The following is a 57,671-nucleotide window of genomic DNA, read 5'->3' on the forward strand; positions in this document are numbered from 1 at the left end:
GGCCGAGGACGTCTGCGCGACGACCCGGCCGGTACTCGAACCCGTTGCCGGCGGCGACCATCGGGCCGCCTGCTACTTCCCCGAAGCCCCCCTTGAACTCTCGAACCCCCCACTGTCGGAGAGGACACAATGAAACGCACTACCCAAGCGGTCGCAGTCGCGGCCGCACTGGCGTTAGCTGTCACCGCATGCAACGCCAACGACAAGTCCACTCCGAGCGGTAGCGGAACAGCGGCCGCCGAGCAGGGCGGCACCCTCAACCTCCTCACCACCAGCAAGGAGATCAGCCTCGACCCGGCCAAGAGCCAGAACCTCGGGACGAGCACGATCCACCTGGTGCTGCGCGGCCTCACGTCGTGGAAGACCTCCACGGACAAGGCCGCCGAGGTAGTCCCTGACCTGGCCACCGACACCGGCCAGGTCAGCGACGGCGGCAAGACCTGGACGTACAAGCTGAAGCCGAACCTCAAGTACGCCGACGGCTCGCCGATCGTTGCCGCCGACATCAAGTACGGCATCGAGCGCTCCTTCGCTCCCGAGCTGAGCGGCGGTCTCGGCTACCACAAGTCGCTGCTGGCCGGCGCCGAGAAGTACACCGGCCCGTACAAGGGCGGGCAGCTCGCCTCGATCGAGACGCCGGACGACACCACCATCGTCTTCAAGCTGAACAAGGCGTTCGGTAACTGGCCCTGGATCGTCAGCATGCCGGCCTTCTCGCCGGTGCCGAAGAAGGCCGACACCGACCCGGCCCACTACGGCGAGAAGCCTGTTGCCAGCGGCCCCTATCAGGTCAAGTCGTACGCGCCGGGCTCGAAGCTCGAGCTGGAGCGCAACCCGGCCTGGGACAAGGGATCCGACCCGGCCCGGACCGGTCTGCCGGACTCGATCGTCTACGCGATGGGTCTGCAGCCTGACGTAATCAACCAGCGGCTGATCGCGGACTCCGGCGACGACAAGTTCGCCGCCACCACCGGTACGTCGGTACCGGCCGCGCTGATCCCGACAGTCACGGGCAACCCGGCGGTGAAGGCGCGCGTCGCCACCTCGCCGTCCGGCGCGCTGCAGTACCTCGCGATGAACAACAAGCGCCCGGCGCTGGCGAACGTGGAGGTCCGCAAGGCGATCCAGTACGCCGTCGACAAGCAGGCTGTCCAGATCGCCGAGGGCGGTCCGGAGTTCGGTGGCGAGATCGCCAGCACGCTGATCACCCCCGGCATGGACGGCTACGCCAAGTACAACCTGTACGAAGCCCCGCCGGCCGGTGACCCCGACAAGGCGAAGTCGATGCTCGCGGCGGCGGGCGTCAGCAACCTCAACCTGGTCCTCGCTGTCGACTCCGACCAGCCCACCGGCCTCCCGGTCGCACAGGCGATCCAGCAGGGCCTGAAGCGGGCCGGTATCACCGTCACCCTCAAGCCGATGGCCAACGAGCCGTTGACCGAACTGGTCACCGGCCCGAAGGGCGACTACGACCTCACCGTGTCGAGCTGGCTGCCGGACTTCCCGAGCGCGATCGGCAACATCCAGCCGCTGTTCGCGACGTCGGAGATCGGCAACGGCGGGTACAACATGTCCCGGTACTCCAACCCGGTCGTGGACACCGCCATCAACGCCGCGACGGGCGAGGCGGACCACGCCAAGGCCGCCGGCATGTGGGGCGCCCTGGACAAGCAGATCATGGCCGACGCGCCGCTGGTCCCGCTGATCTACGCCCGCAACGCGTTCCTGCACGGCTCGAAGGTGCAGAACTTCTACCTGCCGCCGTACCCGCCGTACCCGAACGTCCTGATCGTCGGCCTCAGCAAGTAACAGCTCAGGTACGCCCTTCTTTTTCCTGAGCTTCGAAGAGGGCCGGCTGGGTCTCGGGATCGAGTCCCCAGTCGGCCCTCATCACCGGGTAGCCGGCCTTCTCGGCGGCGGCGCATACCCGCACGTCGTCATCGACCAGTACTGCGACCCGCCGCTCCTGCGCGAGCGTCCTGAGCCGGGCGAGCTTCATCGTCGCCGACGGGCGCCGGTCGTTGTTGCCACGCATCAGCAGCTTGCCCTCAGGAAAGCCGTTGTCCTCGAACCACTTCACCGTGTCTCGCCGCAGCCGCTCGGGCCGCCCGGTCAGGTAGACGATCTCGTGGTCCGCCGCGAGCGTCGTCGCCACCGCGAGCCCTTCGTCCAGCACGGCATCGTCCTTGGCATGCGCGAAGAACGAGTCCCAGTCCTTGGGCTTGCGCTCCAGGAACTTGATCCGCTGGCTCGTGTCGGAGAGGGTCGCGTCGATGTCCAGTACGGCGTACGGGCGGCGTTGATCGTCAGGCACGGGCCCCAGCTTCCCAGGTCTCCCGGTCGATCGCGTACTCGACCTCGCCGTACTCCGTCCCCGGCAGCGGGTCGTCGAAATGCACGTGGAAGACCCGGACGAACCGCAGGCCCGCCTTCACCATCACCCGGCGGGACTTGGTGTTGACCGCCATCGTGTCGGCCACGACCTTCGCCATCCCCAGCTCCCGGAACGCCAGGTCGATCAGCGCCCGGGTGCCTTCGGTCGCATACCCCTGACCCCAGGCCGACCGATCCAGCCGGTAGCCGACGTCGACCGTCCCGGCCTCTCCGGTCGGCTGCAACCCGAACCAGCCCACGAACCGCCCACTCGACTTCTCGTGCGCGGCGAAGGTCCCCAGCCCCGGATGCGTCCCGTACTGCGCGAGGATCTCGGGCAGCACCTTCTGCTCGATCTCGGCCCGCGGCGTCGGCTCACCGGTCAGGTACCGCATCACGTCGGCATCCGAGTCCAGCTCGACCAGCAACTCGGCATCCCCGGCCGTGAACCGCCGCAGCACGAGCCGCCCGGTCTCGAGATAGGTGTCCACCCGCCTGATCGTCCCATCCCACCTGGTGTTCATTCGCCCCCTTTTCACCCTCCTCACCGATTGTCAGGCAGCTGTGGGCTCGCTGGAGGGTGAAAAAGGGGCGAATGAACACAGGGGTGGGGGTGTTCGGATGGCGGGCATCACGGGGGTTGTGGGTGTGTTGGTTGGGAGATGTCGGCGGGGCGGGTTAGCGTTCTCAACGCGATGAACGACTCGATCACCTTTCTGCACAGCTCGGACTGGCAGCTGGGCATGATGCGCCGGTTCCTGGGGCCGGACGGTCAGGCTCGGTGGGCTCAGGCGCGGCTGGACGCCGTCATGCGGATCGGGGACGTCGCCAAGGACACCGGCGCGGCCTTCGTGGTCGTCACCGGGGACGTGTTCGAGCACAACCAGGTCGAGCGGCAGACGATCTTGCGCGCTTGTGAGGCGCTGAAGCGGATCGAGGTGCCGGTGGTGCTGCTGCCCGGCAACCACGACGCGCTCGAGCCCGGTTCGCTCTGGTCCTCGGCACAGTGGTCCGGTCACGCACCCGATCACGTGATCGTCGTGACGGACAGCAGGCCGCTCGAAATCCTGCCGGGTGTCGAGATCGTCGGCGCCCCCTGGCGTTCACGCCGGCCGGTCTCCGACCCGGCCGCTCCCGGGTACGCCGAGCTGAAACCCGCGCCCGCCGGTACGACGAGGATCCTGCTCGCGCACGGGCAGCTGACGAGCCTCAGTGGCGGCATGTCCGACGTACCGACGATCGATCAGGCGGCGCTCGAAGCAGCGGTCGCCGATGGCCGGTTGCACTATGTCGGCCTCGGCGACAGGCACTCGACGACCGAGGTGACCGAGCGGATCTGGTTCTCCGGGACGCAGGAGGTCACGGCGCCCGAGGAGACCCATCCGGGCAACGTGCTGAAGGTGACGCTCGGCGCCGACACGATCGAGGTCGAGCCGATCCGGGTCGGTGCCTGGCACATGGTCGAGCACCACGCGGAGCTGTACGACGAGGAGTCGCTGACCGCGCTGGAGGACTTCTTCGCCGAGTTGCCGGAGAAGGAGCGGACCTACGTCCGGCTCGCCGCCGACGGGTCGCTGCCGTTGCCGCTGTTCAGCCGGCTCGATGCGACGATCGATTCGCTGGGTGAGGTGTTCGCCAGCGTGGAGCGGTGGGCGAAGTTCTGGACGGTCCGGCCGGCACCCGACGCCGCGGACCTCGACGCGCTGCAGCTGAGCGGTCCCGCGCGCGCCGCGATGGAGGAGTTGCGGCAGGCGCTGGCCGGCGGTGACGAGGGCGCCGGCGCGGCCCTCACACTGATGCACAGACTGGCCCGGGACGCGGGATGAGGCTGCATCGACTGACGCTGCGGAACTTCCGCGGCGTCAAGGACCGTACCGTCGACCTGCCTGGCATCGGTACCACGGTGATCGTCGGCGACAACGAGGTCGGCAAGTCCAGTCTGGTCGAGGCGTTCGCGCTGGTCTTCGACTTCCCCGACGACTCGAAGTCGACCCGGATCCGCGACATCCAGCCGGTCGGCCAGGACGTCGCGCCCGAGGTGACCGTCGAGCTGACGCTGGGCGGACGCGAGCTGACCTACACCAAACGCTGGCTGAAGAACCGCTCCACCGAGCTGTCCGTCGTCGAACCGGACGGCCGGCGGCAGAGCTGGACCGGCCGCGAGGCGCACAACGAGGCCGAGCGGAGGTTCGCCGAGAACGTCGACCCCGTGCTCTGGCAGACGTTGATGGTCGGCCAGGGCCAGTCGCTCGTCCTGCCGACCCCGGCCGACGCCGAGCCGCTGATCACCGCGGTGACGGCAGAATCCGGTACTCCGGTCGACGGCGCCTCGATGCCGTTGGTGACCGCCGTGGAGCACGAGTACCTGCGCTACTGGACTCGCGGCGGCCGCCCGACCGGCGACTTCGCCAAGTCGGCGCAGCACGTCGCGGCCGCCGAGCTCGCGGCCGAGCAGGCATTGAAGGCGATGGACGAGGTGCTCGCCGACATCCGCCGTGCCGAGCGGCTCGCTCTCGACCTGGCCGACCTGTCCGGTCGGCTGGACGAGCACTTGCTGACTGTCGAAGAGTTGCGCGAACGGAAGAAGGCCACCGACGAGATCCTGCTCCGCCGGGACTCGATCAGGAGTCGTGCCGAGACTGCTCGCGCCCGGCTGGAGAACCACACCCGCACGCGGCTCGAACGCGAGCGCCTGCTGGTCGATGTCGAGCGTTTCACCAAGGCCGATGGCGAGCTGGCCGAGCGTTGGACGGACGCCGACCAGGTCGCTCGGAAGGCAGCCGAGACCGTGCACGCTGCCGAGGCGGCGCTCGCGGAGGTCGTCGAGCTCAAGGACGAGCGGCGCGCCGAGGTCCAGGATGTGGAGCGGCTCGTCTCGTCCCTGATGGACCGGGCCGAGCTCGATCGGCTGCTGGGTCAGCAGGCCGAGCTGGTCGACGTACGGGCTCGAATCGCCGCCGCCGGGACTGTGCTCGACGCGATCCTGGTGGATGACGCGATGGTCAACGCGCTGGAGGATGCGCGCGCGAAGATCGTCGAGGCGCGCGCGGCGCTGGCGGCCGGAGTACCGGAAGTGTCGGTACGGCGGCTTGGTGGCGAGGCTGTCGAGTTGTCGGGGACCGGGCTGGATGCCGGGTCGAAGCGCAACGTGCCTTCGTCGCTGGATGAGGACGGCTCGGTGGAGTTGCTGGTGTCCGGCGAGTTGGTGGTCGGCGTACCGGGGCAGGTGGAGGTCAGGGTTCGCGCGGGTGGTGAGGCGGCGACTCTGCGAGCGGCTGTGGACGAGGCGGTCCGGCGCGAGAAGGATCTGCTGAAGAAGGCCCGGGTCAAGGATCTTCCGGCCGCGCGAGAGCTGTTGCGCAAGGGGGATCTGGCATCGGCGGAGTTGCAGGAGGCCCGGCGTACCGAGCGATCGCTGACCTCGGGCGGCGACCCGGCGGAGCGGATCGCCGTACTGACCTCGCGACTCGGGTTCGCCGAGGGCGAAGAGGTTTTCGAGGAGCCGCCGAGCAAGCAGCCTGCGGTCGAGAGCGTGCCGGGGCAGATGTCGCTGTTCGAGCAGTTCGAACCGGACGAGAACGCCTTCGACTTCGAGGATCTCGAGATCCCCGAGCCTCTCGACATCGGTGAGCTGGCGACGGCGCAACGGCGGTTGGAGAACGCGCGGACCGGGCTGGCCGAGGCCGAGCGGTTGCTCGGGGACGCGGAGTTCGCGGCGGCGCAGGCGCGGAAGGCGGCCGACGAGGACCGGTCGGAGGCTCAGCAGGCGCGGGCGCGGGCCGAGTTGGCAGGGGAGCGATTGGCCGCGGCGGTCGAGGCGCTTGAGGCCGCGCGTGCACTGCTGGCTGATGAGGATGTCGAGACAGCTGAGGTCGAGGCGACCGGCGAGGTCGAGGCGGTGCTCGACGAGCTGACCGCAGTACAGGAGCAGGTCGACGCCGCCGGGGCCGATCAGGTCGCGGGGGAGTTGGCGGATGCGCTGGCGGTCGCGACGCGGCTGCAGGGCGAACGCGACGTACTGCGGGATTCGCTGCGCACCACCGAGGGCCGGTTGGAGCAGTCGGGGCGGGACGGACTGGCGACCCGGCGCGACACGGCCGAGCTGGATCTGGCCGCGATTCGCTCGGAGTACGAGAGCCTGAAGCGTCGCGCGGACGCGGCTCGCCGGGTCTACGAAACCCTCGGTCGGCACCGCGCGGAGGCGCAGACGAAGTACTCGGAGCCCTTGCAGACTCGCATCGAGGCACTCGGCCGGAGCGTCTACGGACCGTCGTTCCGGGTGTGGCTGGACGACGACCTGGCCGTCGCCGAGCGCGAACTCGACGGCGCCCGCCTCCGCGTCGAATCGCTGTCGACAGGCGCCCAGGAACAACTCGCGATCATCACCCGCCTCGCGATCAGCCACCTGGTCAGCACCGGCGAAGGCAGCGTCCCCGTCATCTTCGACGACGCCCTCGGCTGGTCCGACAAGGCCCGCCTCCGCGACATGGGCGCCCTCCTCGGCCGAGCCGGCGACCACGGCCAGATCATCATCCTGACCTGCATGCCAGACCGCTACGAATACGTCCCCCGAGCCACCTACCTCAAACTCGAATCCTGAAAGGACTTGACCTGGAGTGGGCTCCAGGTTGGAGGGTAGGGGTATGACCTCGATTCAGGTGCCGGATGGTGGCGTGACGATCGGTGAGGCGGCTCGGTTGTCCGGGTTGTCCATCGACACCTTGCGGTACTACGACCGTGAGGGGCTGCTCGGTGAGTTGCCGCGGGACGGTGGTGGGCGGCGGCGGTTCGACGAGCTCAGCATCGGGTTGCTGGATGTGCTGATCCGGCTGCGGCGGACCGGGATGCCGATCGAGCAGGTGCGGCGGTTCACCCGGCACGTCCGGGAGGGCGACCGGGATCGCGCCGGACGGCTGGCGTTGCTGCGGGATCACCGCACCAGGGTGATCGGGGACCTGCGGCAACTGGAAGCCGACCTCGAGGTCATCGACTGGAAGATCGCGGCCTACCAGGCTGCTGAGGACGGCAAAGAACCGCCGCCTCGCGACTGAACCCACCTGATCATTCGCCCCCTTTTGACCCTCGCCGCTCACCCGGCAACTCCGGGCTGTCTCCACCGAGGGGCAAAAGGGGGCGAATGATCAGGTGAGTTCGCTGGCTCAAATTGACGATCAGGCACACGGTCTTGCCGTGCTGCCGTGACTCCGCATGCCCTGCGGAGGTGAGGAGAAGGCAATGACAGCGACAACAGGACGACGGCTCGGGCGCGACGGACGCAGTACTGGAGCGTTGGGGGTCGGGTGCTGGGCGATCGGGGGACCGTGGGAGTTCGACGGCCGGCCCGCGGGCTGGGGTGAGGTGGACGACGAGGTCAGCATCCGGATGATCCACACCGCGGTCGACGCCGGCATCCGGTTGCTGGACACGGCGGACGTGTACGGCGCCGGCCACAGCGAACGGGTCGTTGGCAGGGCGTTGAGCCAGTTGCCGGCCGGCGTGCGGGGCGAGGTGCTCGTGGCGACAAAGTTTGGAAACCTGTTTGATGAGGCGACCCGCAAGGGTGGCGGAAAAGACGTGTCGCCGGCGGGCGTCCGGGCCGCGTGCGAAGGGAGTCTGCGGCGGCTCGGCGTGGAGTCGATCGATCTCTACCAGTTGCACGGCGGCGCCGATACGCCGGCCGAGGCTGAGGACGTGGTGGCGACGCTCGAGCAACTCGTTGCCGAGGGCAAGGTAAAGGACTTCGGTACGAGTGTCGACGACCCGGCGATCATTGCCACCTTCGGCAAGTCGACGGCGGTCAGCGTGCAGTCGCAGCTCAACGTCTTCGGCCACAACCCCGAGGTGTTGAAGGCCGCCCACGAGCAGGATTTCGCCGTACTCGCCCGCACGCCACTGGCGATGGGCCTGCTGACCGGCAAGTACAACCTGTCGAACCGCCCGACCGAGGACGACGTACGCAGGGACACCCCGTGGTGGACCTACTTCGACGACGACGCCATGTCCGACTGGCTCGGCCGCCTGGAAGCCGTCCGCGAACTCCTGACCACCAACGGCAGAACCCTCACCCAAGGCGCCCTCGCCTACCTCTGGGCCCTGGACCCGGCGATCATCCCGCTCCCCGGCGCCCGCACCCCTTCCCAAGTAGCCGAACACGCCGCCGCCATCCCCTTCGGGCCTCTAACCGACGCAGCCCGCCAGCAAATCGACACACTCCTGGCCGATTCCCCCGAGCGTCAGTGACGTCCCCGGACCGCCACCACACACCAACCTCGCCAGCCGAACCTGCCTGACGCTCAACCCCGCCTGGCGGACCGCCACCCCCCGTACTTGGCATGTGGTGGCGGTCCGGGCGGTCAGGCCATCGGGATGACGGTGGCGGTGGTGAGGGTGGGTTCGGAGGCGCCGGGCTTGTTTTCTACGGTGACTCCGAGGGCGATCTTGCCGATGATGCCGCCCTGGATGAGTTTGGACTCGTCGGTGGTGGCCAGGCCGACCGAGTGTAGGTCGCGGGACTTGTCCATCAGCCAGAGTTGGTAGGTCTTGTCGGCGGGGAGCTTGGGGAGGTTGTGGAGTAGGACGATGGCGCGGTCCTTGGCTGGGGACATCACGATCGTTGCCTGGCCGCCGGTTTTGAGGTTTCCGCGGGCCGTTTGGGCGTCCGGCTCGGCGAGCAATGCGGCGAGTTGCTCGTTTTCCTGGCGGGTGCTGGAGTTTTCGCGGTACTGGTCGATCGCGATCCCACCGGCTCCCGCGACGGCGAGGCCGGCTGCGGCCAGGCTGAAGAAGGAGCGGCGGTTGAACCTGCGGCGGACCGGCGCCGGCGCCAGGCCTGGTTCGGTGGTCGGTGCGTCGGGTTTCACCAGCGGGGGTAGTTGGCGGGTGGTCGCGATCTCGGCTAAGACGCGGGCCTTCAACGGCGGTGGTGGGTCGGTAGCGACCGCGGTACCGAGTTTGTTGGCGGCTTCGCGTAGCTCTGCGACCTCCGCGCTGCAGGACTGGCAGTCGGCGAGGTGTGCCTCGAATCCGGTCCGCTCGTCCTCGGGCAAAGCGTTCAGTACGTAAGGACCGGTCAGTGCGTGCACTTCCGGTGTCGTCATGGCCCTCACCTCCCCGTCACACCCAGGCAGTCGCGCAGCCGGATCAGGCCGTCGCGCATGCGTGCTTTGATCGTCGCGAGCTTGGCGTCGAGCAGCTCCGCCACTTCCCGGTACGAGTATCCGCCGTAGTACGCCAGCGTCACCGACTCCCGCTGCAGCTCGGTCAGCGAGGACAGGCAGTGCCGAACCTGTTCGACCTCGAGATTCGTGGTCACCGCTTCTGCGACCTCGTCGTACTCCGTGATCGAACTCGCCGCCGCGACCGCCTGCTCGCGATCGGTGGACGACTGCTCGGAGCGGACCCGGTCGATCGCTCGGCGGTGCGCCATCGTCAGGATCCACGAGGTGAGCGAGCCGCGGTCGGCGTCGTACCGGGTGGCGGTGCGCCAGACCTCGACCATCACCTCCTGGGTGACTTCCTCGGATTGCGCCGGGTTGCGCAGTACCCGCCGGATCAGGCCGTAGACGCGGGGCGCCATCAGGTCGTACAGCTGAGCGAACGCGTCGGCATCACCGCGCGCCACCCGCGCCATCAGGTCGGCCGGGCTGCCGGCGGACGGGTCGACCACCCGCGGCCACGGCAAGGCCGTTTCCTCGCTCACAGGTCGCAACCTCCCGGTCGATGGAACTGGTCGGAGGTACTTCGGAGCGAGGGCGTCATCGGATGGGTCAGCGCAGGACGCGTTCGGGCGCGCTGTAGATCACACAGCGCTCACCGCGGGTGAAGCCGACGAGGGTGACGTCGAACCGCCTGGCCAGGTCGACGGCGAGACTCGACGGCGCGCCGACCGCGACGATCATGCCGAGGCCGGCAGCGACCGCCTTCTGGATGATCTCGTAGCCCATCCGGCCGCTCACGACGAGCGCGAGGCCTTTGCGGCTGCGCTGGTTGAGGACGGTCCAGCCGACCACTTTGTCGACGGCGTTGTGCCGGCCGACGTCTTCCCGCACGATGACCTTCTGGCCTTCGGGGGTGTACAAGCCTGCCGCGTGCAGGCCGCCGGTCCGTCCGAAGGTGGGCTGCGCCTCTCGCAGGAGATCGGGCAGGCGCAGTACTACATCCAGCGGGACCTCTACCGGGTCGACCGGGTCGTAGTCGCGCTCGGCGAGCTCGTCGATGCTCTGCTGACCGCACACGCCGCAGGCGGCCGACGTGACGCCGTACCGCTGGGGTGGTTCGCGGTCGGGCGGTCCGTCGAAGGTGACCGTGACGGTGTTGAACTGCTGCTCGTGTGTCAGCTTCACGTCTGTGCAGTAGGCGACTGTGGAGATCGCTCCCGGCCGTACTGCGAACCCCTCGCCCAGACAGAACCCGGCGGCCAGCTCGAAGTCGTTCCCGGGCGTCCGCATCGTGACGACGAGCGGCTCGGGCGGGCGGCCCGGCCATTCGAGGCGAAGCTCGAGCGGCTCCTCGGTGACCACCACGTCCTCACGCCGGGACGTCTTGGCGCCGTCCTGCACCTCGACCTTGTACCGGGTGGTGGGTCCTCTGCTCATAGCTCCAAGTTAGATCGTCACGCCCAGTCGCGCCGTATGGCGAGCCAGTCGAGGAAGGCCCAGGCGTAGAGGCGCTGGTGGCGACGGAGCTCGATGGTGCAGCCGAGAGGTGGTGGGGCGTCGAGCTTGTTGAGCATGTAGGTGCCGATGATGGCGGCGACGCTGTCGAGGTGCTCAGCCGGTACGCCGGCCGTCAGCGGGCTGGCCTTGATCGCGGCGGCGGTGTCGATGCCGTCGCGGTGGGCCAGGGGGAGCAGGCAGAACCAGTCGAACCAGGACGGGCCGAGTGAGAGCCAGTTCCAGTCGACCGTCCAGCAGGTGTTCGCGCTGTCGAGGAGCAGGTTGTCGGGGCGGAGGTCGGTGTGCATCGCCGACGTGCCGGCGAGTGTGACCGGGTAGAGGTCGACCAGGTCCTGGATCTCGCGGAGGCGGTCGCCCAGCCAGGGTTGGAAGCCGTCGGGGAGCGCTCTCTGGCCGGTGAGGATCTCCGCCGGGAGCTGATCCGGGAAGTCGCTCGCGGCGATCGAGTCGGTGAAGGGTCGCAGGCCGGCGAACGGGCTCGGCGTCAAAGCAGCCGCCATCAACTCGCAGGTTGCTGTCACCGTGGCGAAGTCCTCGGCGGTCCAGGGCAGGCCGGGCATCCGCCCGGCGATTCGCTCAGACACAACAGCAAACCACCGGACCTCACCCTCAGAAGTGCCGCGAGGGGCGCTGGACTCCGGGGCCTGTGGGGCGATGGGCGCGGTTTCGCGTGGGGCGCTGGGTGCGGTGGTGGCGATGGGTGCGCTGGCATGTGCGGTGGCGACGATGCGGGGGACGTGGATGGTGGTGGGGAGCTGGGGGACGACTTCGGCTTCGCGTTGGTATGCCCGGTAGGAGTGCAAGGTGTCGTCGGTGGCTTTGACGAAGACCTCGCGGCCGTCCGCGAGCTTCAGGGGTGCCGCGAAGCCGCCGGTGAAGCCGGAGCCGACCGACGGACCGGCCTCGACGATCTCGGTGCCTAGGGCAACTGCCAGCGCAGTACGGAGGGAGCTCGGGAGAGCGCTCCATGGCGGCCTCGCCGAAGTGGCGGTGTAGTCGACGACCGGTGCTCCACTCATCCCAGAAGAGTAGGTGCCCAGCACCTCCCGGCGCCGCCCCTTTTGCCGGGCCCGATCCCACTCCGCCCCCGGACCGGAGCCCGCCCCGCCCCGAACCCGATCCCCACCCCCGGGCCGGGGCTCCACGCCATCAAACGCCTGAGCGCCAAGGGCGTCGCAGGCGGTGAGCGGGGGGTTGGGGGTGCTCGGGGAGGCGGCTTTGATGGGTTGGGGCTTCGGGACCGCTACGGTGCGGAGGTGAGTGGATGGCCATTGGAAGTGCTCGACCTGGTCGGCATCTTCGTTTTCGGGATCACCGGTGCGCTGGTCGGAGTACGCAAGAAGCTGGATGTGTTCGGCATCCAGGTGCTCGCGTTGGTGACCGGGCTCGGTGGTGGGTTCATCCGGGACGTGCTGATCGGGGCGACGCCGCCGGCCGCGCTGGTCGACTGGCGTTACCTGGTGGTGCCAGTGGCGGCCGGGCTGATCACCTTCTTCCTGCATCCCGGGATCGGCCGGCTCGAACGGCTGGTGAACATCTTCGACGCGGCCGGGCTTGCGCTGTTCTGCGTCACCGGCGCGCGCAAGGCGCTTGAGTACGGATTGCCTCCGCTGTCGGCTGCCTTGGTCGGCACCATCTCCGGGATCGGTGGCGGAGTCATCCGCGATCTGCTGTCCGGCCGTGTCCCGGTCGTACTGCGCAGCGAGATCTACGCGACCCCGGCGTTCCTTGGCGCCGGGATCGTGGTCGTCGTCGACGCGCTGGGCTACGACGCATCCTGGACCACACTCGCAGCCGCCGTCGTCTGCTTCGTGATCCGCCTCTTCGCCATCCGCCGCGGCTGGAACGCCCCGCTACCCCGCACGTCCTAGAGCTAGCGCTAGCTGGCCAATCGCAGTGCCTCGATGGTCCACTCGTACGTCGGGCCGAGTGGCTCCAGCGGGTCCCATTCGTTGACGATGGCAAGCAGTTCCAGGTAGCGGGCCCACCGAGGATCATTGGCCGTCTGCAGCAGCTCGACGAGGCGCCTGCGGAGGGTCTCGTCAGGGCTGGGCCCGACTGTCGCCGAGTACTCCGCCAAGACGGCCGCGACGACTGGACGCGCCCCGACCGAACTGGGCTCGACGCCGGCGACCAGGGCCGGGCGGACCATCTCCCGGATCCTCGCGACGAGGTCCGGACGGAGATCCGCGGACTTGTGGTCGGCGGCCATTTGCCGCACGGTCGCCCGGAAGTCGGGCTGCTGGGAGAGTTCGGCGAGCTCTATCCAGGCCTCGAGTTGTTCGGGCGAGGGGCTGTCCGGGAGTTCGGCGGTGAGCGTCCGGCGGGTGCCCGCGAACAGCGGATCCGCGCCGAAGGTGCTGTCGAGGAAGTCTTCGAGCAGGTGCCGTCGTTCGGTTTCGGAGAGTCGGGTCAGGCGGTGCATGAGATTCAGCTCCTCGAGGGTCGAGCCGCGCTCGGCCACCGCGGTGAGGATCGCACGTCGCAACCGCAGGGTCTGGATCTGGACGGCGAGCGCGTCGGCGTGCGCGGCGGCGACGTCAGAGAGCGCGATCTCGCGATCCAGGATCCGGCGGATGACGCCGAGATCGAGCCCGAGCTCACGCAGCGAGCGGACCAGATCCAGGCGGGCGACGGCAGCGAGGTCGTAGCGGCGGTAGCCGGCGGGGCTGCGGTCGGTCGGCGGTACGAGCCCGCGGTCGGAGTAGAACCGGATGGCTTTGACCGTCAATCCGGTCCGCCGGGCCAGTGCACCGATCGAGTAGAGCTCGTTCATGCCACCACCCTCGCGTCTCCCGTCGGGGGAGACTCAAGCTCAATTGTGGGCGAAGCGGGTGCGGGGCCGGGCGAAGGTGACCGAGACGCTCGCGATCAGCGCACACGCGATGCCGATGGTGACCGGCACCCAGTACGCCGTCGACGCGCCCCAGATGTCGACCGCGTGCCCGGCCGCGGCGTTGCCGGGGGCAACACCGAGCAGCAGCCCGGTGACCGTCCACGTGATCGCCTCCGTGAGGCGCTGTGGCGGTACCCACTCCTCGACGCAGGCGGTGACCGCGACCATCGTCGGCGCGATCGTCAGACCGGCGCCGAACAGCACCGCGCCGAGCGCGAGGATGTTGCCGACCCAGGGGAGTGGAGCCAGCGTGATCGCCAGAGCGATCGTGCCGAGCAGCAGCCGCCGCTCCACAGGCGCCCGCCAGTGCACAGACCCGTACCAGAGCCCTGCCAGCAGCGACCCGAGCGCCCACACGGCCAGTACGACGCCGGACATGCCCGGCTGCCCCTGCTCCTCGGTGAACGCGACTGTGACCACCTCGGCGCTGCCCAGCGTCGCCCCGAGGCCCAGCCCGATGATGCTGAGCAGGAGCAGCGAGAGCCAGGGGAGTGGCGCCTTCTCCGTGCCGTCCGACTTGCCGCGGCCAGGTGGGTCGGACGCGCGGAGTGCTGCCAGCCAGATGCCTCCACCCAGACCGAGTACGCCGGCCGCTGCGAGAGCGGCGTACGGGCTGACCTGGGTGGCGAGGGCGGTGACCAGGACCGGGCCGACGATGAAGACGACCTCGTCGCCGACGGCCTCCAGGGCGAACGCCGTCTGCAGCGCCCGGCCCCGGCCGAGCAGATGCGTCCAGCGAGCCCGGACGAACGAGCCGACCTGCGGACGGGTGCCACCGGCAACGAACGACACGAGGTACAGCACCCATGACGGCGCGTCGGCACGGACGGCGACGAGCAGCCCGGCCAGCGCGATCGTGCACAGTACGGTGCCGGCCAGGATCAGGATCCGCTGCCCGAAGCGGTCGACCATCCGGCCCTGGACCGGTCCGGTCAGCGCGCCGGCCACCACCGCTACGCCGGAGACCGCGCCCGCCAGACCGTACGAGTCGCTCTCCCGCGCGATCAGGATGACGATGCCCAGACCGAGCATCGAGATCGGCATACGACCGACGATCCCGGCGACGAAGAAGGCACGGGCGCCGGGCCGGCGCATGAGGTGTACATAGGGCTTGAGCATCGGAAATCGTGTTCACCCTAGCTCCCATCCAGGGGACCACGCGCACTCATTTGCAGCGCGCCTGGGATCATCGAGGTATGCCCGTCGAGCTGACGCCTGATCCAACCCCGTACGACGCCGTCCTGCTGCTCTCCTTCGGTGGACCCGAGAAGCCCGCGGACGTGCTGCCCTTCCTGCAGAACGTGACCCGCGGCCGCGGCATCCCGGACGAACGCCTCAAAGAGGTCGGTGAGCACTACTACTCGTTCGGCGGCCGCAGCCCGATCAACGACCAGAACCGCGAGCTGCTGAAGGCGCTGCGGACCTCCTTCGACGAGGTGGGCGTCGACCTGCCGATCTACTGGGGCAACCGCAACTGGGAGCCGTACCTGACCGACACGCTCCGCCAGATGACCGCCGACGGCGTACGGCGTGCCGTGGTGATCGTGACGAGCGCCTACCCGTCGTACTCCGGCTGCCGGCAGTACCGGGAGAACCTGGCCGACGCGACGGCCGCGGTCGAGGGTGCGCCGGTGCTCGACAAGCTGCGGCACTACGCGAACCACCCCGGCTTCGTCGGGTCGTTCGTCGAGTCGACAGCCCAGGCGCTGAGCAAACTCCCAGAGGGCTCCGCGATCGCCTACGTGACGCACTCCATCCCGAACTCGATGAACGAGACCAGCGGCCCGGACGGCAACGGGTACGTCGACTGGCACCTGGACGTGGCCGCCGAGATCACCGCGGAGCTGGAGCGGCGTACCGGGGTCGAGCGCAGGACCGACCTCGTCTACTGCTCGCGGTCCGGCCCGCCGCAGGTGCCTTGGCTGGAGCCGGACATCAACGACCACCTGGAGGCGGTGTCGGCCGCCGGTGTTCCCGGGGCCGCCGTAGTACCGCTCGGGTTCGTCAGTGACCACATGGAGGTCATCTATGACCTCGACACCGAGGCACTGGCGACTGCTGAGAAGCTCCGCCTGCCGATGGCGCGTGCCGCGACTCCTGGTACCGACTCGCAGTTCGTGACGATGCTGCGCGACCTCGTACTCGAGCGGGCGGCCGCAGAGCGCCAGGAGCAGCCTCCACGGCCCTGCGTGGGCAAGCTGGGCCCCGGCTGGGACAGCTGCCGGCCCGACTGCTGCCCAGCCCCACGCCGCCCCGCTACAGCCCAGTCAGTAGCAACCGCATCAGCCCCTACCGCCGTACCGGCATCGAAGGAATCTGTATGAGCTCCGAGAACCCCCAGGACCTGCTGAAGCTTGCGGTCGAGGTCGCTGCCGAAGCGGCCGAGCTGATCGTCGAGCGCCGCCGGGGCACGGTCACGGTGGCCGACACGAAGAGCACGGCGACGGACATCGTCACCGCCGTCGACCGGGAGTCGGAGGAGCTGATCCGGGCCCGGGTGCTGGCCGCTCGGCCGGACGACTCGTTCCTCGGCGAAGAGGGCGACGACGTCAACGGTTCCAGCGGCGTTCGCTGGGTGGTCGACCCGATCGACGGCACGGTCAACTACCTCTACGACATCCCGACGTACGCCGTGTCGATCGCGGTCGAGTACGACGGCCAGACGGTGGCCGGCGTGGTCGTGGACGCCCCCAAGGGTGAGGTCTTCACCGCGACGCTGGGTGGCGGGGCGTTCCTCGACGGCAAGCCGATCCGGGTCTCGGAGTGCCCGGACCTGAGCAAGGCGCTGGTCGGCACCGGCTTCGGGTACGACGCGACCCGCCGTCAGGTGCAGGCCGAGGTGGTGCAGTCGCTCATCACCAAGGTCCGTGACATCCGCCGGATCGGTGTCGGCGCGATCGACCTCTGCTACGTCGCCTGCGGCCGACTGGACGCCGTGTACGAGCGCGGGCTGAACCCGTGGGACTACGGAGCAGGTGCGCTGATCGCCGCCGAGGCCGGTGCGACGGTCGGCGGCCTCGATGGAGCCCCGGTCTCGCCGGAGATGTCGATCGCGGCCACCCCGGCCGTGTTCGGTGCGCTGCACGATGCTCTCGCTGCCACCAACCCGCTCAGATCCTAAAACTGCTCATTAGTGCGCAGTAGCACGCACTAATGAGCAATCGACTGTTCGGTACTGTCTCAATCCGCGACACGCTGGTCAGAAGGTGGACCCCGACGCGCGCGAAGGCCCGTCGATAGGGCACAATCCCTGCCTCGGGGGCGGTATTGATGCCGCTGCCAGCCTGTCTGTCAAGGGTTTCGGGGAACGAGGGCTTCCAGTGCGGAATTTCTCGGCCGCTTTACCCGTTCAAGGGCTCAGCAGGCAACACCACGGGTACAAGAGGGCAGGGAAACACCATGGCGACTGACTACGACGCCCCGCGCAAGACGGACGAGGACTCCAGCGAAGAGTCGATCGAGGAACTGAAGACTCGCCGTCACGACAAGAACTCCGGCAAGGTCGACGAGGACGAGGCCGAGGCCGCCGAGAGCTTCGAGCTGCCCGGTGCCGACCTGAGCCACGAAGAGCTGGCTGTGCGGGTCCTCCCGCGCCAGGCCGACGAGTTCACTTGTTCGAGCTGCTTCTTGGTTCACCACCGCAGCCAGCTCGCGAACAGCAAGAACGGTCAGCTGATCTGCCGCGACTGCGCTGCCTGAACCACAGCACTTTCGCCCTGCTCGGCTGAGTCCGTACCGGCTCACGGGACCGTCCCCTCCAAGGGGGCGGTCCCGTTGTCATGTCTTCGAACAGGCCGGGTACCTACTCTGAAGACATGAGTAAGCGCATGGGTGACCTGTGGGCGTCCGGACTGGGGCTGCTGCGCCACGAACCGACCGAGATGCGGCTCCGGGCGATCTCCGGCGGCCGCGAGCTGGTGAACACCACCCGGGCTGTGCTGGTCTGGGAACCACGCCGGGTGGTGGCCTCGTACGCCGTACCGGTGGCTGAGCTGGGTGCTGAGCTGACTGTGTCGTCAGTAGAGCCTGTGCCGGCGCCGGAGGGCATTCTGCACCCGGGCCACCCCTTCCTCGCGCACTCGTGCCCTGGCCAGGTAGTAGACGTCGATGGGCTGGCGGGTGCCGGCTTCCGGCCGGACGATCCGGAGCTGGCCGAGTACGTAGTACTGGACTTCAAGGCGCTAGACGAGTGGTACGAGGAAGATGAGCGGCTCGTGTCGCACCCTCGGGATCCGTACCACCGAGTGGTGGTCCGGGCGAGCTCTCGGTCGGTCCGGGTCGAGCGTGATGGGGTGCTGCTGGCGGAGAGCAGCCGGCCGAGCTTGGTATTCGAGACCACCCTGCCGACGCGCTTCTACCTACCGCGCGAGGACGTGGTCGCCGAGTTGCTGCCGAGCGAGCGGCATACCGCTTGCGCCTACAAAGGCCACGCGACCTACTACTCGGTCGAGGGCGCTCCCAACCTGTTCTGGAGCTATCTGGAGCCGCAGAAGGAGGTCAGGGAGCTCGCTGGGCTCGTGTCGTTCTTCGACGACGACGTGGACGTGTACGTCGACGGGGAGCTCCGCGACCGGCCGAGCGGCCCGCACGCCGAGTCGGTTCGTCAGGAGTTCTCTGTCTCTTAGACCTTCTCCAGGTCCTTGTCCTCGTAGCCGGGCGGGAGGGTCCCGGTCGACTTGACCCAGTACTTCGCCGCGCGGTCCTCGGCGAAGCGCTTGGCGGCGGCTGCGGACGCGCCACTGGCGACGGCCCAGGTGACGATCTCGAGGTAGCCGGCCTGGTTGTCCTTCGGTGGCTTGCCGCCGGACCCGAGCTTCCAGGCGGTCGTCACCGCCTTGTTGGCGACCAGTGACACCACGATCGTGAATGCCATGAGTACGAGCTTCCAGCCGATCTTGGCTCCAACCACGACTACCTCCTAGCTACAGATCCCCCTGCTACTCAGGATCTTGCCACGCTGTCAGCCGTCAGGGCCGCCGCTAGTCGTTCTGGGTGCCTCGTGGCGATCAGCCAGTACGGTGCTGGGTCCTGCGGGTCGGTGAGCTCGACCCGTACTGCGCCGGACAGGTAGCTACGCAGTACGAGGTAGGCAGCGGGATCACAGTCACGGCCGAAGGCGTTGCGGGCGTCTTCGCCGGACAGAGGCTCGGCCTTGCCGAGGTACTCCCGCTCGATGGCGGCCTTGCCGGCCCGCAGCTTCTCGGAGTCGACGGCGACCACAGCACCGCCGTACCGGACGAACAGGGTGACCAGTAGAGCCGCGGCGATCCCAGCGACCGCTATGCCTGCTCCGACGCCTACAGGGACGGCGGTGATGACGTACAGCGTGATCACTGCGGCAGTGGCGATGATCCACCAGCTCACTGGCACGCTCAGCCGTTCCCTGTATTGCTCCACAGCACCAGCCTGGCACGTTGCCTGTCGGGGCCCGTCGATAGGGTCACCTCTCATGACTGAGGTACTGATCCAGCGGCTCGACGGCGACCTGCCCGTACCGGCGTACGCGCATCCCGGTGATGCCGGCGCCGACCTGGTCACGACCAGCGACGTCACCTTGAAGCCGGGAGAGCGCGCCCTGGTCGGCACCGGGATCGCGATCGCGCTGCAGGACGGGTACGCCGCGTTCGTCCATCCGCGGTCCGGGCTGGCGGCGAAACATGGCGTTTCGATCGTCAACGCGCCGGGCACCGTGGACGCGGGCTACCGTGGCGAGATCAAGGTGTGCCTGATCAACCTGGACCCCGCGGCCGAGGTGACGCTGAAGCGTGGCGACCGGATCGCGCAGCTGATCATCCAGCGGGTCGAGAAGGCCCGGTTCGTCGAGGTGCGGACGCTGCCCGGGTCGGACCGCGGCGAGGGCGGACACGGCTCGACCGGCGGCTTCGGTGGTGTGACACGCTGAACAGGTGCACGCCGATGACCTGTGGCATGCGCGAGACTACGGCGGGCCGCCGCGACAGGCGTGCGGCCGCGGATCTGACGAACGAGCCGGTTTTCACAAGGAAGTAGGGGCAAGAGCAGTGATCTTCCGTCGCAAGGGCAAGGACGACGACGCCGAGACGACCGGCGGTTTCTTCGGCGATGAGGAGGACCTTGCCGAAGAAGGCGACGCCGCCGACGCGGAAGACGCCGGTACGCCGGTCGGCCGCAGCGCGGGCCCGTTCGACTCGACCGAGGTCGACGCCGAGACGCTGGAGGCAGAGGACCGGATCGACCTCGGCGCCCTGGTGATCACCGGGCTGCCCGGGATGGAGCTGCGGCTGCAGGTCGACGAGGCCAGCGGCGACGTCCAGGCGATCCTGCTGGTGCTGGAGGACTCCGCGCTCGAGCTGCGCGCGTTCGCCGCGCCGAAGACGAGCGGCATCTGGTCGGAGGTCCGTCGCGAGATCGCCTCCGAGGCGACCCGGATGGGCGGCACCGCGTCCGAGGCCGAGGGCCCGTTCGGGACCGAGCTCGTGCTCGTCGTACCGGTCGAGGACCCCGAAGGGCAGATCTTCAGCCAGACCTCCCGGGTGATCGGCGTCGACGGCCCGCGCTGGCTGCTGCGCGCCACCGTGCTGGGCCGCGCCGCGGTCGAGCCGGACGCCGCGCCGCCGATGGAGCAGGCGCTGCGCAATGTGGTCGTCGTCCGTGGCGCCGAGCCGATGGCGCCGCGCGAATCGCTGGTCCTGCGGCTGCCCGCCGGAGCCCAGCCGGCCGCCGAGGAAGAGGCCTGAGCCAGTGCGCCGTGTCGGGTGTTCCGGATACCGGCTGAGCACGCTCACGAGCGGACTACACTGACCTCATGGGTAGCGAGAAAGCCGGGGGGCTGTGGAAGCGCGCCTTCCGGGGCTTGGCCGGCGACCGGGATCAGCAGGACGCCGCGGTGCTCCAGGACTTCGCGCACGACTGTGGCGCGCGGTCCATCACCGGTTGTCACGACCGGGAGATGGTGACGCTGTACGGCACGCTGCGCACGATCACGTTCAGCCCGCGCGGCGGCGTACCGGCGTTGGAGGGTGAGCTGTACGACGGCACCGGCACGGTCAAGCTGGTCTGGCTGGGCCGGCGCAAGATCGCCGGCATCCACCCCGGATCGGAAATGATCGCATCCGGGCGGATCGGTGTCGTGGACGGTGACCGGGTGATGTTCAACCCGCGCTACGAACTCCGTCCGACGGCCGCGCATGGCTGAGCCGCAGGGCACCCACCGCGACCAGCTCGACGAGGACCTGAACGAGAAGCTCGTCGAGATCCTGAAACCCGAGGTCGAGGCGGCCGGGACGGTACCGCCCGCCGACGACTCGACGGCCGAGTCCACCGAGGCACAGTCCGCTGAGGACGGCCCGGCCAAGCCGGAAGCGACCACGGACAAGGACTTCTTCCACGCCCTCGGCGGCTGGGGCGCACTGCTCGACATCGGGCTGCCCTGGATCGCGTTCATGATCGTCTACGCGGCCTCCGACCACAACCTCAAGCTCGCCTTGATCGTCGCGGTCGCGTGTGGTGCCGCGGTCGCGCTGCTCCGGCTGGTCCGCAAGCAGCCCCTGCGCAACGTGATCGGCGGCTTCATCGGCGTGGCCTTCTCCGCCTGGGTCGCGAACCGCAGCGGCAAGGCCGAGAACGTCTACCTGCCCGGCATGATCCTCAGCGGCGTCTACCTGACGATCTACGGCCTCTCGATCGTCGTCCGCTGGCCGCTGTTCGGTGCCATCTACGGCCTGATCACCCAAACCGGCGCGGCCTGGCGCCGCGACCCGGACATGTACCGAGGCTTCAACCGGGCCACCCTGGTCTTCGCCGGCCTCTTCGCGGTCCGGCTGGTGATCCAGATCCCGCTCTACCTCACCGAGCAACTGAATGCCCTGGGCATCGCCAAGATCGGCCTCGGCCTCCCGCTCTACGCCCTGGCCCTCTGGCTGTCCTACTCCGTACTCCGAGGCTCCCTGCCCGACGACAAGTGGGACGAAACCCGAGACCACGTCACCGGGCTGCTCCGCGCCGGCGGCAAGAAGTAACAGCTCCTCGCAGCGCCGATCGCAGGGAACTGCTGTCCGCTTCGTAGCGTCGAATGGCCCTCGGTAGGGGAACAATCGGGGCCGTCCTGGAGACGCCGCGGAGCGAGGAGATGGTGTGGATTCCACTGGAGTGATCATCCTGGTGCTGGCGGCGGTCGCGATCGGCATCGGTCTGGTCGTGATGGTGCGACGGGAGCGGTACGTCCGGTCGTTGCGGGACCGCGGCTGGGCCTTTGAGACCAGCCCGACGTTCGATGCCGTCGCGCGGCTCAGCAACCCGCCGTTCGGCCTCGGCTTCCGCCGGGATCCGGACGACCAGATCAGCGGCCAGACCTCGGGCAGGTCGTTCCAGGTGATCGAGTACGGCGCCGAGAACTGGAAGGGCTGGGTCGGGATGGTCACCCTGTCTCGCCGGCTCCCGGAACTGTGGATCATGGCAGGGCAGGCACGGCCGCGGTACGGCGTACGCGCGGCCAAGGTGGCAGCTCCGGCGCAGCTGGGAGCGGGCTGGCAGATCGGCGCGCTCGACCCGGCGTACGCCGCGGAGGTTCTGACCCCGCAGGTCTGCGAGCGGCTCAACGCGATGGCCGCGGTACACCCCGATCTGAACCTCGGTATCGACGGTGACCAACTGGTCGTGCTGGATCCGCCGCGCAAGGACGCCGAGCTCCTCGCCCCCTGGCTGGAGCAGCTTGCCACCGTCGCCGCGGCGATCGACGCTACCGAGCTGGACCGTTGGATCCAGTCCGAGCCGCCGGCGCGGCTGAGGTTCTACCATCACCCGGACTGGCACTGGGTCGGCGAAGACGACAGCCTGCTGGACACGACTCCGGCAAAGCGGTCTGGCTATGACCACGCCACCAAGGACGTGATCCGGGGTCGTGACGGCGACGGGCCGCCCTTCGTCGCGTTCGTGCACGAGTGGAAGACGAGCCGGACCGAGCGCTACACCGACAGCGAGGGCCGCAGCCAGACCCGGACCGTGGTCGAGGAACACAACGAGACGATCCTCGGCTTCCAGTTGCCGGCCCGGATGCCGGAACTCAAGGTCGGGCTCCGCGGGATCGGCCGCGGTATCAGCTTCGAGAGCGGCGCCTTCAACGACCAGTTCGCAGTACACGCGGCGGACACCAAGTATGCGTACGACGTGATCCACCCGCGCCAGATGGAGTACCTGATGGCAAACCCACCGGCGACCTTCGAGTTCGTCGACGACTGGGCCTGGTTCGAGGTCGACGTCCACAGCCAGGAAGTGATCGGCGCCAACTCCCACTTCCTCCGCGGCTTCCTGGCCCGCATCCCCCGCTTCACCTGGCGCAACCTCGGCCTCCAGGACTCGCCCTACCCACCCATCGACCTGGAACCAGCCCGCGGGGCGTAGTACCGGACTTCTCTGTCGCCGCAGTGGCGACGGAGAAGCCGCGGCTAGGCGTGAGGGCGACGGCGGAGTCACTTGCGGTGGTGTGGGGAGAGCATGTCTTCGAGTTGTTCTTCGGTTTCGTCGGCGGCGACGAAGAGTAGTTCGTCGTTGAGCTCGAGGGTGCCTTCCGGGTCGGGGCGCAGGACGCGGCCTTCCCGGATGATCGTTACCAGGGCGGTGTCGATCGGCCAGTCGATGTCGCCTACTCGCAGGCCGATCATCGGGGAGTCCTCGGGCAGGGTCAGTTCGACGAGGTTGGCGTCGCCCTGGCGGAAGGTGAACAGCCGGACCAGATCGCCGACCGACACGGCCTCTTCCACCAACGCCGACATGATCCGCGGCGTGGACACCGCTACGTCCACACCCCAGGCCTCGTTGAACATCCACTCGTTGCGTGGATGGTTGACCCGGGCAACGGTCCGCGGTACGCCGAACTCGGTCTTGGCCAGCAGGGAAACGACCAGGTTGGTCTTGTCGTCACCGGTGCTCGCGATCGCCACCTGGCAGCGCTGCAGGGCAGCCTCTTCCAGGGACGACAGTTCGCAGGCGTCAGCGAGTAGCCACTCGGCTCGCGGTACGGACTCGGCCTTGATCGCCCGGGGGTCCTTGTCGATCAGCAGGACCTCGTGGCCGTTCTCCAGCAGCTCCGCAGCGATCGATCGTCCGACGTTGCCCGCGCCGGCGATGGCTACCCGCATCACAGCTCCTCAGGTTTGGCGCCTAGTTGGGACTCGATCGCCGCGGCTTCGCGCTCCAGCATGATGACGTGCACCAGGTCGCCTTCCTGGATCACCGTGTCGGGCTTGGGCATCACGCCCTCGCCGAGCCGGGTAAGGAACGCGACCTTCGCGCCGGTGGCCTTCTCGATGTCCATCGCGAGCCGGCCGACCCAGCCGGAGTTCACGTGTACTTCGGCCAGCCGGACCGTGCCGGACGGGTCGCGCCACTCGGGCTCCGAACCGCTCGGCAGCAACCGCCGGATCATCTGATCGACGGTCCACTTCACCGTGCCGACGGTGGGGATGCCGAGCCGCTGGTAGACCTCGGCGCGGCCCGGGTCGTAGATCCGGGCGACGACGTTCTCGACGCCGAAGTTCTCCCGGGCGACGCGCGCGGCCAAGATGTTGGAGTTGTCGCCGTTCGAGACGGCCGCGAACGCCTCGGCTTCCTCGATCCCGGCCTCGGTCAGCACCTCGCGGTCGAAGCCCATCCCGGTGATGGTGCGGCCGGAGTAGTTGGCGCTCAGCCGGCGGAAGGCGTCGGCGGACTGGTCGATGATCGCGACCGTGTGGCCGCGCTTCTCCAGTGTCCGGGCCAGCGTCGACCCGACGCGGCCGCAGCCCATGATGACGACGTGCACTCCGTGATCACTCCTCGCCCCCGTTGGGGCCACTGGCATCGGTCTCGGCAGGGATAGACGCTACACCTGACCGCGGCTCCCTCTAACATCACCGTTGTGACTCCCGCGCTAGGCGACATCGGCAAACGCATCCTCATCGGACGCAAGCTCCGAAGCACACAGCTGGGGGAGACCCTGCTACCGAAGCGGATCGCCCTGCCGGTCTTCGCCAGCGACGCCCTGTCATCGGTCGCCTACGCCCCGGACGAGATCTTCCTGACCCTGTCGATCGCCGGCCTGACCGCGGTGGCGTTCTCCTGGAAGGTCGCGATCGTGGTCGCGGTCGTCCTGCTGGTGGTGGTGCTGTCCTACCGGCAGAACGTTCACGCCTATCCCTCCGGCGGTGGTGACTACGAGGTCGCCACTGTGAACCTCGGCCCGACCGCCGGTCTGACCGTGGCCAGCGCGCTGCTGGTGGACTACGTGCTGACCGTGGCGGTGTCGATCTCGTCGGCGGCGCAGTACGCCGCCTCGGCCATCCCTGCGCTGGAAGGACGCCAGGCGGAGGTGGCCGTGGTCGCAGTGCTCTTCCTGACCACGATGAATCTGCGTGGGGTCCGCGAGTCGGGTACGGCCTTCGCGATCCCGACGTACGTATTCATGGTGACCATCCTGGGGATGGCCGCCTGGGGCTTCGGCCGGCTGCTGTTCGGTCAGCTGCCCCAGGCGTCGAGCGCCGGCTTCGACATCGCGCCGGAAGAGCAGTTCACGCACGGCATCGGCGGGCTGGCGATGGCCTTCCTGGTACTGCGTGCCTTCTCCTCCGGTTGCGCCGCACTGACCGGGGTCGAGGCGATCAGCAACGGCGTACCGGCGTTCAGGAAGCCCAAGAGCAAGAACGCCGCGACCACGCTGCTGTTGCTCGGCACCATCTCGATCGCGATGGTGATCAGCGTGGTCACGCTGGCGAACGTGATGAAGGTCCGGTTCGCCGAGGATCCCGCGAAGCAGCTGATCCGCGACGGTGTCCCGGTGGGCGAGGGCTATCACCAGGATCCGATCATCGGCCAGTTGGCCAAGGGCATCTTCGACCACTTCTCGCCCGGTTTCTACCTGGTCGCCGCCGCCACCGGCGTGATCCTGGTACTGGCGGCGAACACGGCCTTCAACGGCTTCCCGGTGCTCGGCTCGATCCTTGCCCGCGACGGCTTCCTGCCGCGCCAGCTGCACACCCGTGGCGACCGCCTGGCGTTCAGCAACGGCATCGTCATCCTGGCCGGTTTCGCGATCGTGCTGATCGTCGCCTTCAACGCCGAGGTCACCAAACTGATCCAGCTGTACATCGTCGGGGTGTTCGTGTCGTTCACGATCAGCCAGACCGGAATGATCCGGCACTGGACCCGGCTGCTGCGGTCCGAGCAGGATCCCGCGAAGAGGCGCAGGATGCAGCGTTCGCGGGTCATCAACAGTGTCGGCCTGTCCTTCACGGGTACCGTCCTGATCGTCGTCCTGCTGACCAAGTTCCTGCTCGGTGCCTACATCGCGATCATCGCGATGGCGGTGTTGTTCGTGATGATGAGGGGAATCAAGCGGCACTACGACGCCGTCGGCAAGCAGATGGCAGCAGAGGGTGACGAGCAGCTGATGCTGCCGTCGCGGGTCCACTCGATCGTGCTGGTCTCCAAGCTCCACAAGCCGACCCTGCGGGCGCTGGCCTTCGCGAAAGCGGCCCGGCCGCACACGCTCGAGGCAGTCACCGTCGACGTCGACCGGGACGAGTCGGAGGCGCTGCAGGCCGAGTGGGACCGCCGAGCCATCCCTGTGCCCCTCAAGCGCCTTGCGTCGCCGTACCGGGAGATCACTCGCCCGATCGTGCAGTACGTTCGTGATATCCGGCGGCAGTCGCCGCGTGACGTTGTGATGGTTTACATCCCCGAGTACGTCGTCGGGCACTGGTGGGAGCACATCCTGCACAACCAGAGCGCACTACGGCTCAAGGGCCGGCTCTTGTTCACACCTGGTGTGATGGTTACGTCCGTTCCTTACCAGCTGATCTCGTCCCAGGCAGCTGAGGAGCGGCAGGACCGTGTTGAACGCGTAGCCGGCCAAGTACGGCGCGGCGCGCGCAAGAGTTCAGGAGACCGGTGACGGCTGAGCAGATCGTCGGGACGCTACTGGAGCTTGAGGTGGGGCCGGTAGCTCACGGCGGGCACTGTGTCGCGCGCTACGAGGGCCAAGTGGTATTCGTCCGGCACGCGCTCCCAGGGGAGCTGGTGCACGCCCGCGTGACCGAGCAGAACGCCAAGTACCTCCGTGCGGACGCAGTACAGGTCCTCACGCCCTCACCGCAGCGGATCGAACCGCCTTGCCCGTACGCCGGGCCAGGCCGGTGCGGCGGCTGCGACTTCCAGCACGCCAACATCGTCGAGCAGCGGCGACTGAAGGCCACGGTGGTGTCGGACACGCTGCGGCGGATCGGCGGCATCGAGCGGAACATCGTGATGGAGTCGCCCGGCGACGACGGCCTCGGTTGGCGGACCCGGATGCGGTACGCCGTCGTCGACGGCCGGCCCGGCATGTACGCGCACCGGTCGCACGACCTGATCCAGATCGACAAGTGCCTGATCGCGCACCCGGACGCGCCGGACGTACTGCACGAGCAGTGGCCGGACGCCTCCTCGGTGAAGGCGGTGGTGTCGTCGGAGGGCAAGACGGCCGTGCTGACCGATGACAACGCCGGTGGACGAGTAGTGGAGGTTGTCCGGGGCCGACGGTTCCGGGTGGAGGCCGATGGGTTCTGGCAGGCTCACCCGGCTGCTCCCGAGATGCTTGTGGACGCAGTACTGGCTGGGCTGGAGCCGCGAGACGGCGAGACGGCGCTTGACCTGTACTCCGGGGTGGGGCTGTTCGCTGCCTTCCTGGCCGAGGCGGGGTGCGCAGTACTGGCTGTAGAGGGCAGTAAGGCCGCGGTGAAGAACGCCCGGCGGAACCTGCACGACCTGCCGGCTGTGACTCTTGAGGCGGGTGACGTCGCCAAGGTGCTCAACAACGCGGCCGGGCAGGGGTTGGAGTCCGTCGACCTGGTCGTACTGGACCCGCCTCGGACGGGCGCGGGGCAGGACGTCGTACGGCGTATCGCGGCGCTCTCGCCGCGGCGGATCGCGTACGTCGCGTGCGACCCGGCAGCGCTGGCGCGGGACCTGAAGACCTTCGGGGGACTCGGGTACGGCGTGAGCTCGTTGCGGGCATTCGATTTGTTCGGGATGACGCATCACATAGAGTGCGTGGCTGTGCTCGAACCGCGACCTGCCTAGCGTTCTGCTTGGTGCCCTGGGTTGGTGGTTTGCGCTTCAGCTCCGGCGCCCAGGCACGCACCTCGCGGCACTGGCGAAACGTCCACGATGCTCCGCATCGAGGACGCTCCTCCAGCACCGCGATGCACGCACCTGAACACCGGAGCTGAAGCGCAAACCACCAACTCAGGGCACCAGCTGTCGGCGGTCTCGGGTAGCGTGCTGGCTTGGAATCGCTGGACTGGTACTGAGCAGGAGACCCGATGCCGCTCGTCGACTTGGACGACCCGGAGGAGTTGCGCGCCCGCTGGAGCGCGCTCGCCGCCGTCGCCCATGCCACCGGGTTCGACCGGCGCTGGTACGCCGACGAGAACGGCTGGTACCACCAGGACGAGACCGGTAGCGACCTGCGGATGGTCCGGCTCGAGGGTGGTCGGGCGGTGCTGTTCGGGTTCCACACCCAGCAGACGCAGACGGCTCAGGCCGACCTGCTTGCGGGCGCGCCGGACTGGATCGGGCAGCCGGAGGTCAAGCGCCGGATTGCGGCTGGTGATCTCGGCTTCGTCTACGGCAGCTTCAACGGGACATGGGCGCGGGCGTCGTACCCGGGCGATCCGTGGCAGCCGCTGGACGACGGCTTCCTCCCGATCGGCGAGTGGATCACCTCCGACGAGGAAGCCGCCCGCGAGATGATCGAGTGGGCGGCCGAGTGGGCCGACTACCTGGGCGGGCTGGATGAGTTGCTCCCTGTGGGCGTCCGGCTGATCCGCACGGCGGCGACTACAGGCATCACACCGGAGTCGCTGCTGGAGCTGTTTGATCGGTTGGGGATTGGTCCGCATTCTCCGCAGCAGCCGGACCTCCGCGCGGCTTTGTCTGCCGTCACCCAGTTCGAGCCCGGCAGCACACCTGCGGGCCCGCCAGCCAACCAGCACGGCGAAGCGCCGGCAGTTGGTGGGTACGGCGAAGCGCCGGCAGTTGGTGGGTACGGCGAAGCGCCGGCAGTTGGTGGGTACGGCGAAGTACCTGCAGTTGGTGGGTACGGCGAAGTACCTGCAGGCGGTGGGTATGGCGAAGCGCCTGCGAGCGGTGGGTATGGCGAAGCGCCGGGGGCGACCGGTGCGCAGTCGGTCGGCGGGTACGCCGCGCCGCCGGCGGCACCGGCAGTTGGTGGTTATGGCGGGGCGCCCGCAGGCGGTGGGTACGCCGATGCACCAGCGGCCGGCGGGTTTGCCGCGCGATCGGCGGTACCGGCAGCCGGTGGTTACGGCGAGGCGCCTGTGGGCGGTGGGTACTCCGGAGGGCCTGCGGGGGCTTCGGTGGGGGGTTCTGGCGCTGTTGCGGGTCGGGGTGGGGAGTTCTCGGCGGAGCAGGGCGCGGGCGGTTACGTGGGTGATGACGACTCGGAGGATGAGGAGTCCGTCGTTGTGCCGCCGGGGATCAGTCCGTTCACCGGGCAGCCGATCGGGGACGAGGCCGGCCTGGTCATCGGCGGGAGCGAGCCCTTCACGCCCGAACCGCCCTTCAGCCCCGAACCGCCGTTCCGCCCCGACTCGCCCTTCGCCCCCGACCCGCCGTACACACCGGAGCCGTACACCCCCGAGCCCGACCCAGAACCGCCGTACCAGCCCGAGGACGCGGGCCCGCATCAGGACCAGTACGGAGTAGTCGCGAAGAAGCCGCGCCTCTTCCGCCGACGCAAGCACGACGACCCCGAGCCCGCAGCTCAGCCACCCAGCGCTCACCCCGGAGCACACAGCTCTCACGCGGGAGCTCCGGCACCCGGCCCGCACCCTGGGGCTCAGTCACCCAGCTCTCATCCTGGAGTTCCGGCACCTAGCTCGCACACTGGAGCTCCGCCACCTGGCGCTCACCCCGGAGTTCCGACACCTAGCTCGCACACTGGAGCTCCGCCACCTGGCGCTCACCCTGGAGCTCCGCCGGCGCCTCAACCGCCCGCGGGTACGCCGTACGCCGCGCCCGCCCAGCCCGAAGCGTCTGCTCCGGCGATGGGACGTCCGCTGCCGTCATCCGAGCCGCCGCGAGTTGGCGGGCCGGTGGACGACGGGGAGGACTTCTACGCGAGCCTGTTCGCCGATGCACCGGCGGCGGCGACGTACGTGCCAGACGTCATCCGCAACGTTCCCGCCGAGCCGGACGGCTGGTCACCCGATGACGCGACCAGCGAGTTCACAGCCTTCGCCGACGACACGGCCGCAGTCGAGCCGGTGCCCCCCGTCTCCGCCTCTGACGACACCGGCGTCATCGACCCGATCCCCGCCACCGAGGACACACCCCCCGAGCCGGTCGAGGCAGTCGCACACCCCGAGGCAGCAGCAGAGCCTGCCCCAGCCCGGGGCCCCGACCCAGCCACTGGCTACGACCCAGCCACTGGCTACGACCCAGCCACTGGCTTTGACCCAGCCAGAAGGTTCGAGCCAGCTGCGGAGTCTGAGGCAGCCAGAAGGTTCGAGCCGACCAGAAGGTCCGAGCCGGCCGCAGGGTTTGAGGCGGCTGGAGAGTTCGATCGAGCTGGAGAGTTCGAGCGAGCGGCGGAGCTTGAGGCGGCTGGAGAGTTCGATCGAGCCGCCGAGTTTGAGGCTGCCGGAGGCTTGGAGCCTGGCGCCGAGCTTGAGGCAGCCGAAGGGTTGGAGCCGGCCGGAGACTCCGGGGCAGCTGCGGAGCTCGAGGCGGCCCGAGACCTCGGGGCAGCCACACGGCTTGATGCAGCCCGAGAGCGTGGGGCTGCTGCAGAAGCCAAGGAAGCCAGAGAGGTTGAGGCCGGCGCCGGCGCCGGGGCTCAGGCCGAGGCAGTCGCCGAGCCGGAGCCCGCACCCCAACCCATTGCGCGGGTGGACCGTGAGTGGGTCGGCGGCGCCTGGATCAACGGCGTGTGGGTAGAGGACGTCGCCGCCTACCTCGCAGCCCAGAACGCAGCCGGCCCAGCCAGCCCCGCTCCAGCGGAAACCCAGCCCACCGAAGCCCTGACCCCCACACACCCCGACGAAGAGCCACCCACAGAAGAACGCTTCCTCGACCTCACCGAGTTCGAGCAGTCAGTCGAGGAGCCTCCGACCGAGGAGCGCGTGCTCGACCTCGCCGAGTTCGAGCAGACACCCGAGCAGCCCGCATCCGCGGGTCGCGTGCTCAGCGGGCCCGAGCAGCCCGTCGAGGAGCCTCCCACCGAGGAACCCGTTCGCGGTGTCGCCGAGTACGCGCAGTCTGTCGAGGAGCCTCCGACCGAGGAGCGCGTGCCCGACCTCGCCGAGTTCGAGGAGACACCCGAGCAGCCCGCATCCGAGAGTCGCGTTCTCAGCGGGCCCGAGCAACTCGTCGAGGAGCCTCCCACCGAGGAACCCGTTCGCGGTGTCGCCGAGTACGCGCAGTCTGTCGAGGAGCCTCCGACTGAAGAGCGGGTGCTCGACCTCGCGGAGTTCGAGGGATCGGTCGGGCAGTCTCCGGCTGGGGAGCGCGTTCGCGGTGTCGCCGAGTACGGGCGGCCTGTCGAGGAGCCTCCGACCGAAGAGCGTGTGCTTGGGCTTGGGCTTGGGCTGTTTGACGGGCCAGCGGAGGAGTCGCTCGCAGGGGAGCGGGCGGTTGAGGAGGCTGTTGGCGTAGCGGCGGCGGATAAGCGAGCGGGCGCAGTACCGGTTGAGGAGCCGGTCGCCGAGGAGTGGCGGGTAGCCGAGGAGGTGCCGGGCGCTGAGTGGTCGGGCGCTGAGGTGCCGGGGGTTGAGCAGCAGGTTGAGTCTGCTGCCGTGGAGCCTGAGCCTCAAGTTGAGGATGAGGCTCCGACGGCTGAGATTGCTGCGATCACGGAGCAGGATCCTGAGGACGAGTACTACGCAAGCAGCAGTTCGCCGTTCGCCCCGCAAGCTCGCGATCTGCCGCCGAACGGCTTCAGCAGTCTCGAACCGATGGGCGACGTCGACTACCGATTCGGCGACGAAGCGTTCCACGGGGGGAACTTTCACGACGAAATCATCGGCGGCGCCGACTGGACCGCCGACCAGCTGGGCGAGCCCCGGGTAGTCGACGAGCCGCAGACTCCGCACGTCGCCGAATCGGCCGATCAACTAGCTCAAGCTGATGTCGAGGTCGACACCCCCGAGCGACCCGAAGCACCGGCCGCGAACCTCGAAGCAACCCCGGACAACAACCGCGTCCCATCGGACTCGAGGCTCGAAGCACCGGACAACAACCTCGTCCCACCGGACCCGATGCTCGAGGCGCCGGCCAACAATCTCGTCGTACCAGACGAGAAACTCACAGCTCCCGACGAGAAGCTAGTAGCACCGGACGAGAAGCTCGTCGTGCCCGACGCCGGCGGTGGCGCCGTCGCCATCCCCGGGCTCGGTGTCGTCGGCGGCGACGGACCTCGGGTCGAGCCGCCGCCCGGGTCCATCGAGGAAGCCATGCGGTCCGAGGTCGAGCGCCCCCGCCCTCGCCCCAAGGAGTCCGCAGCCCTCAAGGCCCTCCGCGACTGGTGCCGGGCGCGTACCAAGATCGTGCCGTCCGGGTTCACCATCCAGGTGCAGGTGCTCGATCCGTCGGCGCCGAGCTACCGGTTCGATCTCGAGCCGCCGGAGGTCGACGACCCGCAGTACGGGGCCGAAATGCTCAGCGAGCTGCTCGGTGAGCTGTGGATCGCGGAGTCGCAGGGAGAGCAGGGCGGCTGGTTGTTCGCGCGGATCGACGCGGCCGGCCGGACGTTGCGGATCGACCGCTGGTATGACCGGGTGCCCGACTGGTGGGACAACCCGATCGAGGCGCGACTCGACGTGCACGGGCTGGTCCGCCGGCTGAACGACCGCGGCCCGGACTATCAGCCGACATATCTGGAGAAGCTGTACACCAGCGCGAGATAGCGTTGCCGGCATGTTGCTCAGGATCTTCACCGAACCCCAGCAAGGTGCCTCGTACGACGATTTGCTGGCGGTCGCCCGCAAGACGGAGGAGTGCGGTTTCGACGCCTTCTTCCGTTCGGACCACTACCTCGCGATGGGCGATGGGGACGGCCTCCCGGGCCCTACCGACTCGTGGATCACCCTCGCCGGTCTGGCCCGCGAAACGAGTCGCATCAAGCTCGGCACCCTGGTCAGCTCGGCCACCTTCCGCAGCCCCGGCGTGCTCGCGATCTCGGTGGCGCAGGTCGACCAGATGAGCGGCGGCCGCGTGGAACTCGGTCTCGGCGCGGGCTGGTACGAAGCGGAGCACGCGGCGTACGGGCTCGACTTCCCGGACACGCCCGGTCGATTCGATCTGCTGACCGAGCAGCTCGAGCTGATCACCGGGCTGTGGGACACGCCGGTGGGGGAGAAGTACAGCTTCGACGGCGAGCACTACCAGCTGACGGATTCCCCGGCGCTGCCGAAGCCGGTGCAGCAGCCGCACCCGCCGATCATCGTGGGTGGCGCCGGCCAGAAGCGGACGCCCGCCCTCGCCGCGAAGTACGCAGCCGAGTTCAACGCCGGTTTCAAGTCCATCGAGGACACCGCGGTGCTGTTCGCCAGAGTCCGCGCGGCCTGCGAGGCAGCCGGCCGAGCTCCCGAAACCCTGGCGCTCTCCACCGCGCACTGCGTCGTCGTCGGCAAGGACGATGCCGAGGTAAAACGCCGCGCCGCCACCATCGGCCGCACCCCCGACAACCCCCAGGGCGCGATCATCGGCACCCCGGCCCAAGTCGTCGACCACCTTGGCCACCTCGCAACCGCCGGCTCCCAACGCCAGTACGTCCAGATCATGGATCTGGCCGACCTGGACCACCTCGACCTAATCGCCTCAGACGTCCTTCCCCAGGTCGCCTAGCGAGTTATTCCGAGTTAGATTCCCTAAGTCGGAATAACTCCGACGATATTCCGACTTAGGGCGGTGCGATGGCATCAGGAGAGGCGGATTGGCCGGCGCACGTGCCCGAGACGCGGCCCTGGCGGCAGACCCATCGCGGCGGGACGATCGAGGACCGCACGCTGAGCGAAGTACTCACCATGCGGCCGCCGCTGATCGCGCAGGTGGATCTTCAGGTGACTCCAGCGGTGAGCGTCGCGACGGAGACCTGTATCCGAGAGGTCGCCGCACTCGATCACATGCCCGGCGCCGATCTCAAGGCGCTGGAGACGCTCCTCTTGCGGACCGAGTCGGTCGCCTCCTCGAAGATCGAGCGGATCGAGGCGACGGTGGACGACTTCGCGAGGGCGCTGCATGGGACCCGGTCGAACGCGTCGGCGACGTCCATGGTCGCGGCCGCCGAAGCACTGGTAGCCATGATCAACTCCGTCGAGGGCGGGGCGGATCTCGAGGTCGAGCATCTCCTGATGGCGCATCAGGCCTTGATGGCCGACGATGCGCACGAGCGTGCTGACGCGGGCCGTTTCCGTGACCTGCAGAACTGGATCGGCGGCAGCGACTATTCTCCGCGAATCGCGTGGTTCGTGCCGCCCGCAGCCGAGACGGTCTCCGGCTATCTGGAAGACCTGGTCGCTTTCGCCAACCGCACTGACCTGCCGATTCTCGCGCAGGCCGCCGTGGTCCATGCCCAGTTCGAGTCGATCCACCCGTTCACCGACGGCAACGGCCGGATCGGACGCGCGCTCATCAACGCCGTACTGCGTCGCCGCGGCGCCACGCGGCACGTGGTGGTGCCAGTCGCGTCGGCCCTGGTGGCCCGGCGCGACGAGTACTTCGGACTCCTCACCCAGTACCGCGAGGGCCGGATCGAGCCACTCATCCTGGCGTTCTCGACGGCCGCGACGGTCGCGGCGAGGGAGTCGCAGGTGACTGCTCGCAGGATCGCGGAGATGCCCGAGGTCTGGCAGTTGGCCGTCGGCGCTCGCCGCGGCAGTGCGGCGTCGCGGCTGCTGGACGGGCTCGCCGCCGCGCCGGTGTTTTCTGCCGACGACGCTGTGCAGACGGTCGGAGGTCCGGTGAGCAGCGTCTACTCCGCCATCGAGAAGTTGCTCGACGCCGGCGTGATCCGTCCGCTCACCAGGCGCACCCGCAATCAGGTGTGGGGCGCGTCCGACGTACTCGACGAACTGGAGGCGCTCGGGGCGCGGATCGCGGCCACTGCCGCGACGGAACGAACTGCTTCAGAGTGACGCGATGGACGGCGGCTGCCCGGTTGTCGGCTCGCTGGCCTGCTGTGGAGCCTGTTGCGATTTGGCTCGGCAGCGGCCGATTGTGTTCCGACCGACAGGAAGTAGTCGACCGTTCGGCCGCGCGCCACGCTCACGCAGGCGGCGGCCGGCCGCAGAACCGGCACTACTTCCTGTCGGTCGGGACACAACGCGAACCCACCCAGTACTCCGATGCCGAGCAGTCCGGCGGCGGCGCCGGTCAGCTGGGCACGGGCTGCTCTGGACAACATCGCCGAGATCAGGTCTTGAGCTCGTCGGTGATCCAGGCGCTGCCGAACTGAAGCCGGTTCGGGGGAGCGGAAGTGGCTCGATGTCGTGTATCTTGATGTCGAGAGAGTTTGTGGGGCCGGAGGTTAGGGGAGCCTGACCTGATGGTGGTGTCGCGGACTCGGCAGGATGGTGTCAGCGGAACAGGACCGGATAGAGGAGCAGGTTGATGGCCAGCGTCGACAGCTTCGGTGCCAAGGGTGCACTCGAGGTCAACGGACAGTCGTACGAGATCTTCAGGTTGGCGGGTATCGAGGGCGCTCGGACGCTGCCGTACTCGCTCAAGGTGCTCCTCGAGAACCTGCTGCGCACCGAGGACGGCGCGAACATCACCGCCGAGCACATCACCAAGCTCGGTGGCTGGGACGCGAACGCGGCGCCCGACACCGAGATCCAGTTCACCCCGGCGCGGGTGATCATGCAGGACTTCACCGGTGTGCCGTGTGTCGTCGACCTGGCCACCATGCGCGAGGCCGTCGCCGAGCTCGGTGGCGACCCGGCCAAGATCAACCCGCTGGCCCCGGCCGAGCTGGTCATCGACCACTCGGTGATCACCGACGTCTTCGGCCGGCCGGACGCGTTCGAGCGCAACGTCGAGTTCGAGTACCAGCGCAACGGCGAGCGGTACCAGTTCCTGCGCTGGGGCCAGACCGCGTTCGACGACTTCAAGGTCGTCCCGCCAGGCACCGGCATCGTGCACCAGGTGAACATCGAGCACCTCGCGCGCACCGTGATGGTCCGCGACGGGGTGGCGTACCCCGACACCTGCGTCGGCACCGACAGCCACACCACGATGGTGAACGGTCTCGGCGTGCTCGGCTGGGGCGTCGGCGGTATCGAGGCCGAGGCGGCCATGCTCGGCCAGCCGGTGTCGATGCTGATCCCGAAGGTCGTCGGCTTCAAGCTGACCGGCTCGGTGCCGCCCGGCGCCACCGCGACCGACGTGGTCCTCACCATCACCCAGCAGTTGCGCAAGCACGGTGTCGTCGGCAAATTCGTCGAGTTCTACGGCGAGGGCGTCGCGGCCGTGCCGCTGGCCAACCGCGCCACCATCGGCAACATGAGCCCGGAGTTCGGCTCCACCTGTGCGATCTTCCCGATCGACGATGTCACCCTGGAGTACCTGCGGCTCACCGGCCGCCCGGACGCCGATGTCGCGCTCGTCGAGGCCTACGCGAAAGAGCAGGGCATGTGGCACGACGTGTCCGTCGAGCCGCGCTTCTCGGAGTACCTCGAGCTGGACCTGTCCACCGTCGTCCCGTCGATCGCCGGCCCGAAGCGGCCGCAGGACCGGGTCTCGCTGAGCGAGTCGAAGGAGGCCTTCCGCGGCGCGCTCACCGACTACGCCATCGAAGAGCTGGACGTCGACCCGTCGGAGACCGGCAGCTTCCCGGCCAGCGACGCACCGAACGGCCACGGCAACGTCAACGACGAACCGCACGTGCCGCACGGTGCGAACGGCCGGCCGTCGAAGAAGACCAAGATCACCCTGAACGGCGCGGAGACCGAGCTCGACCACGGCCACGTCGTGATCGCCAGCATCACCTCCTGCACCAACACCTCGAACCCGTCGGTCATGCTCGCCGCCGCGCTGCTCGCGAAGAACGCGGTGGACAAGGGCCTGAGCAGCAAGCCGTGGGTGAAGACGTCGCTCGCGCCGGGCTCGAAGGTCGTCACCGACTACTACGAGAAGGCCGGCGTCACGCCGTACCTGGAGAAGCTCGGCTTCCACCTCGTCGGGTACGGCTGCACCACCTGCATCGGCAACTCGGGCCCGCTGCCCGAGGAAGTTTCGGCCGGTGTCCAGGAAGCCGATCTGGCCGTGGTGTCGGTGCTGTCCGGCAACCGCAACTTCGAGGGCCGGATCAACCCGGACGTGAAGATGAACTACCTCGCGTCGCCGCCGCTGGTGATCGCCTACGCGCTGGCCGGCACGATGGACTTCGACTTCGAGACCGATGCCCTGGGCAAGGACACCGACGGTAACGACGTGTTCCTGAAGGACATCTGGCCGGCGGCCGACGAGGTCGAGAAGGTGATCGCCTCCTCGATCAGCAAGGAGATGTTCACCAAGGACTACGCCGACGTCTTCGCCGGTGACGAGCGCTGGCAGTCGCTGCCGACGCCCGAGGGCAAGACCTTCGACTGGGATCCCGACTCGACGTACGTGCGCAAGCCCCCGTACTTCGACCGCATGGCCAAGGAGCCGTCGCCGGTCACCGACATCGCCGGCGCCCGGGTGCTCGCGAAGCTCGGCGACTCGGTCACCACCGACCACATCTCCCCGGCCGGTTCGATCAAGGCCGACAGCCCCGCCGGTGAGTACCTGGCCGGCCACGGCGTGGACCGCAAGGACTTCAACTCGTACGGCTCGCGCCGGGGCAACCACGAGGTGATGATCCGGGGCACCTTCGCCAACATCCGGCTGCGCAACCAGATCGCACCCGGCACCGAGGGCGGCTTCACCCGCGACTACACCTTGGACGACGCGCCCGTCACGTCGATCTACGCGGCCGCGGAATCGTACGCCGAAGCCGGTACGCCGCTGGTCATCCTGGCCGGCAAGGAGTATGGCTCGGGCTCATCGCGCGACTGGGCCGCGAAGGGTACGGCGCTGCTCGGCGCGAAGGCAGTCATCACCGAGTCCTTCGAGCGCATCCACCGGTCGAACCTGATCGGCATGGGCGTCCTGCCGCTGCAGTACCCGGAAGGTGAGAACGCGGAGTCCCTCGGCCTGACCGGCGAGGAGACCTTCGACATCACCGGCGTCACCGCGCTCAACGACGGCGAGGTGCCGCGCACGGTGCACGTCAAGGTCACCGGCACCGACGGCTCGGTCAAGGAGTTCGACGCCGTCGTCCGGATCGACACCCCCGGCGAGGCCGACTACTACCGCAACGGCGGCATCCTGCAGTACGTACTGCGCTCGCTGATCACCAACTGAAGTATCCAGCACTTGGACTAGACGGGGGAGGCCGGTTCAGCCGCATGGATGTGCACATCCTGCTGCTGGCCGGCCTCTTCATCGTGCTGGCCGCCCTGGTGCAAGGGATGCTCGGGCTCGGCCTCGCGCTGATCGCGGCACCCGTGGTCGCCTCGCTTGATCCCACCCTGATGCCAGGCGGCATGCTGGTGCTCGGCATGGTCTTGCCGATGATGACGCTCCTCCACGAATGGCGGCACGTCTCCTTACGGCAGGCCGGCTTGCTGACCGTGGCGCGGTTGGTGACCACCCCGCTCGGCGTGCTGATCCTCGCGTGGCTGCCGGCTTCGGCGATCGGGATCGTGGTCGGCTCGGTGGTGCTGGTGGCGATCCTGCTGACGTCGTGGCGCTTCGAAGTACGGCCGACGACGCGGAATCTGCTGATCGCCGGGGGAGTGGCCGGCGTGTCGGCGACGGCCGCGTCGATCGGTGGGCCGCCCGCGGTGGTGGTGTTGCAGCATGAGCACGGCTCGCGGCTGCGGGCGACGCTGGCCGCGTTCTTCTTCGTCGGCTCACTGGTTTCGCTCGGGGCGCTAGCCATCGGTGGCGAGCTGACCCAGCGTCAGTTGACGTACGGCGCGCTCTGGATTCCGGCGATCGTGATCGGGTTCGGCTTGGCCGTGCCGCTGCAGAAACGGTTCAAGGGTCCCCGGCTGCGGAGCGCAGTACTGGTGCTGGCCGCGGCCTCTTCCCTGGTTGCCATTCTGCGGGGCGTGTTCTGAGCTGTTCATCGGGGAGGTTGCTCTTCGTCATACAGTCCTGGTTAGCTGATACCGCTCAGGCGATTGGCCGGGCTCATTTCCGGGGGGAAATTGTGCGGTACTCAGTGCTGTTGCTTGCGGGGGTCCTGCTGGTCGCGGGGTGCGCGGCCGAGGAGCCGACCACCTATGGCCCGACTGTCGCCGGGCCGACGAAGAAACCCAAAACCTCCGCGCCCGCGCCTGAATCGACTCTTCCAGAGGTGGAGAAGCCGGTCGAACGGGTCACCGGCGGTCCGTTGTGCTCGCGGTTCAGCACGGCGGAGATCAGTCGTCAGCTCGGCCTGGAGGTCCGCAAGGTAGTCGTCAGCAAGAACGGCCCGTACTCCGTCTGCACCTGGCGGACCGTGAAGGCCGTGGAGGGCGAAGGTGTCGTCACCATCACCCGCGGCGACGGCAGCCTGTACTCCGCCTTCCAGCAGCAGGTCGTCGCGGAGGCGAAGTCGAAGAAGGCTCGTGGGCGCAAGGAGCTCGAGGGCGTAGGAGATGTCGGCTTCGCGATCGGCGCGTCGGTGAGCGGCATCCCGAACTGGTACGCCGGGGTGGAGCAGGGCGGCGTCTTGACCGGGGTGCGGCTGTCCGGCGCCGGCAGCAAGGCGAGTGTCGGCACGATCAAGGCGTTCATGATCGAGGTTCTTGCTCGCGGCTGAAAACTGTCGGTGGGGTGGGCTTTACTGGCTGGCATGGCGGTCCAGGAGCGCGAGCATCCCCGTGAGGTGATCCTTGCCGCCTGCGCGGAGTACGGCGAGGACGTGGTGATCGACTGGTGCGTCGCGTTCCTGACCGGGGAGATCTCGGGGGAGGACGCCTATGGCGCGGACCTGCCGAAGCTGGCGGCGATCACGGGCTCGGCGAATCCTGGCGGATGGGATCAGCCGGTCGATCCGATCAACTACTACTGGACCAGGGTGTGGGCAGCGCGGGCGTTCCTCTACATCTGGCGTGACGATGTCGTCGACGCTCTCCTGGTGGTCGCCGACGATCCAGCCTGGCGGGTTCGCGAGCACGTTGCCCGGATCGCGGCTCAACGCGAGCTTGGGCAGTTGGTCGATGCATTCATGCCGATGCTCGATCACGAGCTGCCCCGCGTGCGTGCCGCCGCAGTACGGGCGGTGGGTGCGGCGGGGGAGTTTGAGCACGTCGAGGCGGTGGAGGGGCTGCGAGACGACCCGGACAACGCCGTACGGGTGGCGGTCGAGCGGGCCCTCGAGCGACTCGCCAAGCGGCTGGACCGGGAGGTTGGCTGACGGCCGGCCGAGCGGTGCATCCGGCAGGGGCCGGGGCGGCACCGGTAGTAGGCGCCGCCCCGGCTGTCAGCTACTGGGTGCTCAGGTGCCGGAGAGCGGGTAGATGCGCGGCAGGATGTTGTAGTCGTCGCCGTTCGGGCGGAGCGAGATGTAGGTGCCCGAGTACAGGCAGCTTGAGGTGGAAGTGTTGTGGTTGAGCGATAGCGCGTGGCCGAGTTCGTGGCAGGCGATGGTGCGGTGCTGGTTGGCCGTCAGCGGGTAGCTGTCGTTCAGCTTGACCGTCACCGGGCCCTGGGTGCCCGGGGACCAGGTTGTCAGGCCATACCAGCCGGTGGCGCCGTAGCCGCCGTTGTAGACATGCACACAGTGCGTGCCGCCCGGGCAGCCCGCGGTGTGCCAGCGGTAGTAGGCGTCGATGCCGACCGCCTGGTACCAGTCGTTGACCGCACTGGTCACCGGCCATGCCGACGAGGTGTGGTCGAGGAAGTAGACCTGCGGGTCACGGAACGCGCCGTAGCTCCAGCGGTGGTCGCACCACTCACGTGCGGTTCCGTAGCTGAGGCACGCGAGCACCTGCTCCTGCTTCTGACCGGGCTGCTTGGTGGGCGGCTGCTGGCCCTTGTTGAGCACTCCGGTGATGCCGCTGCGGCGGAGCTTCTCCCGGAGCTGATCCGGTGTCACTCCCGCGGCAGGGTCGTAGATCGTTACGGTGACGGTGCCGTCCTTGGCCTTGCCTGTCACGTAGACGGTGTCGCTGTGGTCGTCGGCGGCCGCCGCGGCCGGGCGAGCCGCACTCGCACTGGTCGCCTGGACGCTCTGATCGTTCGCTGGCTGGGCATTGCTACTGGTCGTCAGGGCCACGACGGCCATCCCCCCAACAGCGAGTACTGCGGTAACGCGTACTGCTTGCCTCATCTTGTTCCCCTCAGTCGGTCCGTGACTTTGTGTCAGCGGATCGGGACTCTCTGATTGCAGCGGGTTCGAGGGAGTCCTGACAGGCAGTAGACCCGGCAGTTCGGTTGCTGCCGGTGGTGGTAAATCGCCGTCATCCGTTGGTCACCTGGATGTCAATCATTGGCCGCTCGGAGCGGGAAGCGTCGCGGGTATGGAAACCTCCCGTAGATCCGTCCTGAAAGCCGGTCTGGCTTCCACTGCGGCCGTCGCCGGCCTGTCCAGCCCGACCAGCCCGACCACCGCGGCCGCCACCCCGCTCCCGCAGGACCCGTTCACCCTCGGCGTCGCGTGCGGCGACCCGTGGCCCGACGGGTTCGTGCTGTGGACCCGGCTCGCGCTCAACCCGCTCGCCGAGAACGGCCTCGGCGGCATGCCGTCCCGCCCGTACGCCGTCCAGTGGCAGGTGGCCATCGACGAGCGGTTCCACCACGTCGTGCGTTCCGGAGTCGCCGTCGCCCGTCCGGAGCACGCGCACTCGATCCACGTGACCCTCGAAGGGCTGCAGCCGGCTCGCGAGTACTGGTACCGCTTCCGCGTCGACGGCCGGGTGTCGCGCGTCGGGAGAGCGCTCACTGCTCCGGCTCGCGGCACGACTCCGCGCGAGCTGGCGATGTCGTTCGTGTCGTGTTCCCAGTTCGAGCACGGCTGGTTCACGGCGTACCGGCGGCTGGCGGAGGACCGGCCCGATCTGGTGCTGCACCTGGGCGACTACCAGTACGAGTACACCAAGAACACGTACGTCGCGCCGGGTGGGAACGTGCGCGATCACGATGGGCCCGAGACGACGGATCTGGCGTCGTACCGGCAGCGGCATGCGCAGTACAAGACCGATCTCGACCTGCAGGCGGCGCACGCGGTCGCGCCGTGGCTGGTCGTCTGGGACGACCACGAGGTCGACAACAACTGGGCCGACGAGATCCCGGAGAAGCCTGAAGAAGGCTTCCGCGAGCGGCGGGCCGCGGCCTTCCAGGCGTACTACGAGAACATGCCGCTGCGCGCGACCTCTAAGCCGCGGGGCATCGACATGCAGCTCTACCGGCGGGTGAAGTGGGGTGAGCTGGCGACGTTCCACATGCTCGACACCCGGCAGTACCGAGACGACCAGGGCTGCGGCGACGGCTACAAGGACTGCCCGGCCGCCGTCGACCCGAAGCGCTCGATCACCGGCAGCCGGCAGGAGAAGTGGCTGCTCGACGGGTTCCGCCGGTCCGACGCGCGCTGGGACATCCTTGGCCAGCAGGTGTTCTTCGCCCAGCGCGACAACACCGAGGGTCCGGCGAAGCTCACCTCGATGGACGCCTGGGACGGGTACGTCGCCTCAAGCGACCGGATCACCCGCGGCTGGGTGGACGCGCGCGTGCGGAACCCCGTCGTACTGACCGGTGACGTGCACGCGCACTGGGCATCGGACCTGAAGCTCGACTACGACGACCCGACCTCGCGGACGGTCGGGTCGGAGCTGGTCTGCTCGTCCATCACCTCCGGCGGCAACGGCGGTGACTCGGCCTCGGGCTCACATCCGTGGCTGCGCTGGAACCCGCACCTGCGCTTCCAGAACAACCTCCGCGGCTACGTGAACACCACCATCACGCGGGAGTCCCTGGTGGCCGACTTCCGCTGCGTGCGCGCGGTCAAGACGAAGGACGCCGAGGTCTTCACCCGCGCCCAGTTCACGATCGAGGACCGCAAGCCCGGCCTGCACCAGACGGCCGACACCCCACCGACCGCCGCGGCCGCTCTGCGCACCACCCCCAGCATCAACACCATCGCCTGGGAAACCGAGCGACCGTAAGGATCGGAACTCCAGGGCTCACTCGGTGAGTGCGCTCTGGAGTTTCTCGGCGTACTGCGCTGCTTCGGTGTCGTCGGCGTACTTGGTGCGCGGCCAGAAGAACCCCCGCAACCCGTCGCCCTTGGTTCGCGGGACGACGTGGACGTGCAGGTGCGGCACCGACTGGGAGACGACGTTGTTGACGGCAACGAAGGAGCCCTGCGCGTCGAACGCGGTACGGACTGCTGCCGCGACGGAGCGAGCGGCGCCGAACAACGGCATCGCCAACTCGTCGGGCAGCTCCACCAGCGTCGCGACGTGCTCGCGCGGCACCAGCAACGTGTGGCCTTTGAAGACCGGCCTGAGGTCCAGGAAGCCGAGCACCTCAGGGGTGTCGTAGACCAGGTGCGCCGGCGTTGATCCGGCGATGATCGAGCAGAAGAGACAGTCCGCCATCAGCCCAGCTTCTCGTCAACGAAGCACCAGCGCCAACTCTCGCCTGGCTCGAAGCTGCGCATCACCGGATGTGAGGTCTGGTCGAAGTGCTTGCTGGCGTGCCGTCCGTAGGACGAGTCGCAGCAACCAACGTGACCACATCCCAGGCACAGTCGCAGATGCACCCAGGTGGCGCCTTCCTGGAGGCACTCCTCGCAGCCCTCGGGCGTTGTCGGGGTCAGCACGCACGGCGCGCCGGCCAGGTGCTCACACTCTCCGGCCGTCGACTGAGGAGCCCTCAGGTTCTGGGACTGTCCACCGACGTCGTCAGCCTCGGCCCGGTCCAGGATGGACTCCTCGATGTCGAGGGTGATCTGCGCGCGCTGCAGCACTTCGTCGGCGACCAGACCGTCGTCGCGGACCTTGAGGATGTGTGCCCGCTCGGTCTCCAGCATCGCCATCCGCAGCCGGCGGTAGGCCTCGCTCGGCGTCTCGAGATCTGTCTCCGACCGGCCGAGCCGCTCCCACGCGGCGAGTGCTCGCGACTCGCCCCGCTGACGAAGCAGGGCGACGACCTCGGGCGGGTCGTCCGGAGTGACGATCTCGTCGAGCCTCTCCTCCGCGGCTCGATGAGCACCCTGCAGTACAGCGGCCTCCTGCAGCGCGTCTTCCGCCGGATCCGGGCCGGGCAGGCGCAACCGGCGTACGAGCCAAGGCAGGGTCGAACCCTGGAGCAGCAAGGTTCCTGCGGTCACCACCAGCGCCATGAAGACCAGTACTTCGCGATGGGGGGTGTTCTCCGGCAGGACGAAGACAGCCGCGAGGGTGACCACGCCGCGCATCCCGGCCCAGGAGACCACGACGAGGGCCTGCACCGAGACAGGGCCGGGCCGCGAGCGGCCGAGGATTCGCCGGGACAGGTAGGTGACCGGGAAGAGCCAGATCGGGCGCAGCAGAACGGTGGCGAGGAAGACGCCGACCGTGGCGATCGCGATCGTCCATGCCGACAGGGGACTCTCGGAGAGATCGTCGAGAATCCAGCGGGTCTGCAGGCCGATCAGCAGGAACACGGTGTTCTCGAGCAGGAACTGGAACGTGCGCCAGTTGGTCCGCTCGGACATCCGCGAGGCCGCCGACTGGATGATCGGCGCCTTGTGGCCGAGCAGCAGGCCGGTCACGACGACGGCGAGTACGCCGGACGCGTGGACGTAGTGGTTCTCGGCGGCGACGTACGCGATGAACGGCGCGGTCAGGCTCAGGGTGGTGTCCAGCACGGGGTCGGTGAAGCGCTTGCGGACCTTGGCCAGCACGATCGCGACCACCAGACCGACCAGTACGCCGCCACCGGCCGCGCGGAGGAAGTCGAGGCTCACGTGCAGGAAGGTCGGCGCGATCAGGGCGGCCGCGATCGCAGTACGCAGACACACGAGTGCAGTCGCGTCATTGAGCAGGCTCTCGCCTTCGAGGATCGTGACGACGCGACGGGGGAGTCCGACCTTCTTGGCGATCGCAGTAGCGGCGACCGCGTCGGGCGGCGCGACGACGGCGCCGATCGCGAAGGCGGCCCAGAGCGGGAGTGGCTCCTGCCCGTCGGCGACGGCGGGTGCGCCGAGCAACCAGTAGGCGACCAGCCCGACGCCGGCGGCGGTGAAGGCGACCAGGCCGACGGACAGCAGCCCGATGGACCGGCGGTGCTTGGAGAAGTCGACAAGGCTGGTCTTGATCGCTGCGGAGTACAGCAGCGGTGGCAGGAAGCCGACCAGGACGACCTCGTGGGAAAGCTCGACTCGTGGCACGAACGGCAGGTACGACGCGGCTACACCGAGGACGACCAGTAAGAGGGGAGCCGAGATCCCGATCCGCCGGCCGAGCGCGGCACCGGCCGCGACCACGGCGACGAGAGCAACGATCTCGATCGCGATATCCACGCGCACAGTGTGGCAGGCGGCGTGCGTCCCGGGCGGCGTGGTTCGCCGAGAGCGGAGCTACGACCTGTTCTCCCGGCGCCGGATCATTTAGCGTGTGCGCTCCGAGAGATCGCATTCACTGGGGGTCACCCATGCGCCGCCGCTCCGCCGCCCTGATCACCGTTCTTGCCCTCGCCACACCGGCCGTGCTGCCGTCCCCGGTCGCCGCGGCGGAGAGTGTGACGACCACCAACGCCTGTGTCGAGAGCGTGCCAGAGCCGGCCACGACAACTCCGGTACGGATCTGCTACTCGCTGTTCCAGCCCGCCGGCAGTTCGGCGTCCCGCACCGTCCCGCTCATCTTCCACAGCCACGGCTGGGGTGGCAGTCGCACCAAGGACCCCGCTGCCTTCAAGCCGTACCTCGATGCCGGGTACGGCGTACTGAGCTTCGATCAGCGCAGTTTCGGCGAGTCGACCGGCGTCGCCCACGTGATGAATCCGGATCTCGAGGGCCGCGACGTGATCAAGCTGGTCGACCTCGTCGCGAGCCTCGACTGGGTCACCAAGCAGCGCCCGGGCGACCCGTTGATCGGGGCGATCGGCGGCTCGTACGGCGGCGGCTACCAGTTCGCGGGAGCCTTCACGGAGCTGCGCGACAAGGGCCGTACCCGCTTCGATGCGCTGGCACCCGAGGTCACCTGGTGGGACCTCAAGCAGAGTCTCGCGCCGTCGGAGGCCGCCCGGACGATGTGGCTGACACTCCTGTACGCCGGCGGCGGCACGCACCTCCCGCCGGCTGTTCAGGCCGGATTCGTCGCGTTGATCACGACCGGCCATTGGCCGACCGGTCAGGCCGGCCGCGACCTCGACGCGTTCTTCGCCAAGAACGGACCGGCCTGGCACGTCAAGCACGGCCGCAAGCTCGACATCCCGGTGCTGATCGGCCAAGGCCTGCCCGACAACCTCTTCAACCTCAACCAGGGCCTGCAGAATTTCGACAAGGCACTCACCGCGCGCGCCCGGTCCCGCTCACTCCTGGTCGGCTACAACGGCGGCCACGTCCTCCCGAGCGTCGTCCCGCCCGGGTTCTACACTCCCGGCGACCCGTGCTCGATCGCTCTCGGCAGCCCGAACTTCGTCAGCCTCGCCCAGCGGTTCATGGCCCTCAACCTGAAGCGGCAGGACACCGGCCTCACCGGCTTCGGCAGCTACCACCTGGCCACCGCCGACGGCCGTTGCCTGACGCAACGAAACCTGAAGCCGAACAAGCAGTACCAGCTCGGCAGGATCACCACCGCCACGACCATCTTGGCGAAGGGGCCGATCACTGTCGGGGGTGTCCCGCAACTCAGGGCGAAGGTCAGTAGTGTCCTCCCGGACGCCGGCGCCTTCTTCGCACTGAGCGTCGGAACCACCCCGCTCGACGCGAAGATCGTTCAGAACAACACGATGCCGCTCCGCGAGCAGCACCCGGTGCGTGGGGTCAGGCGCACGATCGACCTGCCGGGCATCGCGGTCGACGTACCGGCTGGGAAGTCGATCTTCCTCACGGTCTCACCGGTCGCCGACATGTTCGCCGGCCAGAACGGCCGGGTCCCCAGCCCGCTGCGGCTGGACGACGTAACCCTGCGCCTGCACCGAGTCCGCTAGCGGACCTTGTCGAGATAGGTCTTGAAGACCGTCAGGAACGGCTCTTCGGAGGCGACCGCCGTCACCAGCCAGTCGGCGGTCGCCTGCGCCTGCTCGATCACGTCGGCCGGATAGCCGTACTTCACCTGGTGCTCGGCGAACTCGTCCTCGTCGTCGACGTAGATCCTGCCGTCCCGCTTGCGGATCACGTCCAGATCGAGATCGATCATCGTGAACACGTCCTCGCCGAACTCGACCGCCGACGTCACGTCGCAGTAGATCTCGGTGGAGCGCGGCTCGTCGTTGAAGAGCGCGGTGAACCCGCGGTCCCGGGAGAACAGCTGGACGTGGGCCTGCTCCTGCGTCACCTCCGGCTCGTCGCCGCGCTGGGACACCGAGTTCGCCCGGGCGCCGAGCCAGACGCCGTACTGGTCCTCGCCCAGGTACTCCATCCACTGGTGCCAGTGAAGCTTCTCGTCGTACTTGCGATAAACCACCCGGACGTTCCGCATGGCGTCACCGTACCGGCGCCTGCGGTCACTGACCTCTGGATATCCTGCGCGTATGCGGCGAATGCTGGTCACCGGCGGTGCGGGCTTCATCGGCTCGAACTTCGTGCACGACACGCTGCGGCGCTTCCCGGACCTCGCGGTCACGGTGCTCGACGCGCTCACGTACGCCGGCAGCCAGCGCAACCTCGACCCGGTGTCGGACCGGATCACCTTCGTGCACGGCGACATCTGCGACGCGTCGCTGGTCGACGGGCTCGTCCAGGACACCGACGTACTGGTCCACTTCGCCGCCGAGTCGCACGTCGACAACTCGCTGAACGACCCGTCGCCGTTCATCCGCACCAACATCCTCGGCACGTTCACCCTGCTGGAAGCGGTACGCCGGTACGACAAGCGACTGCACCACATCTCCACCGACGAGGTCTTCGGCGACCTCCCGCTGGACAGCGTCGAGCAGTTCACCGAGACCACGCCGTACGACCCGTCCAGCCCGTACTCCGCCAGCAAGGCGAGCTCGGACATTCTCGTCCGCGCCTGGGTCCGCTCGTACGGCGTACAGGCCACGCTCTCGAACTGCGCCAACAACTACGGCCCGTACCAGCACGTCGAGAAGCTGATCCCACGCCAGATCACCAACGTCCTGCTCGGCGACAAACCCAAGCTCTACGGCGCCGGCGACAACATCCGCGAATGGACCCACGTCGACGACCACAACGACGCGGTCCACCGCATCATCGCCAATGGCCAGATCGGCGAGACCTACTTGATCGGCTCCGGCGACGAACGAAGCAACAAACAAATCATCGAACAAATCCTCACCCTGATGGACCACCCCGCCAACGCCTACGACCACGTCCCCGACCGCCCCGGCCACGACCTGCGCTACTCCAACAACACCACCAAACTCCGCACCGAACTCGCCTGGACCCCCACCTACGACTTCACCACCGGCCTGTCCAACACCATCACCTGGTACCGCGAAAACCCCACCTGGTGGAAACCCGCCAAATCAACCACAGAAGCCAAATACAAACTCCTCGGCCGCTGACGTGGCTGCGCACGCGTAACCCGGCGCCGATGGCCCCGACACGCCGAGAGAAGGGCTTGCTGGCCGGACCTGGGTATGCGTGGACGTCCGGACCTCTCCCGGAAGTGTGGCCAGGGGCTTTGTCGTCGTTCTGTCGGCGGCGACTTGATCCACCAGTGGTGGGCTCGGGCCCATCCGCACGGCGTGAAGGAAATTGGTCATAGAGCGGCAAATTTCCTTCACGCGGTGGGGTTGAAGCCCGCCAGTGGCGGGCTCGGTCGTGGTTGGGTTGAGGTCTGCCGGATAGCGAACGGTGGTGCGTTGACGGGGTCGGGGGACGGGACTAGCGTCGGAAGCAATCCCTCGGAACGGCGTTGATCCTGCGTTTTTGCGCAGAGGTTCGCCGGTGGATGGGACTCACCTGGTACGGGGCAGGCGACGACCGCATCGCTACACCACAGGGCGGTCGCGGTCCGCGGTCGAAGCAGCTAAGCCCGGTCGAACTCGGACGAACGAGTTGGTGATGCCGCTGGTGCAGCTCGACAGCAGACAGCGCAGCAGGCCGTATCGCAGGGCTCCACGGCGTTCGGCGCCGGAGCTTCCCCGGAGAGGAGCAATAGTCGTGCCTGGCAACAGGGCAGTCATTTACAAGGGACCAGGTGACGTGGCGGTCGAGACGATCGACTACCCGAGCCTGGAGCTCAAGGATGGTCCAGGGGTCAACCCCGCGAACGTGGGCCGGCAGGTCCCACACGGGGCAATCCTGAAGGTCGTCGCCAGCAATATCTGCGGCAGCGACCAGCACATGGTCCGCGGCCGGACCACAGCACCGCCGGGACTCGCTCTCGGCCATGAGATCACCGGCGAGGTGGCGGAGATCGGCCGGGACGTCGAGTTCATCAAGGTCGGCGATCTGGTGTCGGTCCCGTTCAACATCGCCTGTGGACGGTGTATCAACTGCAAGGAGGGCAAGACCGGCGTCTGCCTGAACGTGAACCCGGACCGGCCGGGCTCGGCGTACGGGTACGTCGACATGGGCGGCTGGGTCGGCGGCCAGGCGGAGTACGCGCTGGTGCCGTACGCCGACTGGAACCTGCTGAAGTTCCCCGACAAGGACCAGGCGCTCGGGAAGATCCGCGACCTGGCGATGTTGTCGGACATCTTCCCCACCGGTTACCACGGCGCGGTCACGGCCGGGGTCGGCACTGGTTCCAGTGTGTACGTAGCAGGGGCCGGACCCGTCGGCCTGGCCGCGGCGACGTCGGCGTTCCTCCTCGGAGCGGCGGTCGTGATCGTGGCTGATCTGCAGAAGGAACGGCTGGAACAGGCCCGCAGCTTCGGTTGCGAGACGATCGATGTGTCACAGGGCGAACCGAGGGACCAGGTTGAACAGCTCCTGGGCGAGCCGGAGGTCGACTGCGCCATCGACGCAGTCGGTTTCGAGGCACACGGCCACGGCAGTGATGCCCAGGCCGAGCGGCCGGCGACCGTTCTGAACACGGTCATGGATGTCACCCGGGCCGGTGGCGCGGTCGGCATTCCCGGGCTCTACGTCACCGGCGACCCCGGTGCGAGTGACGATGCCGCGAAGATCGGTTCCCTGTCCATCCGGCTCGGCCTCGGCTGGGCGAAGTCGCTGTCGTTCACGACAGGGCAGTGCCCGGTCATGCGGTACAACCGCCAGTTGATGAAGGCGATCCTGAACGACCGTACGCAGATCGCGAAGAACGTGAACGCCACGGTCATCCCGCTGGATCAGGCGCCGCAGGGGTACGCCGAGTTCGACAAGGGAGCGGCCCGCAAGTACGTGCTCGATCCGCATGGACTGATCAAGTAGTAGCCGCCATCAAGACGGGAGCAGGGCCACCGGCCCGGCTCCCGTCATACTGCGAATGAGGGCAAACCGTCACGAGAGCGACTTTCATGAGCAGCGACACCCGACTGGACCTCGAGTTCGCCTACACGACCTACCAGGACTCCTGCCGCGACCTGTACTCGCCGCACTACTACTGCCGGCGCCCGATCGGCCACGACGGCGTACACGCCGCGGGCTTCGGCTCGAACCGGCTGCGCTGGGAACACGAGCCGAACCACGCCCCGCACATGCTGTCCTAGCGTCCTGAGCTGGGCACTACCCGCGCCAGGCCACGAGACGTCGGGGACCGGTCCTCGTACGGCGGTGTCGCCTCCTCGCCTGGTGTTACAGGAATTGCAGCTTGTTGCATGTCGTGATCGTCACATAGACGCAGAGTAGCGCCCACCCGCACACTTGACCGCTGCCCGGCGTGAGGCCCGGCTGGCATTTGCCGGGGAGGGCATCGTGGGTGGATGGATCGCGGGGAACAGTGCTGGGCGACGACTGCTGGCCCTGGTTTCGGCCGTTTGTGTGGTTGCGGTTCTCGGAGCGAGGGCGTTACCGGGGAATGAGGCAGTTGCGGCGCCCGTAGCGGCTGTACGGACCGAGGCTGATGCGGCCGCACGCGCGGTGCAGACGGGGGAGCCGGTCGAGATCCCGGATCGCACCACGGAGACGTCGCAGACGTTTGCCAACCCGGATGGCTCGCTGACCGCGAAGCTGGCCAATGAGCCGGTTCGTGTGCGGCGGGGTGATAATTGGCGTGCCGTCGACACCACGCTTGAGTTCCGTCCGGACGGAAGCGTCGGACCGAAGGCGGCGCTGTCCGACATCACACTGTCGAGCGGCGGGCCAGGGCTGCTGGTGAAGTCCGGCACCAAGGACGGCAGTCTGCAGTTGCAGTCGCCTTGGACGCTTCCTCGTCCGACGCTGTCCGGTTCGAAGGCCACGTACGCCGACGTGATGGCCGGCGTGGATCTGGTGACCGAGGCAACGACCGACGGTTTTACCTACAACCTCGTGGTGAAGAACCGCGAGGCCGCCTTGAATCCGGCCTTGAAGTCGATCCATTTCCCGGTGGTCTCGGCCGGTCTGTCCCTTCGCACCAACCGACCGGCGGGACCGGCATACGTGGCCCAGGACGGCCGCCTGGTGATGACAGCCGGCAGTGCCATCATGTGGGACTCGGCCAAGCCGGGGCCGCAGGCAAAGGCCGCTCAATCGGCGTCCTCGGAGCAGCTTGTCGGTGAAGGTCCCCGCGGCGCGCACGTGGCGAAGATGGACTTCAAGGGCGACGCGAGTGGCCTGACCGTGGTCCCGGACTCTGCGCTGCTCACTGGGGCGTCCACCGTCTATCCGGTCGTTCTCGATCCTGTGGTGTCCACACCGACGAGGTCCGCGTGGGCGGCCGCCTGGCAGTTGTACCCGACGACTTCGTTCTACAAGACGACCCACAGTCTCGGTGTGGGTTACGAGGACTACGAACAGCACAAGATTGTCCGGTCGTTCTTCCAGTTCAGCACGGCTGCGTACGTGGGTAAGAAGATCCTCGGGGCGACGCTGCGAACCTACGAGACGCACTCGGCCAGTTGCACTGCTCGCTCTGTGACCGTGACTCGCACCGCGCCGATCTCGGCTGCGACGACCTGGAACAACCAGCCGGTCGCCCAGCTCTTGGCAGGCAGCAAGAGTTTCGCCAACGGCTACAGCTCGTCCTGCCCGGACGCGTACGTCGAGATTCCGGTCACCAACTCGATGGTCGACACGGCAGCCAAGGGATACAGCACGTCGACGTTCCGGTTGAGCGCGACCGACGAGACCGACGGCATTGCCTGGAAGCAGTTCGACTCGACCGGCGAGCTAGAGATCAGTTACCTGTCCCAGCCCGCTGTGCCACGCAGGCTCGGACTGACTGATCCCGAGGTCGGCTGCGGGACGGCGACAGCCCCGGACACTGTCGATTCGGCCAATCTGCAGTTCGGGGTGACCCCGATGTTGTCGGCGAACGACCCTGGCAACCGGGTTCGGGCCGAACTCCAGATCTACAGTTCGTCGGGAAACCCGTTCATCACGCGGCAGACGGCGCTGGACAGTCAGGGTACTCCGTTGACACTGACGATCCCGATCTCTGAGTTCCCTGATCAGGTCACCTACCATTTCAGGGCGCGCACGTTGTACCCGTACAGCGGCGGTGTGCTGGCTTCCGGCTATACGATCTGGTGCTATTTCAAGGTCGACAGACTCGCTCCACCTCCGCCGATCGTCACCGCCAAGTACGGGTCCGTCGCTCTTGCGAACTGCAAGACATCGGGCACCACCTGTGAGGAGATCGTCCCGTTCGGTGGCACGGTCTCGTACACGATCAAGGGCGCGGTGGCGGACGTCCTGCGCCACGAGTACTACTACCAGGGCGCGAAAGTCCGGTCGAAGGTGAACGGCAATACCGTCACCGTCAACCTTGTTCCCAGTCAGAACGGCTACAACACGCTGTACGTCGTGAGCTTTGACGCCGCTGGACATTCCAGTGAGCCGGCCGGCTTCCTGATCAACCTCAAGAGTGCGGCGCCTCCGGTAGCCGCCTGGTCGTTCGACGACGGCAGCGGAGGCACCGCGGCGGATTCCGCGACACCGGCTCATCCACTGACGCTTGCCGGGGGAGCAGCGTTCGACGACGCGGGCCGTGACGGCGGATCGATCCAGCTGGACGGTGTCGATGACTACGCAGAGACTCCGACGACGGTGGTGGACACGTCGCAGAGCTTCACCGTATCGGCCTGGGCCCGGGTGACCTCGGTCAAGGAAGCCGTGGTGGTCGGTGCCGCAGGCAACATCTCCAGCGCGTTCGAGCTCTACTATTCGGGGTCGTTGAACCGCTGGGTCTTCATGCGCGTGAAGACCGACACCATGTCGCCCGTCAATGTGAAGGCGTTGTCCGACGAACCGGCAGTGGTCGGCGCCTGGACGCTGGTCACCGGCGTGTACGACGCCAACCCGGCGGCGCCGAAGATCAAGCTCTACATCAACGGGCGTTTGCAGACGGCAGGCAATGTCGCCTACCCGGACTCAGCCTGGAAGGCGACCGGTCCGTTGAGTATCGGCCAGGGGCAGTACAACGACATCTTCGGCAACCGATTCGCCGGCTCGCTGGACGCGGTCCGGATCTGGCAGCGGCCGCTGAACGCCGAAGCGGTGATGGCCGAGGTCGAGATCCGCAAGGCTGACCGGGTGGTCGCCAGCCGGGCGGCTCGCTGGCCTCTGGACGGCGCGACGTTGGGCGCGGATCAGGTGTGGCGCACGGAGGACACGATCTACGGCGCGAACATGGCGATCTCGGGGTTCGGCGGCAGCACCGACCAGTCGGCGGCATTCGTCGAAGACGATGACCGAGGCCGGGTGCTCCAGTTCAGCGGTGCGGCAAGCGAGGCGCTGTCCCTGCCGCGTGCGGTGATCGATGGCGGGACGAGCTTCTCCGCAGCTGTCTGGGTGAAGCTCGAAGACGCGACCAAACCGGCAGTGATCGCTCGTCAGGCGGGGCCGGACCGCGATGCCTGGCGGTTGGAATGGAAGCCACTCAACGCTCTGAACGGGCAGTGGATCTTCTCGCGGACGCCGGCGGATACGACTGAAGCGTCTGTCGCCGTCTTCGAGACCAGCATCGACAGCGTCACCAACTACTGGCACCTTATCGTCGGTACCTACGAGGCCTCCGCCGAGGACGCAACCGGCTCCGGCCTGCTGGGGGAGATCGGCATCACGGTGAACAAGAGGGCTTTAGAGGGCGGCCGGGACGGCTACCACAAGCCGTACCGGCTGGGCAGCACTGTGATCGGCAAAGGCAGGACTGCGGGCGCGGAGGTCGTCGGTCAGCTCGACGACTTCCGTCTGTATAACGGACCGCTGCTCGACCAGGCAATCTGCGACGAATTCCCCGATCTCGAGGGCAACTGCCCCATCCCGGCGGGCTGACCGATGACCGACAAGAGGAACAAAGCGATGAGTAGAGCAGTTGCTGTTCGTACCGCGGTCCTCGTGACGGTGTCTGCCTGCGCTCTGCTGGCGGGCGGCCTGCCGGTGATCGGTGCGCAGACCAGCTCGGCGGCGACGATCTCCAAGATTCCGCCGTCGCCCAAGGCCCGTGACGCCAAGGTGCGGGCACTGGAGGTCGCGACAGCCAAGAGGTCCGTGGAGCAACGAGCCCGCGAGATGGTCCGCGGCCCGCAGCCCAAGCCCGCGACGTGGCCGACCGCTGCTGACCAGGCGGTTGCCCTCGGCCCGGTCGCCGGCTCGGCGATCCAGCTGGCGGCTCCGAAGGCTCGGGCTAAGGGTGCGCCGGCGACACCAGCGAAGATGCGGGTGCGAGTGCTGGACCAGAAGGCGGCGACCGCTGCCGACGTGTCCGGTTTCTTGCTCGGTCTGACGCGTGCGGACCAGGGTTTGGGCGAAGCACCGGCTCAGCTCACCGTCGACTATTCGGGTTTCGCCGAAGCGTCCGGAGGCGATTGGGCATCTCGGCTCAAGCTGGTCTCGCTTCCGGCCTGCGCCCTGACCACCCCGAGGGTGGAAGGCTGCCTGACGCCGGCCGAGGTCGGCTCGGTCAACAACATCGAGAAGCAAACCCTGACGGCTCCGGTGTCAGTCGGGAACATCGAACGAGTCATGGCGGTGACTGCGGATTCAGGGGGCAGTGGCGGTGACTATGCCGCGACCTCGCTCTCACCGGCTGCCTCTTGGTCCGCCGGGCGGTCGAGTGGTGACTTCACCTGGAACTACCCGCTGCGGGTGCCTCCGGCTCCGGCGGGTCCGACCCCGAAGCTGTCCATCGACTATTCCGCACAATCGGTCGACGGGAAGACAGTTGCCTCGAACAGCCAGTCGTCGTCGGTCGGCGAGGGGTTCGGGCTGACGGAGTCGTACGTCGAGCGCAAGTACGGCTCGTGCAAGGACGACGGACAGGTGGGCAAGTACGACCTGTGCTGGAAGTACGACAACGCGACCGTGGTGCTGAACGGTCAGGCCAACGAGCTCGTCAAGGGTACGAACGGCTGGCGGCTGAAGAACGACGACGGTTCGAAGGTAGAGAAGGTCGTCAACCCGACGGCCAACGGCGATGACGACAACGAGGCGTGGAAGGTCACGACGCTCGACGGTACGCAGTACTACTTCGGGCGGCAGCTGCTGGCTGGGCAGAACTCGGTGTGGACCGTCCCGGTGGCCGGTGACGACGCGAACGAGCCGTGCAACAAGGCGACATTCGCGACCTCGTTCTGTGACAACCAGGCCTGGCGCTGGAACCTGGACTATGTGGTCGATCCGCACGGCAACGCGATGTCGTTGTGGTATGCGAAAGAGATCAACTACTACGCCAAGAACGGCGCTACGACCGCGACCAAGGTCTACGACCGCGGTGGCTACCTCACCAAGATCCTGTACGGCCAGCGCTCCGACGCGATGACCGCGACGGCACCGATGCAGGTGCTGTTCGAGACGCAGGAACGCTGCCTGACCAACTGCACGTCGCTGACGAGCGCGACCAAGGCGAACTGGCCCGATGTTCCGTTCGACCAGATCTGCGCGTCCGGTGCGACCTGCACGAAGGTCTCACCGACCTTCTTCTCCCGTCGACGGTTGACGCAGGTGACGACCCAGGTGCTGAAGGGAGCGGCGTACCAGAGCGTCGACGGCTGGGCACTGTCCCAGGACTTCCCGTCGCCAGGCGATCCCATGTCCGGCAGGGCGCTGTGGCTGCAGTCCATCACCCACACCGGCAAGGCCGTCGCACCGACTGCCGCCGCCCCGCTGGTCGTGAGCTTCGGGAAGAAGCCGCTGCCGAACCGCGTCGACACCGACAGCGACGGCATCGGCCCGATGATGAAGATCAGGGTCGGAAACATCTGGACCGAGACCGGCGCCCAGATCACCGTGAACTACGCGGAGCCGGAGTGTGTGGCCGGCGTGAAGATGCCGGCCTCCGCAGACACCAACACGATGCGTTGCTACCCGGTGAAATGGCAGCCACCACTCTCGGCCGAGCGTGAGGACTGGTTCCACCGGCACGTGGTGACCGAGGTTCGGGTCAACGACATCACCGGTGGCGCGGACGCCGTGGTGACGAACTACGCGTACGGCGGCGGTGCTGCCTGGCACTACCAGGAAAACCCGCTCATCCCCGCGAAGGACCGCAACTGGTCGGACTGGCGTGGCTTCCGCACGGTGACCACGTCGTCCGGTGATCCGTTCCAGCCGGGTCCGCGGTCCAGGGTGGTGACGTCGTACTTCCGTGGCATGCACGGCGACAAGCTCAAGGCTGGCGGCACGAAGTCGGTCAGCGTGGCCGATACCCTCGGAGGCGCCCGGGCCGATGTCCCTGCGCTCAATGGACTCGTCCGAGAGGCCATCGCCTATGCATCGGACAGCAGCAACACCGAGATCTCCGGCAGCCTGACCGACTATTGGGTCCACGAGACCGCCGCTCAGACCATCGAGACCGGCCTGGTACGCCGGGCGAACATCACCAAGCCCTCGGCGGTGGCCGGCCGGATCACTCGCGACGGGGGCCGGAGTGACCTGGTCCACGTCGCGCTGACCGAGTACGACCCAGCCACGGGGCTGGTGGTTCAGACCGAGGATCAAGGCGACTCGGCGAAGGTCGATGAGACGTGCACGCTCACTTCGTACGCGAAGAACGCCGCCACCGGGCTGGTCGTGCCGTCGCGGATCGTCACGTCGGAGGGCCGATGTGATGCAGCTTCGGCGTTCCCGCCCGAGAACCGGGCGATGACCGACACGCGGACCTTCTATGACGGCGGCTCGCTCGGCGCGGCGCCGACGAAGGGCGAGATCACCACGACTCAGCGGCTGGACGGGTATCGGACCGGACAGCCGACGTACCAGACGGTGGGGACATCGACGTACGACGTTCTGGGGCGGGTCACCTCGACGACCGACGCGATCGGGCGCGTCTCGACCGTGGCCTACACGCCAGCCGGCGCTGGAGCGCTGACGCAAACCACCAGCAGGACACCAGCCGTCGTGACAGCCGACGGGGTCAACAAGAGTCTTGAGACGAAGACGACCTTCCTGCCGGAGTGGGGGAGCGCCTCGCAGGTCACCGACCCGAACGGGAAGCTGACCAGCCTGGACTACGACGTCCTTGGACGACTCACCAGTGTCTGGCTGCCGAACCAGTTGAAGTCGG

At 68.0% G+C, this 57,671-nt stretch carries 48 protein-coding genes (2 of these 48 running past the window's edge); 32 read left to right on the plus strand and 16 right to left on the minus strand.

All coding sequences use genetic code 11. The annotated features are described in order from the left end of the window. Window positions 1-133: the end of an ABC transporter ATP-binding protein gene (locus A3ES_RS0127025; RefSeq protein ID WP_020389970.1), read on the plus strand. The gene continues 902 nt to the left of window position 1, outside the view; only the last 133 of its 1,035 coding nucleotides appear in the window; its start codon lies off the left edge, out of view; its stop codon occupies window positions 131-133. Next, a complete protein-coding gene (locus tag A3ES_RS0127030; RefSeq protein WP_020389971.1) occupies window positions 130-1,809 on the plus strand; it encodes an ABC transporter substrate-binding protein in 1,680 nt (559 codons plus the stop codon). Before A3ES_RS0127025 ends, A3ES_RS0127030 begins: the two co-directional genes overlap by 4 nt. A gap of 4 nt (window positions 1,810-1,813) precedes the next feature. Here A3ES_RS0127030 and A3ES_RS0127035 read toward each other — a convergent pair whose 3' ends face one another. Both A3ES_RS0127035 and A3ES_RS0127040 read right to left on the minus strand, forming a co-directional pair. After that, window positions 1,814-2,314 carry a phosphatase domain-containing protein gene (locus A3ES_RS0127035; RefSeq protein WP_020389972.1) on the minus strand — a complete coding sequence of 167 codons (501 nt, stop codon included), beginning with the start codon at window positions 2,312-2,314 and terminating at the stop codon, window positions 1,814-1,816. Continuing rightward, window positions 2,307-2,897 carry a GNAT family N-acetyltransferase gene (locus A3ES_RS0127040; RefSeq protein ID WP_020389973.1) on the minus strand — a complete coding sequence of 197 codons (591 nt, stop codon included), beginning with the start codon at window positions 2,895-2,897 and terminating at the stop codon, window positions 2,307-2,309. The genes A3ES_RS0127035 and A3ES_RS0127040 overlap by 8 nt, the downstream gene beginning before the upstream one ends. A gap of 171 nt (window positions 2,898-3,068) precedes the next feature. Between A3ES_RS0127040 and A3ES_RS0127045 the strand changes: the two genes are divergently transcribed. The 4 genes from A3ES_RS0127045 (at window position 3,069) to A3ES_RS0127060 (ending at window position 8,613) form a co-directional block, all read left to right on the plus strand. Next, window positions 3,069-4,199 (plus strand): metallophosphoesterase family protein, encoded by a 1,131-nt coding sequence (locus A3ES_RS0127045; RefSeq protein ID WP_020389974.1) that lies wholly within the window; start codon window positions 3,069-3,071, stop codon window positions 4,197-4,199. Continuing rightward, entirely contained in the window at window positions 4,196-6,973 is a 2,778-nt protein-coding gene (locus A3ES_RS0127050) for an AAA family ATPase (RefSeq protein WP_020389975.1), read from the plus strand. Before A3ES_RS0127045 ends, A3ES_RS0127050 begins: the two co-directional genes overlap by 4 nt. A 43-nt stretch (window positions 6,974-7,016) precedes the next feature. After that, window positions 7,017-7,424 (plus strand): MerR family transcriptional regulator, encoded by a 408-nt coding sequence (locus A3ES_RS0127055; protein ID WP_020389976.1) that lies wholly within the window; start codon window positions 7,017-7,019, stop codon window positions 7,422-7,424. Between the two features lie 184 nt (window positions 7,425-7,608). After that, window positions 7,609-8,613, plus strand: a complete 1,005-nt coding sequence (locus tag A3ES_RS0127060) for an aldo/keto reductase (RefSeq protein WP_026163236.1) — start codon at window positions 7,609-7,611, stop codon at window positions 8,611-8,613. Window positions 8,614-8,726: 113 nt separating this feature from the next. Here A3ES_RS0127060 and A3ES_RS0127065 read toward each other — a convergent pair whose 3' ends face one another. From A3ES_RS0127065 to A3ES_RS0127080, 4 genes are all read right to left on the minus strand, one after another. Further along, window positions 8,727-9,470: an anti-sigma factor gene (locus tag A3ES_RS0127065; protein WP_020389978.1), complete on the minus strand. Its 744-nt coding sequence runs from the start codon at window positions 9,468-9,470 to the stop codon at window positions 8,727-8,729. A gap of 5 nt (window positions 9,471-9,475) precedes the next feature. After that, window positions 9,476-10,072, minus strand: a complete 597-nt coding sequence (locus tag A3ES_RS0127070; RefSeq protein ID WP_051084820.1) for a sigma-70 family RNA polymerase sigma factor — start codon at window positions 10,070-10,072, stop codon at window positions 9,476-9,478. 67 nt (window positions 10,073-10,139) lie between these two features. After that, complete coding sequence (fdhD, locus tag A3ES_RS0127075; protein ID WP_020389980.1) at window positions 10,140-10,967, minus strand: formate dehydrogenase accessory sulfurtransferase FdhD; 828 nt, start codon at window positions 10,965-10,967, stop codon at window positions 10,140-10,142. Between the two features lie 17 nt (window positions 10,968-10,984). Then, on the minus strand, window positions 10,985-12,067 hold the full coding sequence (locus tag A3ES_RS0127080; RefSeq protein ID WP_020389981.1) for an aminoglycoside phosphotransferase family protein: 1,083 nt from the start codon (window positions 12,065-12,067) through the stop codon (window positions 10,985-10,987). A 237-nt stretch (window positions 12,068-12,304) separates the two neighbouring features. On the opposite strand from A3ES_RS0127080, the gene A3ES_RS0127085 reads away from it, so the two are divergent. Continuing rightward, a complete protein-coding gene (locus tag A3ES_RS0127085) occupies window positions 12,305-12,919 on the plus strand; it encodes a trimeric intracellular cation channel family protein (protein WP_026163237.1) in 615 nt (204 codons plus the stop codon). A gap of 8 nt (window positions 12,920-12,927) precedes the next feature. Here the strand turns inward: A3ES_RS0127085 and A3ES_RS0127090 are convergent, their stop codons facing one another. Both A3ES_RS0127090 and A3ES_RS0127095 read right to left on the minus strand, forming a co-directional pair. Continuing rightward, window positions 12,928-13,824, minus strand: coding sequence for a MerR family transcriptional regulator (locus A3ES_RS0127090; protein ID WP_020389983.1), 897 nt, complete (start codon window positions 13,822-13,824; stop codon window positions 12,928-12,930). 39 nt (window positions 13,825-13,863) lie between these two features. Beyond that, on the minus strand, window positions 13,864-15,063 hold the full coding sequence (locus A3ES_RS0127095; protein ID WP_020389984.1) for an MFS transporter: 1,200 nt from the start codon (window positions 15,061-15,063) through the stop codon (window positions 13,864-13,866). 77 nt (window positions 15,064-15,140) lie between these two features. Between A3ES_RS0127095 and A3ES_RS0127100 the strand changes: the two genes are divergently transcribed. From A3ES_RS0127100 to A3ES_RS0127115, 4 genes are all read left to right on the plus strand, one after another. Continuing rightward, window positions 15,141-16,268: a ferrochelatase gene (locus A3ES_RS0127100; protein WP_020389985.1), complete on the plus strand. Its 1,128-nt coding sequence runs from the start codon at window positions 15,141-15,143 to the stop codon at window positions 16,266-16,268. Continuing rightward, window positions 16,265-17,065, plus strand: a complete 801-nt coding sequence (locus A3ES_RS0127105) for an inositol monophosphatase family protein (protein ID WP_020389986.1) — start codon at window positions 16,265-16,267, stop codon at window positions 17,063-17,065. The genes A3ES_RS0127100 and A3ES_RS0127105 overlap by 4 nt, the downstream gene beginning before the upstream one ends. 278 nt (window positions 17,066-17,343) lie before the next feature. Then, a complete protein-coding gene (locus tag A3ES_RS48635) occupies window positions 17,344-17,643 on the plus strand; it encodes a DUF4193 domain-containing protein (protein WP_012921380.1) in 300 nt (99 codons plus the stop codon). Between the two features lie 116 nt (window positions 17,644-17,759). Next, complete coding sequence (locus A3ES_RS0127115; protein ID WP_026163238.1) at window positions 17,760-18,569, plus strand: DUF427 domain-containing protein; 810 nt, start codon at window positions 17,760-17,762, stop codon at window positions 18,567-18,569. Here A3ES_RS0127115 and A3ES_RS0127120 read toward each other — a convergent pair. Together A3ES_RS0127120 and A3ES_RS0127125 are read right to left on the minus strand one after the other, a co-directional pair. Further along, complete coding sequence (locus A3ES_RS0127120; protein WP_020389988.1) at window positions 18,566-18,853, minus strand: DUF4235 domain-containing protein; 288 nt, start codon at window positions 18,851-18,853, stop codon at window positions 18,566-18,568. The two genes, A3ES_RS0127115 and A3ES_RS0127120, sit on opposite strands and share 4 nt — an antisense overlap. A gap of 32 nt (window positions 18,854-18,885) precedes the next feature. Next, window positions 18,886-19,341: a DUF3093 domain-containing protein gene (locus A3ES_RS0127125; protein WP_026163242.1), complete on the minus strand. Its 456-nt coding sequence runs from the start codon at window positions 19,339-19,341 to the stop codon at window positions 18,886-18,888. A gap of 52 nt (window positions 19,342-19,393) precedes the next feature. Between A3ES_RS0127125 and dut the strand changes: the two genes are divergently transcribed. The 5 genes from dut to A3ES_RS0127150 all read left to right on the plus strand — a co-directional run bounded on the left by dut (window position 19,394) and on the right by A3ES_RS0127150 (window position 23,322). Further along, window positions 19,394-19,846, plus strand: coding sequence for a dUTP diphosphatase (gene dut / locus A3ES_RS48640; RefSeq protein WP_040455703.1), 453 nt, complete (start codon window positions 19,394-19,396; stop codon window positions 19,844-19,846). 118 nt (window positions 19,847-19,964) lie between these two features. Beyond that, the gene (locus A3ES_RS0127135; protein WP_020389991.1) at window positions 19,965-20,660 is read left to right on the plus strand and encodes a DUF3710 domain-containing protein; all 696 of its coding nucleotides are present in this window, start codon (window positions 19,965-19,967) and stop codon (window positions 20,658-20,660) included. Window positions 20,661-20,728: 68 nt separating this feature from the next. Then, window positions 20,729-21,118, plus strand: coding sequence for an OB-fold nucleic acid binding domain-containing protein (locus A3ES_RS0127140; RefSeq protein WP_020389992.1), 390 nt, complete (start codon window positions 20,729-20,731; stop codon window positions 21,116-21,118). Beyond that, window positions 21,111-21,941: a DUF3159 domain-containing protein gene (locus A3ES_RS48645; protein WP_020389993.1), complete on the plus strand. Its 831-nt coding sequence runs from the start codon at window positions 21,111-21,113 to the stop codon at window positions 21,939-21,941. Before A3ES_RS0127140 ends, A3ES_RS48645 begins: the two co-directional genes overlap by 8 nt. A 115-nt stretch (window positions 21,942-22,056) precedes the next feature. Further along, window positions 22,057-23,322, plus strand: coding sequence for a hypothetical protein (locus A3ES_RS0127150; protein ID WP_026163239.1), 1,266 nt, complete (start codon window positions 22,057-22,059; stop codon window positions 23,320-23,322). Window positions 23,323-23,390: 68 nt separating this feature from the next. Here A3ES_RS0127150 and A3ES_RS0127155 read toward each other — a convergent pair whose 3' ends face one another. Continuing rightward, window positions 23,391-24,059, minus strand: coding sequence for a potassium channel family protein (locus A3ES_RS0127155; RefSeq protein ID WP_020389995.1), 669 nt, complete (start codon window positions 24,057-24,059; stop codon window positions 23,391-23,393). After that, window positions 24,059-24,721, minus strand: a complete 663-nt coding sequence (locus tag A3ES_RS0127160; protein ID WP_020389996.1) for a potassium channel family protein — start codon at window positions 24,719-24,721, stop codon at window positions 24,059-24,061. The genes A3ES_RS0127155 and A3ES_RS0127160 overlap by 1 nt, the downstream gene beginning before the upstream one ends. A 96-nt stretch (window positions 24,722-24,817) precedes the next feature. Between A3ES_RS0127160 and A3ES_RS0127165 the strand changes: the two genes are divergently transcribed. The 9 genes from A3ES_RS0127165 (at window position 24,818) to A3ES_RS0127210 (ending at window position 40,384) form a co-directional block, all read left to right on the plus strand. Then, on the plus strand, window positions 24,818-26,848 hold the full coding sequence (locus tag A3ES_RS0127165; RefSeq protein WP_020389997.1) for an APC family permease: 2,031 nt from the start codon (window positions 24,818-24,820) through the stop codon (window positions 26,846-26,848). Then, the gene (locus tag A3ES_RS0127170; RefSeq protein ID WP_020389998.1) at window positions 26,845-28,014 is read left to right on the plus strand and encodes a class I SAM-dependent RNA methyltransferase; all 1,170 of its coding nucleotides are present in this window, start codon (window positions 26,845-26,847) and stop codon (window positions 28,012-28,014) included. Before A3ES_RS0127165 ends, A3ES_RS0127170 begins: the two co-directional genes overlap by 4 nt. A 242-nt stretch (window positions 28,015-28,256) precedes the next feature. Continuing rightward, a complete protein-coding gene (locus A3ES_RS0127175; RefSeq protein WP_026163240.1) occupies window positions 28,257-32,861 on the plus strand; it encodes a hypothetical protein in 4,605 nt (1,534 codons plus the stop codon). 10 nt (window positions 32,862-32,871) lie between these two features. After that, entirely contained in the window at window positions 32,872-33,801 is a 930-nt protein-coding gene (locus A3ES_RS0127180; RefSeq protein ID WP_020389999.1) for an LLM class F420-dependent oxidoreductase, read from the plus strand. A gap of 68 nt (window positions 33,802-33,869) precedes the next feature. Then, on the plus strand, window positions 33,870-35,090 hold the full coding sequence (locus A3ES_RS48650; protein WP_040455705.1) for a Fic family protein: 1,221 nt from the start codon (window positions 33,870-33,872) through the stop codon (window positions 35,088-35,090). A gap of 475 nt (window positions 35,091-35,565) precedes the next feature. Then, window positions 35,566-38,340 carry an aconitate hydratase AcnA gene (acnA, locus tag A3ES_RS0127195; RefSeq protein ID WP_020390002.1) on the plus strand — a complete coding sequence of 925 codons (2,775 nt, stop codon included), beginning with the start codon at window positions 35,566-35,568 and terminating at the stop codon, window positions 38,338-38,340. A gap of 44 nt (window positions 38,341-38,384) precedes the next feature. Next, the gene (locus A3ES_RS0127200; protein WP_020390003.1) at window positions 38,385-39,101 is read left to right on the plus strand and encodes a sulfite exporter TauE/SafE family protein; all 717 of its coding nucleotides are present in this window, start codon (window positions 38,385-38,387) and stop codon (window positions 39,099-39,101) included. Between the two features lie 92 nt (window positions 39,102-39,193). Then, on the plus strand, window positions 39,194-39,787 hold the full coding sequence (locus A3ES_RS0127205) for a hypothetical protein (RefSeq protein WP_020390004.1): 594 nt from the start codon (window positions 39,194-39,196) through the stop codon (window positions 39,785-39,787). Between the two features lie 33 nt (window positions 39,788-39,820). Next, entirely contained in the window at window positions 39,821-40,384 is a 564-nt protein-coding gene (locus tag A3ES_RS0127210; RefSeq protein WP_020390005.1) for a HEAT repeat domain-containing protein, read from the plus strand. Window positions 40,385-40,465: 81 nt separating this feature from the next. Here A3ES_RS0127210 and A3ES_RS0127215 read toward each other — a convergent pair whose 3' ends face one another. After that, a complete protein-coding gene (locus A3ES_RS0127215) occupies window positions 40,466-41,299 on the minus strand; it encodes a zinc metalloprotease (RefSeq protein ID WP_157630772.1) in 834 nt (277 codons plus the stop codon). Window positions 41,300-41,489: 190 nt separating this feature from the next. Here A3ES_RS0127215 and A3ES_RS0127220 point away from each other — a divergent pair, with 190 nt between their 5' ends. After that, window positions 41,490-43,130 carry an alkaline phosphatase D family protein gene (locus A3ES_RS0127220; RefSeq protein ID WP_020390007.1) on the plus strand — a complete coding sequence of 547 codons (1,641 nt, stop codon included), beginning with the start codon at window positions 41,490-41,492 and terminating at the stop codon, window positions 43,128-43,130. 18 nt (window positions 43,131-43,148) lie between these two features. On the opposite strand, the gene A3ES_RS0127225 is transcribed toward A3ES_RS0127220, so the two are convergent. Further along, window positions 43,149-43,565 (minus strand): HIT family protein, encoded by a 417-nt coding sequence (locus A3ES_RS0127225; RefSeq protein ID WP_020390008.1) that lies wholly within the window; start codon window positions 43,563-43,565, stop codon window positions 43,149-43,151. Then, window positions 43,565-45,472, minus strand: a complete 1,908-nt coding sequence (locus A3ES_RS0127230; RefSeq protein ID WP_020390009.1) for a Na+/H+ antiporter — start codon at window positions 45,470-45,472, stop codon at window positions 43,565-43,567. Before A3ES_RS0127230 ends, A3ES_RS0127225 begins: the two co-directional genes overlap by 1 nt. Window positions 45,473-45,603: 131 nt before the next feature. Between A3ES_RS0127230 and A3ES_RS0127235 the strand changes: the two genes are divergently transcribed. After that, complete coding sequence (locus A3ES_RS0127235) at window positions 45,604-47,103, plus strand: alpha/beta hydrolase (RefSeq protein ID WP_020390010.1); 1,500 nt, start codon at window positions 45,604-45,606, stop codon at window positions 47,101-47,103. Here A3ES_RS0127235 and A3ES_RS0127240 read toward each other — a convergent pair. Continuing rightward, complete coding sequence (locus tag A3ES_RS0127240; RefSeq protein WP_020390011.1) at window positions 47,100-47,594, minus strand: DUF402 domain-containing protein; 495 nt, start codon at window positions 47,592-47,594, stop codon at window positions 47,100-47,102. The two genes, A3ES_RS0127235 and A3ES_RS0127240, sit on opposite strands and share 4 nt — an antisense overlap. 52 nt (window positions 47,595-47,646) lie before the next feature. Here A3ES_RS0127240 and rfbB point away from each other — a divergent pair, with 52 nt between their 5' ends. The 5 genes from rfbB to A3ES_RS48655 form a co-directional block, all read left to right on the plus strand. Then, entirely contained in the window at window positions 47,647-48,642 is a 996-nt protein-coding gene (gene rfbB / locus A3ES_RS0127245) for a dTDP-glucose 4,6-dehydratase (protein WP_202806597.1), read from the plus strand. Window positions 48,643-49,243: 601 nt separating this feature from the next. After that, on the plus strand, window positions 49,244-50,458 hold the full coding sequence (gene fdhA / locus A3ES_RS0127250; protein ID WP_026163241.1) for a formaldehyde dehydrogenase, glutathione-independent: 1,215 nt from the start codon (window positions 49,244-49,246) through the stop codon (window positions 50,456-50,458). An 86-nt stretch (window positions 50,459-50,544) separates the two neighbouring features. Then, window positions 50,545-50,736 (plus strand): hypothetical protein, encoded by a 192-nt coding sequence (locus A3ES_RS0127255; RefSeq protein ID WP_020390014.1) that lies wholly within the window; start codon window positions 50,545-50,547, stop codon window positions 50,734-50,736. A gap of 370 nt (window positions 50,737-51,106) precedes the next feature. Continuing rightward, window positions 51,107-54,442, plus strand: a complete 3,336-nt coding sequence (locus A3ES_RS0127260) for a LamG-like jellyroll fold domain-containing protein (RefSeq protein ID WP_020390015.1) — start codon at window positions 51,107-51,109, stop codon at window positions 54,440-54,442. Window positions 54,443-54,469: 27 nt separating this feature from the next. Beyond that, window positions 54,470-57,671 carry the 5' portion of an RHS repeat-associated core domain-containing protein gene (locus A3ES_RS48655; RefSeq protein WP_169501808.1) on the plus strand. The gene runs 3,167 nt beyond the window's last position, so the window shows 3,202 of its 6,369 coding nt (coding positions 1-3,202); the start codon lies at window positions 54,470-54,472; the stop codon falls past the right edge of the window.

Origin of the sequence: Kribbella catacumbae DSM 19601, from assembly GCF_000372465.1 — a bacterium.
GTDB lineage: Bacteria > Actinomycetota > Actinomycetes > Propionibacteriales > Kribbellaceae > Kribbella > Kribbella catacumbae.

What these genes read in the sequence shown, in the direction of transcription:
- A3ES_RS0127030 (WP_020389971.1), top strand. Translation starts at nt 130, where the DNA reads ATGAAACGCACTACCCAAGCGGTCGCAGTCGCGGCCGCACTGGCGTTA.
- A3ES_RS0127040 (WP_020389973.1), bottom strand. Translation starts at nt 2,897, where the DNA reads ATGAACACCAGGTGGGATGGGACGATCAGGCGGGTGGACACCTATCTC.
- A3ES_RS0127045 (WP_020389974.1), top strand. Translation starts at nt 3,069, where the DNA reads ATGAACGACTCGATCACCTTTCTGCACAGCTCGGACTGGCAGCTGGGC.
- A3ES_RS0127050 (WP_020389975.1), top strand. Translation starts at nt 4,196, where the DNA reads ATGAGGCTGCATCGACTGACGCTGCGGAACTTCCGCGGCGTCAAGGAC.
- A3ES_RS0127055 (WP_020389976.1), top strand. Translation starts at nt 7,017, where the DNA reads ATGACCTCGATTCAGGTGCCGGATGGTGGCGTGACGATCGGTGAGGCG.
- A3ES_RS0127060 (WP_026163236.1), top strand. Translation starts at nt 7,609, where the DNA reads ATGACAGCGACAACAGGACGACGGCTCGGGCGCGACGGACGCAGTACT.
- A3ES_RS0127065 (WP_020389978.1), bottom strand. Translation starts at nt 9,470, where the DNA reads ATGACGACACCGGAAGTGCACGCACTGACCGGTCCTTACGTACTGAAC.
- fdhD (WP_020389980.1), bottom strand. Translation starts at nt 10,967, where the DNA reads ATGAGCAGAGGACCCACCACCCGGTACAAGGTCGAGGTGCAGGACGGC.
- A3ES_RS0127080 (WP_020389981.1), bottom strand. Translation starts at nt 12,067, where the DNA reads ATGAGTGGAGCACCGGTCGTCGACTACACCGCCACTTCGGCGAGGCCG.
- A3ES_RS0127090 (WP_020389983.1), bottom strand. Translation starts at nt 13,824, where the DNA reads ATGAACGAGCTCTACTCGATCGGTGCACTGGCCCGGCGGACCGGATTG.
- A3ES_RS0127095 (WP_020389984.1), bottom strand. Translation starts at nt 15,063, where the DNA reads ATGCTCAAGCCCTATGTACACCTCATGCGCCGGCCCGGCGCCCGTGCC.
- A3ES_RS0127100 (WP_020389985.1), top strand. Translation starts at nt 15,141, where the DNA reads ATGCCCGTCGAGCTGACGCCTGATCCAACCCCGTACGACGCCGTCCTG.
- A3ES_RS0127105 (WP_020389986.1), top strand. Translation starts at nt 16,265, where the DNA reads ATGAGCTCCGAGAACCCCCAGGACCTGCTGAAGCTTGCGGTCGAGGTC.
- A3ES_RS48635 (WP_012921380.1), top strand. Translation starts at nt 17,344, where the DNA reads ATGGCGACTGACTACGACGCCCCGCGCAAGACGGACGAGGACTCCAGC.
- A3ES_RS0127115 (WP_026163238.1), top strand. Translation starts at nt 17,760, where the DNA reads ATGAGTAAGCGCATGGGTGACCTGTGGGCGTCCGGACTGGGGCTGCTG.
- dut (WP_040455703.1), top strand. Translation starts at nt 19,394, where the DNA reads ATGACTGAGGTACTGATCCAGCGGCTCGACGGCGACCTGCCCGTACCG.
- A3ES_RS0127140 (WP_020389992.1), top strand. Translation starts at nt 20,729, where the DNA reads ATGGGTAGCGAGAAAGCCGGGGGGCTGTGGAAGCGCGCCTTCCGGGGC.
- A3ES_RS48645 (WP_020389993.1), top strand. Translation starts at nt 21,111, where the DNA reads ATGGCTGAGCCGCAGGGCACCCACCGCGACCAGCTCGACGAGGACCTG.
- A3ES_RS0127155 (WP_020389995.1), bottom strand. Translation starts at nt 24,059, where the DNA reads ATGCGGGTAGCCATCGCCGGCGCGGGCAACGTCGGACGATCGATCGCT.
- A3ES_RS0127175 (WP_026163240.1), top strand. Translation starts at nt 28,257, where the DNA reads ATGCCGCTCGTCGACTTGGACGACCCGGAGGAGTTGCGCGCCCGCTGG.
- A3ES_RS0127180 (WP_020389999.1), top strand. Translation starts at nt 32,872, where the DNA reads ATGTTGCTCAGGATCTTCACCGAACCCCAGCAAGGTGCCTCGTACGAC.
- A3ES_RS48650 (WP_040455705.1), top strand. Translation starts at nt 33,870, where the DNA reads ATGGCATCAGGAGAGGCGGATTGGCCGGCGCACGTGCCCGAGACGCGG.
- acnA (WP_020390002.1), top strand. Translation starts at nt 35,566, where the DNA reads ATGGCCAGCGTCGACAGCTTCGGTGCCAAGGGTGCACTCGAGGTCAAC.
- A3ES_RS0127200 (WP_020390003.1), top strand. Translation starts at nt 38,385, where the DNA reads ATGGATGTGCACATCCTGCTGCTGGCCGGCCTCTTCATCGTGCTGGCC.
- A3ES_RS0127210 (WP_020390005.1), top strand. Translation starts at nt 39,821, where the DNA reads ATGGCGGTCCAGGAGCGCGAGCATCCCCGTGAGGTGATCCTTGCCGCC.
- A3ES_RS0127215 (WP_157630772.1), bottom strand. Translation starts at nt 41,299, where the DNA reads ATGAGGCAAGCAGTACGCGTTACCGCAGTACTCGCTGTTGGGGGGATG.
- A3ES_RS0127220 (WP_020390007.1), top strand. Translation starts at nt 41,490, where the DNA reads ATGGAAACCTCCCGTAGATCCGTCCTGAAAGCCGGTCTGGCTTCCACT.
- A3ES_RS0127225 (WP_020390008.1), bottom strand. Translation starts at nt 43,565, where the DNA reads ATGGCGGACTGTCTCTTCTGCTCGATCATCGCCGGATCAACGCCGGCG.
- A3ES_RS0127235 (WP_020390010.1), top strand. Translation starts at nt 45,604, where the DNA reads ATGCGCCGCCGCTCCGCCGCCCTGATCACCGTTCTTGCCCTCGCCACA.
- A3ES_RS0127240 (WP_020390011.1), bottom strand. Translation starts at nt 47,594, where the DNA reads ATGCGGAACGTCCGGGTGGTTTATCGCAAGTACGACGAGAAGCTTCAC.
- rfbB (WP_202806597.1), top strand. Translation starts at nt 47,647, where the DNA reads ATGCGGCGAATGCTGGTCACCGGCGGTGCGGGCTTCATCGGCTCGAAC.
- A3ES_RS0127255 (WP_020390014.1), top strand. Translation starts at nt 50,545, where the DNA reads ATGAGCAGCGACACCCGACTGGACCTCGAGTTCGCCTACACGACCTAC.